Source organism: uncultured Veillonella sp., assembly GCF_963543145.1.
GTDB lineage: Bacteria > Bacillota > Negativicutes > Veillonellales > Veillonellaceae > Veillonella.
Genome location: NZ_CAUTZP010000005.1, coordinates 1 through 57,671, shown reverse-complemented (window position 1 = coordinate 57,671; position 57,671 = coordinate 1). Strand labels below are relative to the sequence as shown.

Annotated in this window: 55 protein-coding genes, 1 rRNA gene and 1 other annotated feature (1 of these 57 running past the window's edge); of the genes, 11 read left to right on the top strand and 45 right to left on the bottom strand. The window is 39.9% G+C overall.

Annotated elements, in window-relative coordinates; genetic code table 11:
* From hisG to RWZ05_RS03690, 9 genes are all read right to left on the bottom strand, one after another.
* Window positions 1–1,568: the 5' portion of an ATP phosphoribosyltransferase gene (gene hisG, locus RWZ05_RS03730; protein ID WP_314642240.1), read on the bottom strand. 31 nt of this gene lie to the left of the window's left edge; 1,568 of the gene's 1,599 nt are visible here — the first part of the coding sequence; it begins with the start codon at window positions 1,566–1,568; the stop codon falls past the left edge of the window.
* A gap of 296 nt (window positions 1,569–1,864) precedes the next feature.
* A complete protein-coding gene (hisJ, locus tag RWZ05_RS03725) occupies window positions 1,865–2,728 on the bottom strand; it encodes a histidinol-phosphatase HisJ (protein ID WP_314642238.1) in 864 nt (287 codons plus the stop codon).
* Window positions 2,729–2,906: 178 nt separating this feature from the next.
* Window positions 2,907–3,407, bottom strand: a complete 501-nt coding sequence (locus RWZ05_RS03720) for a GNAT family N-acetyltransferase (protein WP_314642236.1) — start codon at window positions 3,405–3,407, stop codon at window positions 2,907–2,909.
* 20 nt (window positions 3,408–3,427) lie between these two features.
* Entirely contained in the window at window positions 3,428–4,648 is a 1,221-nt protein-coding gene (locus tag RWZ05_RS03715; RefSeq protein ID WP_314642233.1) for a Fic family protein, read from the bottom strand.
* A gap of 285 nt (window positions 4,649–4,933) precedes the next feature.
* On the bottom strand, window positions 4,934–5,602 hold the full coding sequence (locus RWZ05_RS03710) for an energy-coupling factor transporter transmembrane component T (RefSeq protein WP_314642231.1): 669 nt from the start codon (window positions 5,600–5,602) through the stop codon (window positions 4,934–4,936).
* A gap of 9 nt (window positions 5,603–5,611) precedes the next feature.
* A complete protein-coding gene (locus tag RWZ05_RS03705) occupies window positions 5,612–6,424 on the bottom strand; it encodes an ABC transporter ATP-binding protein (RefSeq protein ID WP_314642229.1) in 813 nt (270 codons plus the stop codon).
* Window positions 6,417–8,012, bottom strand: a complete 1,596-nt coding sequence (locus RWZ05_RS03700; RefSeq protein ID WP_314642227.1) for a tryptophan transporter — start codon at window positions 8,010–8,012, stop codon at window positions 6,417–6,419. Before RWZ05_RS03700 ends, RWZ05_RS03705 begins: the two co-directional genes overlap by 8 nt.
* 364 nt (window positions 8,013–8,376) lie before the next feature.
* A complete protein-coding gene (locus RWZ05_RS03695) occupies window positions 8,377–9,312 on the bottom strand; it encodes an Abi family protein (RefSeq protein WP_314642224.1) in 936 nt (311 codons plus the stop codon).
* Between the two features lie 235 nt (window positions 9,313–9,547).
* Window positions 9,548–10,138 (bottom strand): nitroreductase family protein, encoded by a 591-nt coding sequence (locus tag RWZ05_RS03690; RefSeq protein WP_314642221.1) that lies wholly within the window; start codon window positions 10,136–10,138, stop codon window positions 9,548–9,550.
* 210 nt (window positions 10,139–10,348) lie between these two features.
* Between RWZ05_RS03690 and RWZ05_RS03685 the strand changes: the two genes are divergently transcribed.
* The 6 genes from RWZ05_RS03685 to rbsB all read left to right on the top strand — a co-directional run bounded on the left by RWZ05_RS03685 (window position 10,349) and on the right by rbsB (window position 16,281).
* Window positions 10,349–11,005, top strand: a complete 657-nt coding sequence (locus RWZ05_RS03685) for an NAD(P)H-binding protein (protein WP_314642220.1) — start codon at window positions 10,349–10,351, stop codon at window positions 11,003–11,005.
* 372 nt (window positions 11,006–11,377) lie between these two features.
* A complete protein-coding gene (gene rbsK, locus RWZ05_RS03680) occupies window positions 11,378–12,265 on the top strand; it encodes a ribokinase (protein WP_314642218.1) in 888 nt (295 codons plus the stop codon).
* A gap of 135 nt (window positions 12,266–12,400) precedes the next feature.
* Window positions 12,401–12,814 (top strand): D-ribose pyranase, encoded by a 414-nt coding sequence (gene rbsD / locus RWZ05_RS03675; RefSeq protein WP_314642216.1) that lies wholly within the window; start codon window positions 12,401–12,403, stop codon window positions 12,812–12,814.
* Between the two features lie 138 nt (window positions 12,815–12,952).
* Window positions 12,953–14,434 (top strand): sugar ABC transporter ATP-binding protein, encoded by a 1,482-nt coding sequence (locus RWZ05_RS03670; RefSeq protein WP_314642214.1) that lies wholly within the window; start codon window positions 12,953–12,955, stop codon window positions 14,432–14,434.
* Window positions 14,434–15,369 (top strand): ABC transporter permease subunit, encoded by a 936-nt coding sequence (locus RWZ05_RS03665; RefSeq protein WP_314642212.1) that lies wholly within the window; start codon window positions 14,434–14,436, stop codon window positions 15,367–15,369. The genes RWZ05_RS03670 and RWZ05_RS03665 overlap by 1 nt, the downstream gene beginning before the upstream one ends.
* A gap of 9 nt (window positions 15,370–15,378) precedes the next feature.
* Window positions 15,379–16,281, top strand: coding sequence for a ribose ABC transporter substrate-binding protein RbsB (rbsB, locus tag RWZ05_RS03660; protein ID WP_314642211.1), 903 nt, complete (start codon window positions 15,379–15,381; stop codon window positions 16,279–16,281).
* A gap of 77 nt (window positions 16,282–16,358) precedes the next feature.
* On the opposite strand, the gene RWZ05_RS03655 is transcribed toward rbsB, so the two are convergent.
* The 20 genes from RWZ05_RS03655 to RWZ05_RS03560 all read right to left on the bottom strand — a co-directional run bounded on the left by RWZ05_RS03655 (window position 16,359) and on the right by RWZ05_RS03560 (window position 37,466).
* A complete protein-coding gene (locus RWZ05_RS03655) occupies window positions 16,359–16,757 on the bottom strand; it encodes a hypothetical protein (RefSeq protein WP_314642209.1) in 399 nt (132 codons plus the stop codon).
* 79 nt (window positions 16,758–16,836) lie between these two features.
* The gene (locus RWZ05_RS03650; protein ID WP_314642208.1) at window positions 16,837–17,319 is read right to left on the bottom strand and encodes a GNAT family N-acetyltransferase; all 483 of its coding nucleotides are present in this window, start codon (window positions 17,317–17,319) and stop codon (window positions 16,837–16,839) included.
* Window positions 17,320–17,434: 115 nt separating this feature from the next.
* On the bottom strand, window positions 17,435–18,208 hold the full coding sequence (locus tag RWZ05_RS03645; protein ID WP_314642207.1) for an amino acid ABC transporter ATP-binding protein: 774 nt from the start codon (window positions 18,206–18,208) through the stop codon (window positions 17,435–17,437).
* Entirely contained in the window at window positions 18,205–18,921 is a 717-nt protein-coding gene (locus RWZ05_RS03640) for an amino acid ABC transporter permease (RefSeq protein ID WP_314642205.1), read from the bottom strand. Before RWZ05_RS03640 ends, RWZ05_RS03645 begins: the two co-directional genes overlap by 4 nt.
* A gap of 6 nt (window positions 18,922–18,927) precedes the next feature.
* Window positions 18,928–19,644, bottom strand: a complete 717-nt coding sequence (locus RWZ05_RS03635) for an amino acid ABC transporter permease (RefSeq protein ID WP_314642203.1) — start codon at window positions 19,642–19,644, stop codon at window positions 18,928–18,930.
* Between the two features lie 55 nt (window positions 19,645–19,699).
* Window positions 19,700–20,539 (bottom strand): transporter substrate-binding domain-containing protein, encoded by an 840-nt coding sequence (locus RWZ05_RS03630; protein WP_314642200.1) that lies wholly within the window; start codon window positions 20,537–20,539, stop codon window positions 19,700–19,702.
* Window positions 20,532–21,974, bottom strand: coding sequence for an MmgE/PrpD family protein (locus tag RWZ05_RS03625; RefSeq protein WP_314642198.1), 1,443 nt, complete (start codon window positions 21,972–21,974; stop codon window positions 20,532–20,534). Before RWZ05_RS03625 ends, RWZ05_RS03630 begins: the two co-directional genes overlap by 8 nt.
* 100 nt (window positions 21,975–22,074) lie before the next feature.
* Window positions 22,075–23,190 carry a glutathione S-transferase C-terminal domain-containing protein gene (locus RWZ05_RS03620; RefSeq protein ID WP_314642196.1) on the bottom strand — a complete coding sequence of 372 codons (1,116 nt, stop codon included), beginning with the start codon at window positions 23,188–23,190 and terminating at the stop codon, window positions 22,075–22,077.
* A 361-nt stretch (window positions 23,191–23,551) separates the two neighbouring features.
* The gene (locus RWZ05_RS03615) at window positions 23,552–24,880 is read right to left on the bottom strand and encodes an S-layer homology domain-containing protein (RefSeq protein WP_314642194.1); all 1,329 of its coding nucleotides are present in this window, start codon (window positions 24,878–24,880) and stop codon (window positions 23,552–23,554) included.
* A gap of 132 nt (window positions 24,881–25,012) precedes the next feature.
* On the bottom strand, window positions 25,013–25,666 hold the full coding sequence (gene pcp, locus RWZ05_RS03610; RefSeq protein WP_314642312.1) for a pyroglutamyl-peptidase I: 654 nt from the start codon (window positions 25,664–25,666) through the stop codon (window positions 25,013–25,015).
* A gap of 35 nt (window positions 25,667–25,701) precedes the next feature.
* Window positions 25,702–26,631, bottom strand: a complete 930-nt coding sequence (locus RWZ05_RS03605) for a DUF979 domain-containing protein (protein ID WP_314642192.1) — start codon at window positions 26,629–26,631, stop codon at window positions 25,702–25,704.
* Window position 26,632: 1 nt separating this feature from the next.
* Window positions 26,633–27,382 carry a DUF969 domain-containing protein gene (locus RWZ05_RS03600; protein WP_314642191.1) on the bottom strand — a complete coding sequence of 250 codons (750 nt, stop codon included), beginning with the start codon at window positions 27,380–27,382 and terminating at the stop codon, window positions 26,633–26,635.
* Window positions 27,383–27,593: 211 nt separating this feature from the next.
* Window positions 27,594–28,079: a GNAT family N-acetyltransferase gene (locus RWZ05_RS03595; protein ID WP_314642189.1), complete on the bottom strand. Its 486-nt coding sequence runs from the start codon at window positions 28,077–28,079 to the stop codon at window positions 27,594–27,596.
* Window positions 28,080–28,321: 242 nt separating this feature from the next.
* The gene (locus tag RWZ05_RS03590; RefSeq protein ID WP_314642188.1) at window positions 28,322–30,280 is read right to left on the bottom strand and encodes an S-layer homology domain-containing protein; all 1,959 of its coding nucleotides are present in this window, start codon (window positions 30,278–30,280) and stop codon (window positions 28,322–28,324) included.
* A 684-nt stretch (window positions 30,281–30,964) separates the two neighbouring features.
* Window positions 30,965–32,152, bottom strand: a complete 1,188-nt coding sequence (locus RWZ05_RS03585; protein WP_314642187.1) for an MBL fold metallo-hydrolase — start codon at window positions 32,150–32,152, stop codon at window positions 30,965–30,967.
* A gap of 202 nt (window positions 32,153–32,354) precedes the next feature.
* Complete coding sequence (locus tag RWZ05_RS03580) at window positions 32,355–32,894, bottom strand: hypothetical protein (RefSeq protein WP_314642185.1); 540 nt, start codon at window positions 32,892–32,894, stop codon at window positions 32,355–32,357.
* A gap of 181 nt (window positions 32,895–33,075) precedes the next feature.
* Entirely contained in the window at window positions 33,076–34,146 is a 1,071-nt protein-coding gene (gene leuB / locus RWZ05_RS03575) for a 3-isopropylmalate dehydrogenase (protein ID WP_278747766.1), read from the bottom strand.
* Between the two features lie 27 nt (window positions 34,147–34,173).
* Window positions 34,174–34,665, bottom strand: coding sequence for a 3-isopropylmalate dehydratase small subunit (locus RWZ05_RS03570; RefSeq protein ID WP_105086335.1), 492 nt, complete (start codon window positions 34,663–34,665; stop codon window positions 34,174–34,176).
* A 1-nt stretch (window position 34,666) separates the two neighbouring features.
* Window positions 34,667–35,926 (bottom strand): 3-isopropylmalate dehydratase large subunit, encoded by a 1,260-nt coding sequence (leuC, locus tag RWZ05_RS03565; RefSeq protein WP_314642180.1) that lies wholly within the window; start codon window positions 35,924–35,926, stop codon window positions 34,667–34,669.
* 1 nt (window position 35,927) lies between these two features.
* On the bottom strand, window positions 35,928–37,466 hold the full coding sequence (locus RWZ05_RS03560; RefSeq protein WP_314642179.1) for a 2-isopropylmalate synthase: 1,539 nt from the start codon (window positions 37,464–37,466) through the stop codon (window positions 35,928–35,930).
* A gap of 179 nt (window positions 37,467–37,645) precedes the next feature.
* Window positions 37,646–37,849 (bottom strand) — a binding site (T-box leader).
* A 156-nt stretch (window positions 37,850–38,005) separates the two neighbouring features.
* Between RWZ05_RS03560 and RWZ05_RS03555 the strand changes: the two genes are divergently transcribed.
* Window positions 38,006–38,521 (top strand): DUF308 domain-containing protein, encoded by a 516-nt coding sequence (locus tag RWZ05_RS03555; protein WP_314642176.1) that lies wholly within the window; start codon window positions 38,006–38,008, stop codon window positions 38,519–38,521.
* A gap of 502 nt (window positions 38,522–39,023) precedes the next feature.
* Here RWZ05_RS03555 and RWZ05_RS03550 read toward each other — a convergent pair.
* Both RWZ05_RS03550 and RWZ05_RS03545 read right to left on the bottom strand, forming a co-directional pair.
* Window positions 39,024–39,431 (bottom strand): hypothetical protein, encoded by a 408-nt coding sequence (locus tag RWZ05_RS03550; protein ID WP_314642173.1) that lies wholly within the window; start codon window positions 39,429–39,431, stop codon window positions 39,024–39,026.
* Window positions 39,432–39,815: 384 nt separating this feature from the next.
* Window positions 39,816–40,445 carry a hypothetical protein gene (locus tag RWZ05_RS03545; protein ID WP_314642170.1) on the bottom strand — a complete coding sequence of 210 codons (630 nt, stop codon included), beginning with the start codon at window positions 40,443–40,445 and terminating at the stop codon, window positions 39,816–39,818.
* Window positions 40,446–40,828: 383 nt separating this feature from the next.
* Between RWZ05_RS03545 and RWZ05_RS03540 the strand changes: the two genes are divergently transcribed.
* The gene (locus RWZ05_RS03540; protein ID WP_314642169.1) at window positions 40,829–41,173 is read left to right on the top strand and encodes a hypothetical protein; all 345 of its coding nucleotides are present in this window, start codon (window positions 40,829–40,831) and stop codon (window positions 41,171–41,173) included.
* Window positions 41,174–41,226: 53 nt separating this feature from the next.
* Here RWZ05_RS03540 and RWZ05_RS03535 read toward each other — a convergent pair whose 3' ends face one another.
* The 10 genes from RWZ05_RS03535 to RWZ05_RS03490 form a co-directional block, all read right to left on the bottom strand.
* Window positions 41,227–41,682 (bottom strand): hypothetical protein, encoded by a 456-nt coding sequence (locus RWZ05_RS03535; RefSeq protein ID WP_314642168.1) that lies wholly within the window; start codon window positions 41,680–41,682, stop codon window positions 41,227–41,229.
* A gap of 68 nt (window positions 41,683–41,750) precedes the next feature.
* The gene (locus tag RWZ05_RS03530) at window positions 41,751–42,827 is read right to left on the bottom strand and encodes a type I restriction endonuclease (protein ID WP_314642166.1); all 1,077 of its coding nucleotides are present in this window, start codon (window positions 42,825–42,827) and stop codon (window positions 41,751–41,753) included.
* Window positions 42,828–43,166: 339 nt separating this feature from the next.
* A complete protein-coding gene (locus tag RWZ05_RS03525; RefSeq protein ID WP_314642311.1) occupies window positions 43,167–44,240 on the bottom strand; it encodes a hypothetical protein in 1,074 nt (357 codons plus the stop codon).
* Window positions 44,241–44,696: 456 nt separating this feature from the next.
* Window positions 44,697–44,999: a metalloregulator ArsR/SmtB family transcription factor gene (locus tag RWZ05_RS03520; protein ID WP_314642164.1), complete on the bottom strand. Its 303-nt coding sequence runs from the start codon at window positions 44,997–44,999 to the stop codon at window positions 44,697–44,699.
* 210 nt (window positions 45,000–45,209) lie between these two features.
* Entirely contained in the window at window positions 45,210–45,794 is a 585-nt protein-coding gene (locus RWZ05_RS03515; RefSeq protein WP_314642163.1) for a hypothetical protein, read from the bottom strand.
* Between the two features lie 203 nt (window positions 45,795–45,997).
* Window positions 45,998–46,756: an SDR family NAD(P)-dependent oxidoreductase gene (locus tag RWZ05_RS03510; RefSeq protein ID WP_314642158.1), complete on the bottom strand. Its 759-nt coding sequence runs from the start codon at window positions 46,754–46,756 to the stop codon at window positions 45,998–46,000.
* A 281-nt stretch (window positions 46,757–47,037) separates the two neighbouring features.
* Window positions 47,038–48,039 (bottom strand): electron transfer flavoprotein subunit alpha/FixB family protein, encoded by a 1,002-nt coding sequence (locus RWZ05_RS03505; protein ID WP_314642157.1) that lies wholly within the window; start codon window positions 48,037–48,039, stop codon window positions 47,038–47,040.
* Window positions 48,039–49,025 carry an electron transfer flavoprotein subunit beta/FixA family protein gene (locus tag RWZ05_RS03500; protein WP_314642156.1) on the bottom strand — a complete coding sequence of 329 codons (987 nt, stop codon included), beginning with the start codon at window positions 49,023–49,025 and terminating at the stop codon, window positions 48,039–48,041. Before RWZ05_RS03500 ends, RWZ05_RS03505 begins: the two co-directional genes overlap by 1 nt.
* 4 nt (window positions 49,026–49,029) lie before the next feature.
* Window positions 49,030–49,308, bottom strand: a complete 279-nt coding sequence (locus RWZ05_RS03495; protein WP_005387378.1) for a ferredoxin family protein — start codon at window positions 49,306–49,308, stop codon at window positions 49,030–49,032.
* Window positions 49,305–50,612, bottom strand: a complete 1,308-nt coding sequence (locus RWZ05_RS03490; RefSeq protein WP_314642155.1) for an FAD-dependent oxidoreductase — start codon at window positions 50,610–50,612, stop codon at window positions 49,305–49,307. The genes RWZ05_RS03495 and RWZ05_RS03490 overlap by 4 nt, the downstream gene beginning before the upstream one ends.
* Window positions 50,613–51,001: 389 nt before the next feature.
* Between RWZ05_RS03490 and RWZ05_RS03485 the strand changes: the two genes are divergently transcribed.
* Window positions 51,002–51,463 (top strand): helix-turn-helix domain-containing protein, encoded by a 462-nt coding sequence (locus RWZ05_RS03485; protein ID WP_314642153.1) that lies wholly within the window; start codon window positions 51,002–51,004, stop codon window positions 51,461–51,463.
* 192 nt (window positions 51,464–51,655) lie between these two features.
* Here RWZ05_RS03485 and RWZ05_RS03480 read toward each other — a convergent pair whose 3' ends face one another.
* The 3 genes from RWZ05_RS03480 to RWZ05_RS03470 form a co-directional block, all read right to left on the bottom strand.
* The gene (locus RWZ05_RS03480) at window positions 51,656–52,972 is read right to left on the bottom strand and encodes an aminotransferase class I/II-fold pyridoxal phosphate-dependent enzyme (protein WP_314642152.1); all 1,317 of its coding nucleotides are present in this window, start codon (window positions 52,970–52,972) and stop codon (window positions 51,656–51,658) included.
* A 736-nt stretch (window positions 52,973–53,708) separates the two neighbouring features.
* Entirely contained in the window at window positions 53,709–54,893 is a 1,185-nt protein-coding gene (locus tag RWZ05_RS03475; protein ID WP_314642151.1) for a M48 family metallopeptidase, read from the bottom strand.
* Between the two features lie 342 nt (window positions 54,894–55,235).
* On the bottom strand, window positions 55,236–55,607 hold the full coding sequence (locus RWZ05_RS03470) for a CGGC domain-containing protein (RefSeq protein WP_314642150.1): 372 nt from the start codon (window positions 55,605–55,607) through the stop codon (window positions 55,236–55,238).
* Between the two features lie 434 nt (window positions 55,608–56,041).
* Between RWZ05_RS03470 and RWZ05_RS03465 the strand changes: the two genes are divergently transcribed.
* Both RWZ05_RS03465 and RWZ05_RS03460 read left to right on the top strand, forming a co-directional pair.
* On the top strand, window positions 56,042–56,341 hold the full coding sequence (locus RWZ05_RS03465; RefSeq protein ID WP_314642147.1) for a type II toxin-antitoxin system RelE/ParE family toxin: 300 nt from the start codon (window positions 56,042–56,044) through the stop codon (window positions 56,339–56,341).
* 51 nt (window positions 56,342–56,392) lie between these two features.
* The gene (locus RWZ05_RS03460; RefSeq protein ID WP_314642145.1) at window positions 56,393–56,668 is read left to right on the top strand and encodes a helix-turn-helix transcriptional regulator; all 276 of its coding nucleotides are present in this window, start codon (window positions 56,393–56,395) and stop codon (window positions 56,666–56,668) included.
* Between the two features lie 618 nt (window positions 56,669–57,286).
* Here the strand turns inward: RWZ05_RS03460 and rrf are convergent.
* Window positions 57,287–57,403: ribosomal RNA gene (gene rrf, locus RWZ05_RS03455) — 5S ribosomal RNA — on the bottom strand.
* Window positions 57,404–57,671 lie beyond the last annotated feature (268 nt).

Genomic DNA, 57,671 nt, shown 5'->3' with positions numbered 1-57,671 from the left:
AGTTTAAAAATGGTATTTCTCTTTTGTTTTAACGCCAATGGATTCGCTACTAAGCGCGTAGAAATCTTTTGTAACCAGTCAAAGATTTCTAAGTTGTTCTCCCGTAAGGTTGTGCCTGTTTCTGTAATATCTACAATGGCATCTGCTAGCCCTACTAAGGGAGCCAATTCTACGGAGCCTTCAATTTTGATGATTTCCACATCTTGAGCCCCAAAGTACTGTTTTGTAATGGTTGGATATTTCGTGCCAATACGTTGACGACGCCCTTCTTTAGGGTCATAGCCTGCAAGAGAGGCCAAGATAAATTGGCATTTACCAGTTTGTAGATCCAGCATTTCATAGCTTGTATCATCTTGTTCGTCTAGTACATCACTACCGACAATGCCGAGGTCTACTACACCGTTTTTCAAGTACGTTGTTACATCTGGCCCTTTTGCTAGGATTACCTCAATGGAGTCTCCAAGCGAAATGATGAGCTTACGCGCCTTGTTGCGCAATGGCTCACAGTCTACGCCACAGGACTCCAAGAGAGGAATGAAATCCTTCTCTACGCGGCCCTTAGTCAAAGCGATACGCAATTTACCATTATCTTGATTGTTGCTTTCACCATTCAAGGTTACATCGGTCAACACATCAATATTAAAAGCCATACCAACGGCCGGCATCGGTGTACCATCAAAGCTAGATAGCAAGCCATCATAACGACCACCGCTGACGATGTATTGGGACACACCGTCCACGTAGCCTCTAAAGGTGAGGCCTGTGTAATAGGATTGAAGCGGCTCTGTAGACACATCAATGCGAACCTGTTGGCCTGTTTGTTCCACTTGGTTAGCCATATCTACGAGATTATCTAGAATGCGTTGCGCTGCTGCTGGCAAGATAATTTGATTAAGCTCATCCTTAATATCTTGAACCGTGCCAAATAGACGAGGCCATACAGTTAAGAATGGATATAGCGCACTATTTTTAAAGTCGGAAATCAACTCGTTGTAACGAGGTAAATATTTAGTAAACAAAGCATCTAATAGCTCTGTTCTTTCCTCATCACTAAGGCCTAGCGCATCGGTGATAGCACGAGAAAAACGAGCATCCCCAATCTCAAGCAATAAGTTATTACCAAGCTGCGTTTCGTTTACCTCTTTAATAATGGCAAAACACTCTTGTTCGGCTTCAATTCCTTCATAGCCAACCATCTCAATGCCGCCTTGTGTTACTTGGTTCACATCGCCGCGATGCTTCTTATTTTTCATGAACACATCACCTAAGTAATAGAAGGTGCGAGGTAGTTCAATATTGGTGGTCGCCAGAAAACGACCGATTGGCATGGTCAAATCAGGACGAATTACGACGGACTCATCGGAACTATCCATGAACTCGTACATATGCTGACCGCGCCCCATTGCATAGCCATTAAATACATCTTTATACTCCACAAGAGGCGTAGAGATCTTTGTGTACTGGCGGCTACGACATAGACCGAGCACATATTGGCTCACATCATCCTTGCGCTCTGCTACGGCCCCTATATCATCACGGAACCCCGTAGGTAATTGCTGCTGTACCATCGTAAACATCCTTTCTATCATTTCGTCTTATTAATTCTCTTATCTGTGAAAGCATTATATAACTAGTTTTAAATGTATTATATGAACCTTCTATTTACTATGAGAAAATTTCTATCTATATCGATGCTTTTCTATTTTATCACTTTACCTAATTAAAGTATGAAATTATGATATAACGGTTCTATAGAATTGTCAATAGAACCGTTATAATTTCACGTTATTAATATAAAGATAATCCGCCTATGACTTACATCCACATGTTACAAAGAGCGGATCAAAGTATAGGCCTACTGCTATTATCCCCAAACGCGTTCTATATCCGTTACGCTATGTGCATCAGAGCCAAGTACAAATGGCACACCAATAACGGCAGCCATACCTTGGATGAAACGGCTTGGATACATTTCACGGCAGTCTGGTTTGAAGAAGCCACTCATGTTGTAGTCTAGCTCGCGACCTTGTACGCGCATGATATGCAAAATATCGCTTACAACTTGCGCATTGCGGCGATCTAAGTGATGCTCAAAGCCAAAGTGGTGTTGGTATTTCTTAATTAAATCAAAGTGACCAATTCGTTTTGGCGTATATTCACCGAGGTCAGCACGTACGGCTTGGCGCACGGTAGAGTAATATTTGTAATATAACTCATATTGCTTTTCAATCCACGGACCAAAGCCCTTTTCAAATTCCTGAGGGCTATAGTCTAAGCAGTAAAAGGCATTATTAACGCCTTCCATAAAGTGAACGGATAAAATATTATCGTCCGTCAACGGACCATAGCGGTCCAGGAACTCTTGAATATCCGTCTCAAAGCCCGGAATATAATCGACTTCAAAGCCGAGGGAGATATCGATATGCGTGCCATAAGCACGTTGTAATTGACGACCTAATTCTAGATAGGAATCTACTTGGTTCAATTTCAAAGATGCCGTATCATAAGCCTTTTGGTCACCACCATACTCAGCTGCAAAGGCCGCAGGCAATGGCGCATGCTCAGTGAGGCATACCTTTTCAATACGCAACTCGATGGCCTTTTCAATCATCAACGCAGTGCGGTCTCCACTACCATGGGGACACAATTCTGTATGTACATGACCGTCCACAAGTCGGCTACGATACTTACTATAGCCAACGAACTGCCGTTCATCTTTCATGTTCATTCAATCACCCTATTCGCCCTAACCCGTAGCGAACCCTTATCTATCACCTGTACATTATTAATATATCTAACTAATATATCTGATTAATATATCTAACTAATATATCTAACTAATATATCTAACTAATATATCTAACTAATATATCCAATTTATATACCGTATTATTATCTACGTTTTATTATACCAATAATGCGTATGTTTCGGTATCCTGATATTTACCATGTTTGAAACCAACTTGAGGTGTTAGACCACAATAGGTAAAGCCAAACCGTTCATGTAGTGCTGTACTTGCTGCATTTCCAGCAGTAATAACAGACACCACCGTATGTAATGCGTCAGTTGATTTTGCATGGTCTAATACATGGGACATCAACTTAGACGCCACACCTTTGCCACGATATTCTTGATGGATATAGATTGATAATTCTACGGTGCTTTTGAAAGCATCCTTCGTTCTATATGGTGAAAGCGATGCATAGCCTACCACAATATCATCTATAATCCCTACAAAAATGCAGTGCTCAGACGTTTGATGTGCCTCAAACCACTCCTGCCACTCTGACAGCGTACGAGGTTCAAGATCAAGGGTGGCCACGCCATTTACAACCTCGTGATTATAAATATCTAAACAAGGAGGTACATCATCAATTCTAGCACGACGAATATTTAAATTATTCATAGTAACTCTTCTTTCATAGATTACTGAGAAGAACTCAATATAGATCTCTTTAACTTAAAATGCTCTGTTTTACCTACTTTTTGAACTTTAAGATGTTCACGTGGTATATGTTTAATACGTTCATACACGGTTTTTTTACTCTTACCTAAATTTTTCCATAACTCTTCTCTAGTTATTCCTGGTCCAATCATAAATAAAGATGTCTGTAATAAGATGTAATATATATCTCTAACAAGTTCATCTGTAATTCCTTGGTTGATAAAAAACTGATCTAATTGATCACAGGCATTACGTAATCGTTCTAACCGTGTATTAAGCAATTCACTTAAATTATCAACTGTATCAACTAAAAAGGTTAAAAACTGAATAATGAAAGGAGTCAAATCGCCTCCGTTGCGTTCTGACGTAGTATTAACAAAGCTTTTATAATATTTAGAACGATTAGCCTTTATTAAAGCAGATAAACGCAAGGCTACCAATGGATGAAACTCCTTTGATAAATACGAAGAAGAAATATACCTATTCACACGACCATTACCATCATAAAAAGGATGAATATACCCAAACATATAATGAAATACCGCCACACGAATTGGTAATTGTATCTCATCATTATTCAAAAATTCTAGTGCTATGGTCATAAGTTTGATAATTTGTGATTCCGGCGTAGTTCCTATATGAATCTCTCTATCATAACCATCATAAACTGAAACAGAGTCGCGTCTAAAAATCGCTCCATCTAGTTTATTTTTCTCTTCAATTTCATTTGATACTAACTCATCATATAGGGCCCTAATATCTTCATTTATATAAAATTCCTTCTTCCCTGATGTATTTAATATATCTCTGTATTTTGAAACAATACTACTAAACCTTTTTACTTCAGTAATATTTGTATCAATAGCCTCTTGAATTTCTCTTCTGCTACTATGAACACCTTCAATATCATTACTAGCCTTGATTTCTTCTACCAAGAATGTGTTTAGTAAGTGAGGGTGCATAATTAATGGAACTTGCTTTAATAAATCTAAAAAAGCTGAATGTTTCCGCTCCAATTGGATCATTACATCAAGAATATCCTTATGATACATAAAAAAAGCAGAAAAACTCTTTTTTCTATTGATTTGTGCTATTGATATATTTATATGTTGCGTATTTTCAGATGCATATCGTGCATCAAGAAGCTCTTGCCACTTTTCTTCGCATTTATAAAACACTTTATATAAAGGTTCATATGACATAGCTTTTCACCTTTCACAACCCATTAAATGTAAAAATTGTAAATTTTACCTCTATACCCTCAATATAACAAAACTGAGTGGTAAAAACAACGTTTTTTACCACTCAGTTTATGCATTTTGAAGTATATATAAGTAAAAAGCTCTTATTTTACTTATATGTTTAAAAAGACACCTAGAAATTTAATCCTTTCTAGGTGCCTTTTCAGGCGTACCAATTAAGATACCCCGTACTCTTCAACTGAATTATAACACTATTAACGCTATGAATTTGCCTAGTTCTATCTATTACACAATTGCGAATAAAAGTACTGTAATAACAATCAAAGCGCCAATCACAGCGTAGTCCATAGTTTTCAAACCTACAGACGTTGCGAAGCTATGTGTAGGGCCACCAAAGCCACGTAGTTCTAAGGACAACGCCATTGTTTCAGAGCGTCCCAAGGATTTTAAAAGCAATGGTTGGATCACAGATGCGTAAGATTTCATGCGCTTCAAGAAATTGCCTTCTAAGGATAGACCACGGCAAGCTTGTGCCTCTTGTACGGCATGGCTTTCAGCAATAAAGTCAGGTACAAAGCGAAGCGCAGCAGTGAACATAAATGCATATTCATAAGGAATTTTGCATTGTGTTACGAGAGCGGCTGTAAGGTCTTGCAATTTTGTAGTCGCCAATAAGCAGATAAATACAAGGGTCATAGCGAGCATACGCAAGCCAGATACGACGGCAGATGTTACGTCGCCACTACCGATAAATTGGATGATACCAAGGAATACGGCAAAGCTAGTCAATGCTAATACGGCTTTGTGTTGTTTAAATAGCAAACCAGCTGCAAATAACACACCGAGTTCTACAACGACTAAGACCAATAGAGATACCCAGTCGCGCAATAGAATGGCCCACACAGATACGGCGAGGGTCATCAAGATTTTTGTTAACGGTACTAAACGTTCCATATATCCCTCCTACTTTCCGCTCAACTGAGCCACTAACTTAGATTTCAATTCATCCATGGATTTGCAATAGCCTAGGGATGGTACCGCTAGTGAAAGTTCCACACTAGGCGGTTTTGTAAGGCCTAGGTCTTGCAATTCGTCCGTAGACTTCTTGAATAATTCTTCTGGACTGCCATCAAAGGCAACTGTTTGGTTACCCATGATGAGTGCACGGCTACATTCGCTAGCCATGATTTCCATATCATGTGTAATGAGAAGGATCGTAATGCCTTCTTGATTGAGTTGACGCAATAAAGCTAGCAGCTCTTTAGTTTCCTTACCATCTTGACCACTTGTTGGTTCGTCGAGGATGAGGATTTTAGATTGCATTGCAAGTGCAGAAGCGATGGCAACGCGTTGCTTTTCACCGCGGCGCAATGTTGGAGGGTATGCTTCACGCAAGTGAGCGATACCTGTGCGCTCTAGCACTTCATCAACAATTTGTTTTACTTCGGATTTACTGCGGCCTAATGACTCAGGGCCGAACGCCACCTCAGTGGCGACTGTTGGTCTAAACATTTGGCGATCTGGCTGTTGGAATACATAGCCGATAAATTGACCACGTTTAGATGGCGGCATAGACGTAATGTCAGTACCGTTATAGTACATGCGGCCTTCGCTAGATTTTTCAAGACCAACGAGCAAACGAGTGATAGTCGTTTTACCACAACCGTTGCGACCACCGATGGCGATATATTCGCCGCCTTCGATGGTGAAAGTCACATTCCGGAAGATGTCTACAGATGGCACATAGCCAAAGCGGATATTTTCAACCTTAAGCATGAGCGCCACCGTCCTTTCCTTGTACATCATCAACGCGTTGAATTGGTTGTTTATTTTCTACCGTATTAGATTGATTGGCTGTAGAGCTGCTTTCACCATGTACCTCTTTTTGAATAGCGTGAGCCATTTCAATTTGGTGCAAGCCCTTAATAGCAGACTCGATGCTAAGCCAAGGCTCATCACTGTGGAAGCCTGCTTGTTCAAGTTCCATGTACGTAGTGAACACGGATGGCAACGCATCTACGTGAATATTGTGTTCATACATGTAACGAAGTGTAGTTGGTACGTCCGCATCACATGCAATAGAACCATCCACCATGAGAGCCATGCGGTTTGCATACGGCAATACAGCATGTAAGTCGTGGTCAATAACAACAACGGTAATACCGTGTTTCTTGTTCAAATCACCTACGAGACGATATAATTCTGCAGTCCCATCTGGGTCGAGGGAGCTCGTTGGTTCATCAAGCACAAGTACAGTTGGGTTTGTAGCCAAAACGGAAGCAATCGCCAAACGTTGGCGTTGACCACCGGATAAGCTAGTAATTTTGCGGTCCTCTAAACCAACGAGACCCACTTGTTCAAATACGGTTTGAGATCGTTCTTTAATCGTTTCACGGTCATAACCGCGGTTTTCCATGGCAAAGGCCACTTCCTCACGAACTGTCATCGTTACGAGCTGTGTATCGTAATCGGCGAGAACGACACCGATATGGTTTGCCAGTTCAGGAATTTCCATTTGCGTAGTCGCTTTGCCATCTACAAAGACCATGCCTTCAAGGCGTCCACCGTAGAATTTAGGCACAGCCCCTACCATGGCCATGCAAAGGGTACTTTTACCACAACCTGCAGGACCTGTTACCACTAAAAAGTCACCTTCATGTACATCGAGATTGATGTTTTTAAGGGACGGCGTAGTCGCCTTTGGATGGTAATAGTTTACATGCTCAATGGAAATCTTTGCTTGGCGCTCAGGTAAGATCGTCATATGACTATGGTCAGACGTCAATTGATCTGTGCTTGGCAACATGCCTCGTTTAGAGAATAAACGTTGCGCCGGAATGTACAAGATTGGCGTAATGGCACCGTTCAAAGCGCCTACGATAAGAACCATGGGCCACATACCATACATGTATACATTGTCTGGCAAGCCCAACACTTTCCACAAAATAGTAACGAAGATACCGCCAGATACAACGGTCGCCAAGAAACCAGATAGGATTGGCGTCAAATCAAAGCCACCAATTTTGCGGAACTTCACGGACAACATAGCGCGCGTTACGAGAGCTGCTGTCAACGCACCACCTGGTTCAGACAACAAGTTGCCGTACGGGAATGCTGACTTAGATGTCAAAACATTGATGAGGGCCGCCACAAGGCCAATCCCCAACGTTTGACTCAAACTAGGACGAGTCAATAAAATAGCTACGCAGTATGTAGCAATCGTCCAGTTCGGCGTTACCCCAGCCACACTAGGGCTCACCAAATGCAGAATCGTGCCCAATGCGAGCATCAATGTGCTGACAGTGACCCATCTAAACTGGCCACCCTGCACATGCGTGTACACAAGATCTTGAATCCGTTCCATAATAGCCTCTTTTCTAAAAATGAATATATAATCTATATTTTATCACTCTTCGAGGATTTGTGAAAGTCTAGAGGCTATCCGTAATGTTAATGTACAATCACCTAATTAATACATAAACATGAAGAAAATAATTTTATACACTTTCCATTTATATAAAAGAAAGAGGCTACCTAAGTAGCCCCTTATCAATATTTTAATATACTATCGAAATATATTAAAATCAGAAAATCCTATGCCATATATCCAAATCTACTATATACACACTCAAAAAGTCCCTGTGCGCGCCAATATAAAAAATAAAGCAACACCGAATTAACGATGCTGCCGCTTGAAACCAAAAATGGTTTTTCTATGTATCTAAATATTACCTTATACAGAACCATGTGTCAATAGCTCTAATAAGCACATTAAATGTAGATTTTATATTATCATGTAATCTATAATCATTATCTCGGAAAAAGCGTTTCTTAAGTTCATCTAATTCACCGCATATATGTCGATGAACCCCATTACTAGTACATATTCTCTGATGAGCATACATTGTAGTTAAGATTTGATATGTAGAAATATGACCCAAATGTCTACGTCTGCTAGATGCTGACCGTATAAAAGCAGTGCACTCACGCCCCAAATCAGCATTAATCCGTTTATTATGTTTAGAATTTATATCATTGATAATACAATTATTATGAGCACATGCATTACGTAGGCTTTTAACGGTATACATTAAGTATAATCGTTCTGTAATCTCAGTATTTTTCAATAAGTCTGCACAATATTTATAGAAGTATAAATATTGTCCAAAAGAAATCATTTCTAGAAAAGCCCATACAGGACAACGTTTATTTTGATTCTCAATATATTTAGCATATAAATTACCACAATATAAGCTACCACTATTTTTCCATAAGTCATGCTGCAGTTGTTCAAAATTAGATTCCTCTAGCTGATTCATATAATCCTCAACTACATCATATGGATCAATATTATTCTGTTGTAAGGCAGATAATAAATGAACTTTTGAAAAATGCTCAATCCCAATAGCCATTTCTAACATGATTCGTCTCAATCTATTATCAATACATGCTAAATCAATTAAGTAGCTAAAATCTAGATTTACATATTTTCCAGTTTTTGTAGATTTTAAAAAATTCTTTCTAAAGGCTCTAATTTTAAAATAGTTGTTATTCTCAACTAAATATTGTTCTGATTCCACTTCAGAAATATTATGAAACGTAATACCTTTATTAATACAATGCTCTACCTGCTCTCTTGGTGTTAAAAAAGGACCTTCTGACATACCTTCACTCCCTCCATTATCGATACACAACATACGTCCAAAATAAAACTATACATTACAAGTATAACACTAGAAAGTATTTGCTTCACCGTCTATTCTAAAAAAAAAATGACCTAACATCCATTTAAGGATATTAAGTCATTTCCAATCTTAATCTTCCAAGTTTTTATCATCACGCGGTTTCTTTGATTTCTTTAGCCACACCCATTGTAATATCTTTTACTTCATGTGACCTTTACTCTTTAAATTCTACGACCATATCAAATGGCTTGCACTGTTTTTGATACGGTACCGCATCAGGCACACCTAATGCGATGGCTCCCACCAACTGTCCTTTCAGATTCATATAATCGACTAGTTCGGGATACGCAAAGCATGTATTGGCAATCCATAATGTGCCATAGCCTAACTCAGTGGCCGCCAACAATATGTTTTCTACAGATGCACCGATAGCTAAGGAGTCAGAAATCTCTGAAATGCGCTGCGCCACATCAATTGGTTCATACGGCGATGAACCATTGGTATTCTCAATCATAATTACAACGGGCGCTTCATTCATAATACGTAATGTATTAAACGCATCAGGTAAGCAATAGCGAAAGGTTGGTAAAACAGCCTCTTCACCCTCTTCTCTCTGTAATCCCTGTTCCATGCAGGACAGAATCTGTTCCTTTGCCGTCCCTGTATATACATAGTACTTCCAAGGTTGTCTATGTTTAGCAGAAGGTGCTAGCAAGCCTGCTTGTAAAATGGTATGAAGATCTTCTTTGTTTACAGGTATATTTTTATACTTTCGTATGCTTCGCCGTTTATTGATTATATTCATAGGGCCTCCACCATATAAGATTGCATTATAATAATATATAGTTCATATAGTAATATATTTTATCCATCCATACAATATGATTCAGACTTACAACACCCCTTGGCATCTAGAATAATCAAACATTAGCGCATCTTATGCTGTATTCTTCATGTCACACTTGTAATTATATGGTATGATATACGAAATATCACATTAATATTGGAGGGACTTATGTACAAATACATAACAATTCTAGGAGCCGCGGGCCAGATTGCACAAAAGTTGACTGCTACATTATTAACATATACAGATATGCACCTTACATTATATGGTCGCCAATTATCTACGCGTTTGCATCCAGAAATCCTCGAACACGAACGCGTTACAGTCATCGAAGGTTCTTTCCAAAACCCTGCCAAATTAGAACAGGCTGTAACAAACGCTGAAATCGTTTTCGTAGGTGCAATGGAGGCTGGCAGTGATATGGCAGCTATTGTGAAAGCATTGAGCCGTAAAAATGTACGCCGTGTTATCGGACTTTCTATGGCTGGTCTTTCTGGTGAATTCCCTGCAGCACTTGAAAAATGGACCTTCGACAACTTGCCGATTAGCTATGTACAAGGCGAGCGTCAAGCACGCAATGTGTTACGCGAATCCAATTTAAACTACACAATCTTGCGCCTCACATGGCTCTACAACGATCCAGAAAACACGAATTATGAACTCATCCCTGAAGGCGTTCAATTCAACGATGCCCAAGTTACACGCGAAGCTGTAGTAAAAGCCATCTTCGACATCTTACACGTAGATGATGAAACACCATTCCACCGCGCAAGCATCGGTATTGGTGAGCCAGGTACACATTTCGACAAACCTAGTTTTCACTAATATCTAACTGTATAAATTATTAAAGACTATCTACTATTGTGGGTAGTCTTTTTAGATTATAATATATTACTCTTTTAAAGTGGTATATCCTTTTTCTGCCGAGTACATTTTTACTCATGAAAGGCCGTTTTAGGATATACCTTTTCTTATTCCTATATTTTATAGTTATTTATATAGATAAAGTCGGTTATTTACGCTATACTAATAAATGATTAAGATACACTTATAGGTATGTGAAACTAAAGGCCTTTATGGTCATCGATTATATTTATATATACAATTTATTGTATATGCAACATAAATTTCATGTATAAAGATAATTGATATCCGTTTTCTGTCCCACTTAGGGCAAGGGCTGATTAAGGAGTTATTATGAATCGCATTGTTGTTATAGGCAGTTGCAACATGGATATTGTAGTCCTCGCGGACAAACGCCCCACTGCAGGTGAAACAATTATGGGCAACGAGTTGCACATCGCACATGGCGGTAAAGGGGCCAACCAAGCGGTAGCAGCTGCACGTCTAGGTGCAGAGGTTACTATGGTTGGTTGCATCGGTGAAGATGCATACGGCCAAATGATACTGGATAACCTGAAAGAAAATCATATCAATACAGACTACATCGTTACAGTTCCAGATACTACAACAGGTACAGCCCACATTACATTAGCAGAAGGCGACAATAGCATCATCGTTATTCCTGGCGCTAATGCTAAGGTAGATCAATCTGTCGTAGATAATGCTTGGTCTGCTATCGAGCAAGCAGATCTCGTACTGGTACAAAACGAAATTCCTATTCCCACAATCGAATACATCGTACGTCGTTGCCACGAGGCTAATGTGAAAGTCCTCTTAAACCCAGCTCCAGCGGCTGACCTCAATCCTGAATGGTTAGAATTGGCGACCTATATTACGCCAAACGAGCATGAATTATCTGCTCTCTACCCTAACCAATCTACAGAACAAACATTATTGGCTAATGAGAATAAAATCATCGTTACCCTTGGCAGTAAAGGTGTAGGCTACGCTGACAACGGCAAAATCCACACCGTATCCGGCTTCAAGGTTAAGCCAGTAGATACAACAGGTGCAGGCGATACCTTCAACGGTGCCTTCGCAACGGCTATCGTTAATGGTAAAAGCTTAGCCCACGCTTTGCATTATGGCAACGCAGCTGCTGCCCTCTCCATCCAACGTTTGGGTGCCCAAGGCGGCATGCCTACGAAGGACGAGGTCGACGCATTCTTGGCTAAACAGTAACGAACGGAACAGGACTTTAAAAGCTCCGCCGGCCGGGTCTGACTTCGGCCTTCGCCCTCTATATAGTAAATTTAACAAATCAGTACGTGAGGCTTAGAAAGCCTTATGTATTGAAACGATAAAAAGGAGTTTACCATGCAACGACACGGCATTTTAAATAGCCATATCGCTAAGGTTCTTGCAGATCTTGGTCATACAGATACGATTTGTATTTCTGACTGTGGTTTGCCAGTACCTGAAGGGGTTCAAAAAATTGACTTAGCCTTAGATTTTGGGGTACCAAGCTTTGAACAAGTGGTATCCATCATCGCTAAACATATGAAATCCGAAGCCATCCATGTGGCAAAGGAAATTAAGGAACATAATCCTGAAGCTTATGACTTCTTGGAGTCTACCTTCCCATCCAATCAATACGAATGGATTGAAACGAGCCATGAAGCTTTCAAAGAAGCCACAAAACAATGCAAATGCATTATTAGAACTGGTGAAGCATCTCCGTATGCGAACATTATCTTGCGCGCCGATTGTATTTTCAGCGATCGTCCTTAGAGCAATAGCTTAACCAACTAGTTTTATACATTAAGCATCCGAACCTGTGAATTAGGCGACTCGGCTTACAAAATTTAACTAACTATCAGATCTATTACATACATTAGAGATACTTTCACCAATCATATAGGAGTAGTTATGGAAATTGTTATGTCAGGCATTGCGAAGGCATTTGGTACGAACCAAGTACTGCGCGATGTAAGTATTACCCTTAAGGAGGGCGAGGTTCACGCCTTGATGGGTGAAAATGGGGCCGGCAAGTCCACCCTCATGAATATCCTTACGGGCATTCACAAGGCAGATGCTGGTACAATCACCATCGACGGCGTAGAGCGCACCTTCCCGAACCCGAGAGAGGCCGAGCTAAACGGTGTGGCTTTCATCCACCAAGAGCTCAATATTTGGCCAAATCTAACATTGTTAGAAAATCTATATTTAATGAGACCAAAGCGCAATACATTCGGTATGCTCGATAAAAAAGCGATGCTCACCGAGGCAGAAAATACATGTCGCGAACTAGGCATCGAATTGCCACTCACAAACGAGGCAGGCCTTTGCTCCGTTGGTCACCAACAAATGACGGAGATCCTTCGCATCTTGATGTTAGATGCAAAGGTTGTCATCATGGACGAACCAACAGCAGCCCTCACAGAGCGTGAAACGGCAACATTGTTCAAAATGATGCGCAAAATGAAAGCACGTGGCGTTGCCATCGTATATATCTCTCACCGTATGGAAGAGGTATTTAGTGAATGCGATACGATAACAGTTATGCGTGATGGTCACACTATCATTACAAAACCAACAGCTGAGATTTCTGTAGACGAAGTGGTACGCCACATGGTAGGCCGTTCTATTGACGAGTTCTACCCTGCTCGTACGACAATACCAGGCGAAGTGGTCATGAGCGTAGATAAGCTAAAACCAGAAGGCTTTGACAACGACATTTCCTTCTCCTTGCGCAAAGGCGAAATTCTCGGCGTAGCAGGCCTCATGGGTGCTGGCCGTACAGAAATCATGCGCGCCATCTTTGGTGTAGATAAACATAATGGCGGTACCGTAACAGTTAACGGCGACCTTCTCAACTGTAAAAAACCAGAAGATGCCATCAAAGCTGGCATTGCTTTCATCACAGAAAACAGAAAAAGCGAAGGCTTGATCCTCGATTTCTCCATCGGTTCCAATATTACATTGCCGAGCCTTGGCGAAGTTTGCCCATCTAATATACTTGATAAGGGCAAACTCAATTCCTTTGCTGACGAATTGTCTAAAAAACTAGGCGTTAAAACACAATCTATTCACGAACCGGCGTCATCCCTATCCGGTGGTAACCAACAAAAGGTAGTTATCGCGAAATGGGTTGGTAAAAAGCCATCCATTATCATCATGGACGAACCAACACGGGGTATCGATATCGGTGCGAAACGTGATATTTATGATTTAATGAACGAATTAACGAACGATGGTGTGTCCATTATCATGGTGTCCTCTGAGTTACCGGAAGTGCTGGGCATGAGCGACCGCGTTATGGTCATTCATGAAGGTCGCGTAGCAGGTATCTTGGACCGCAGCGATGCAACACCAGAATCGATTATGACATTAGCCACAGGAGGACAATAATGGACAGCAAAGCGCTACAATATGTAAAAAAATTAGGCCCCCTCATCGGCCTCATCCTTTTATTTGTAATTATCTCTGTCATGAACGACAGTTTCCTTGAATTCTCTAACTTGCGTAACTTGTTGCGCCAAGTATCCATCAATGCGATCATCGCCTTTGGTATGACGTTCGTCATCTTAACGGGCGGTATCGACTTATCCGTTGGTTCCATCCTTGCCCTTTCTAGTGCAGTGATGGCTCAGCTTATCGTAACTGGTACTGACCCTGTATTGGCTATCGTATTAGCTGCCGGTGCCGGTCTTGTATTGGGCGGCATTAACGGTCTCATTATCACTTATGGCCGCGTAGCTCCATTTATTGCTACCTTGGCGACCATGACCATCTACCGTGGTGCAACGCTCGTATTCACAGACGGTAACCCAATCTCCGGCCTTACCCAAGATCCTCTATTCCACGGCTTTGGCCAAGGGGATATTGCAGGCCTTCCAGTTCCAGCAATCACAATGTTCCTAGCTTTCATCGCCCTCTGGTTCGTATTGAGCCGCACATCCTTAGGTCGTAAAACATACGCCGTAGGTGGTAGCGAAAAGGTTAGTTACATTGCTGGTATCAAGATTGACCGCGTTAAAATCTTCGTGTATGCTTTGACTGGTATGCTCTGTGGTATCGCTGGTGCAATCATTACTTCTCGTCTTAACTCTGCACAACCTACAGCAGGTGCAGGCTACGAACTTGACGCTATCGCAGCCGTAGTTCTTGGTGGTACAAGCCTTGCTGGTGGTCGTGGTCATATCGTCGGCACATTAATTGGTGCCCTAATTATCGGTACCCTCAACAATGGGTTAAATATTCTCGACGTTTCCAGTTTCTATCAACAAGTTGTAAAAGGTATTGTTATTTTACTGGCTGTTCTTGCAGACCGCAAGAAAGCCTAGGAGGTTCCTATGAAAAAACTATTGTTACTGTTGGCGATGGCTATCATGGTTATCGGTCTTGTAGCAGGCTGTGGTAAAAGCGCTGATAACGGCGGCGACAAAAAATCCGGCACAATCGGCTTCTCTGTTTCCACATTGAACAATCCATTCTTCGTATCTATGAAAGAAGGCGTTGAGGCTCAAGCTAAAGAGCTTGGCCTTAAAGTTAAAATCGTTGACGCTCAAAATGATCCTGCAAAACAAGCAAATGATATTTCCGACTTGATTGCAAGCGGCGTATCCGTATTGATCATCAACCCTGTAGACTCTGCAGCTATCTCTACTTCCGTAGAAGCAGCAAATGCTAAAAACATTCCTGTCATCACTGTTGACCGCTCTGCTGACAAAGGCAAAGTAGTGGCTCACATTGCTTCTGATAACGTAAAAGGCGGCGAAATGGCAGCTGAACTTATTGAAGATAAAGTTGGCAAAAAAGCAAAAGTAGCTGAAATCGAAGGTATCCCTGGTGCTTCCGCAACTCGTGAACGGGGCCAAGGATTCCATAACGAAGCTGACAAAGACTTAATAATAGTAGCAAAACAAAGCGCTGACTTCGACCGTACAAAAGGTTTGAACGTAGCAACTAACATCTTGCAAGCTAACCCAGACGTACAAGCTATCTTCGCTCATAACGACGAAATGGCATTGGGCGCTATCCAAGCAGCTAAATCCGCAGGCAAACCAATCTTCATCGTAGGCTTCGACGGCACTGCTGACGCAGTAAAAGCTGTTCAAGACGGCACATTGGCTGCAACAATTGCTCAACAACCAGATAAAATGGGTAAAATCGCTATCGATACAGCTCAAAAAGTTATCAAAGGCGAATCTGTAGATGCTAAGATCCCTGTAGAGCTTAAAGTTGTTAAAAAATAATTGTATATAGAAACTGGGTACAGAAAAAGAGGCTGTAACAGAATGCGGTTTTACCGCATTCTAGTTGCAGCCCCTTTTTATTTTGGCTCTCGCTCTAAAAATTCTTTAAAAAACGCAATAAACCTTGGCAAGTATGTTTGATCTAAACTTTCAATAGTCATATTACATTTGTAATTCCAAGTGGTACAGATAGTAACATCCACTGTCAAAGCACCCTTTTGGTCTAAAGAGAATGTTAGCGTATCCCCTTCTCCCGTCAGAATATTTGTAAAGGTTGCTTTACCTTTGCAGTTTTCATACAAGTTAACTAATGCTTTGTAACCAGCATGAATCCCTGACCAATCACTAGGGTCAATATATCCAGAACAAATATTATATCCCCGTTTAATATATATGCCAAACACACCAAATGGAGATAACTCTGTATCCATATCAAAGGCAATTGTTACATTTGGTTCATTTACAATTTCATACATTCTATGTCACGCTCCACAAACAACATTTTTTGTTTATTATAGCACTGTATTTGTGAGTAAAATAGAAATTTTTGCCCATCTATAGCGTCTTCTTAAAGAATATGGTAGTATGCACCTTCCCAGGTAGTTGTACGCGCTTATATTCTTTAAAGCCAAAGTTTTCGTACATTTTAGCAAGCCACGGGTGTTCTGCGGCGGTACCAAGGGTTACAGCTGGTGTTTTATATACATTGCGGAGTAGCGCTTCTGCTTCGGCGAGGACTTCACGAGCATAGCCCTTTCCCTTATGTTCAGGAGCTGTTACAAAGTGTGCAATGTGCGGGTATACGTCCGGTGTAGCCTTTGGTATCCAAGGCATGCGGAATGAAATAGAGCATACCAAAGAGCCATCTACATAGAGACCATATACAGGATATTTTAAGATCCATGCGCGAGACTCTTCTTGGCTAAAGTTGATAGCATCAAAGGATATAGGGTAGTTCTTATTCTCTGCATATCCTGCAATCAATACCTCGTGGTACTCAGCCGCATCATCTACGGTTAATTGTCTAAATTCTTTCATTATGTACCTCGTTTAAAGCGACCTAACACATCAAGTATTAGGCCGCTGTTAATATCTATATTACTAAGATAGCACGCATTATTATAGCTCTGTATTATTTATAGCACTGTACTATTTATAATGCTGCGCTATCGAGAGGCAATTCACTATCGAGTGTAAGGTAACGGCTCAAGAATTTACGTGTTCGTTCTTCTTTAGGATGTTCGAGGACCACCTTAGGGTCACCTTGTTCTACGATGACGCCACCTTCCATGAATACTACTTGGTCTGCTACTTCTTTGGCAAAGCCAATTTCGTGGGTTACGATAATCATGGTTACTTCTAATTCTTTAGCAATCTTGCGGATAACGGCCAATACTTCCCCTACGAGCTCTGGATCAAGGGCTGATGTAGGTTCGTCAAAAAGGATAACCTCTGGGTCCATCGCAAGGGCACGAGCGATGCCGATACGTTGTTGTTGGCCACCGGAAAGTTGTACAGGATAGTAATCATCATAGCCTTCCATGCCCACTTCCTTGAGGAAACGTTGGGCAATCTGACGGGCTTCAGATTTTTTCATCTTTTTAACTGTTACAAGGCCTTCCATGATGTTTTCAATAACTGTCTTGTTAGAGAACAGATTATAAGACTGGAACACCATGGATGTATTGCGGCGTACGCTTAAAATTTCCTTATTAGACGCTTTATGTAGGTCTACAGAAATATCATTTAATTGCATCGTCCCTGCGTCGGCCTTTTCAAGGAAGTTAAGCGTTCTAAGGAACGTCGTCTTACCACTACCGGATGGACCGAGGATAACCGTTACAGAGCCCGTTGGCACATGTAGGTCGATGCCCTTTAAAATTTCACGGTTCCCGAAGGATTTGTGAACTTGTTTAATATCTATCATAATGCATTACCTCGTTTATACTTGCTTGCATAGACTTCTAAACGATGGAAGATAAATTCAAAGACAATCCCCATCACCCAGAATAGACCGGCCACCACGATGTAGGCCTCAAAATACTGCGAATTTTCCTCTGTATATAACTTTGCTGCGCCAAACAATTCAATAACCGTAATAACGAATACGATGCTCGTACTCTTCATAGTGTTAAGGAACTGATTAGTAAATAGTGGCAACGCAAAGACTGTCGCTTGTGGCAATACGATGCGACGGAACGCTTGGAACCAAGTCATACCGATAGCTTGAGCCGCTTCCATTTGACCTTTCGGCACCGATTGCAACGCAGCCCGGAAGATTTCACTCAAATACGCCCCTGTATGTAATGTTAAGCCTATAACGGCGACGAAGATAGCTGGCACCTTTTCAAAAGGCACATGCACACCCGTTTGATCCTCTAAGGCGAGGAATAGAATTGGCAATCCATAGTACACGAGGTATAAGAGAATCATATTTGGAATACTACGGCACAATAACACGTACAAGTAACTGAGCTGACTGAGCACAGGTACTTTATTTTGTTGTAGCACGCAACTTAATAGCCCTAGGATTGTACCCAAACCAACGCTGAGGAAGGTAATCATGAGGGTTACTTTCACATAAGGAATGACAGCAAAGAAGGTGCCATAAATATAGGTTGAATCAATAATGTGTCCCATAAGCCCCTACTCCTCACTGATCAAAATGCGTTGCGTTTCCTTGCCCGCAACGGTAAAACGTTTTTCAAGTAATCGGCCCAAAAGGGACACGATGATAATTAAAATGCCATAAATGATGGCTACGGCGACGAATAATTCAAGATAGCGTTGGCTATTGCCGCCCATGAGGTCTGCCTTACGCATCATATCTACAACGCCGACATTAAAGATGAGGGCCGTCCCTTTGAGCATGCCGATAACGAGGTTCGTCAATGGCGGAATGCTCATGGTGAAAGCCTGCGGCAAGATAATGCGCACATAGCTTTGGAACTCGGTCATACCAAGACTCTTAGCGGCTTCCTTCTCACCAGGCGCAACCGCATCAATACTGGAGCGCATGATTTCAGCGCTATACGCCGCAATATGCAATGTAAATACGGTATATACGAATACGAGGCCCGGCACATTTCTCATGTTAAGCCCCATATGGGACATGATTTCTGGCACCCCAAAGTATATGAGGAAGAGCTGTACCAAGAACGGTGTACCGCGCATAAAGGAGATAAATACAATAAATAATTGGTTTAATACTGGTACCTTCTTGAGGCGAATGATGGCTATGATAGAGCCCAAAATAACACCTAAGATGGCAGAAATAACGGTGATGAGCACCGTTACATGTACATAATTCAAGAGCTGTGGAAACGCTTGGATCATGTAGGACACATCAAAATACTTGCCCACAGTAGCACCTCGTTTCTAGACATAATAGAATAAGGCCGCCAAGGCGGCCTATTCGTTATTTTTGTGTTGGATCGAATGTGTAATCCCCACCAAGATATTGTTCAGAAAGTTTTTTCAACGTACCGTCAGCACGCATTTCTTTCATCGTTTTATCGATTTTTTCGTTTACTTGTTTCATGTCATCTGTACGTTTAGACAAGAAATATGTTGGTACTACTGCCAATACATCGCCTACGGCTTTGAGTGGCAAGCCACGGTCCTTAATAGCAGAGTTAATAACGTATTCGTACTCACCTGCTGCATCGGCACGGCCTGTAGCAACGAGATTCAATGTTTCGGCACCTGCTTTATCTGTGTAGATAATATCGATTGGTGGATTAGCTGTTTCGTTGAATTGTTTCACTAATTCATTGAACTCAGAAGATGTAGTAACGGCGATTTTTTTGCCTTTCAAATCATCTAATTTAGAAATGTCATTACGATCGTTTTTAACTACTAATTTACGTGTAGAGTAGTTATTAACTTCGTTTGTGTAGTAGTATTTTGCTTCACGTGTAGGATTGCGGCGCATTTGGTTTGCGATCATGTCCACTTGGCCTGCATCCATCGCTACGAAGGCAGCGTCAACGGCCATAGGTTTAAAGTTGAAGTGAAGGTCTGGATTACGACGTTCAATTTCTTTCAACAATTCTACGTCAAAACCTGTAAGGTTGCCGTTATCATCTGTGTAGGAATATGGGCGAACTGTACCGCGAGTAGCTACGTTAACCACTTTAGCATTTGGGTTCACTTTTTGTTCTTTAGATGTATCATCACCGCAGCCAGCTACAACGAGTACGCCTAGTGCTAATGCGCCGATGGCAAATAATTTCGTTAATTTCTTAGTATTAAACATGTAAAACTCCTTCTCCTCGCAATGTTTGCAGGAATGGCTCTACCCTATCAGTATTGGTAAAAGCCTCCATTATTCTATCTATTTGGTCAGCCTTCAAGGTCAGACCTAGTTTTATACGTATATCCTCTAGGTTGAGGGGATTCTTCGGTGATCCTTTCGGATTGTTCACCGTTTCTGTGAAAGCATCTCCATTTTTCAATGTAACGGTTACCTTTGTAATCCGTTCACTTTGAGATACCTTCGGCAAGTCATAAACCCGTTCTATCCGTGACATATAGTCTCGAATTGATTGGTCTATGGTATCTATCTTAAATAACTCATCCTGTACCGCCCCATAGGCAAGGACTTGGTACACGACGTACTCTATGGAAAACTGCCCTTCTCGACCCGTGCTAGGTAATGTATAGCGCAATGCCGCATCAGCTCCAGGCGGGAAATGAACAGTCACTCGATCTATATCATCCCAAAGGAATAAACCTGAGGCATTACATAGATTACATTTTTCTTTTTTCTCTGTATTTGCTAACACAGGGAGTGGGTCGGGTGTAGCACATAGTCTACGTTTACCTTGTTCCTCTGCATCTGGTGAAACGTTGTAGTGCTTAGACACATACGAAGAAGATGTATATATTCTATGTGCCACGACCTCTGCTGCTTCAGCGCCACAAATGGCTGCCGAGCAATATGGATGGACTTTCATCCACAAACCAGGCTCAATGAGTTGCCCTGGTACTAGCCAACGGCTAGCGATGTCATTTGATGTAACGGTAATATTACCGATAGTGTTAAACCAACCCCGTTCAGGGTCAAATGGTTTTGTACTTGTAGTTAGTGATGTATGTTTCAACAGTTCGTAAGCCCACACACCATTGCGTGCTGCCAGTCCAGCATGGAGCGGCTTACCGTCTGTACCACTTTGAAAGAACATGCCCGCCGATTGTGTGGCAGCCAGAGACAGGAGCTGAGCCAAACTTTCACCATGAAGGCCTCGCAAAGCGCCTATAGCGGCCGCCGCCCCAATCACACCAACGGTGCCCGTAGAATGCCATCCTTGGGTCCGATGGGCAGGATTGATGAGAGAACCAATAATTCCCTCTAGCTCGGCACCGATGATATAAGCACGAAGGAAATCATGCCAAGTATCGGTGGGCTCGAGCACTGCTAATAAAGCAGAGTATAAAACAGTACTGAAGTGACCCGCTAGATTCGCCTGTGCATCATCAAAATCTAGATAATGTGAAGCGAAGCCATAATACAAAGCCTTGTCATCCCCAACAAACCGAGCCAAGTCTTGAACAGCTGGCTCATCCTCTGCAGGTGCTAAGGATGCTAAATAATCTAGAAAGGCAATGCGAGCCACTGATAGGAGGTCCTCACGGTTCGTCACATCCGTTTGTTCTATGTAGTTCACAATCGTCTGTGTTACAGAATCCATGGGCCCTCCTATGAGCTATTTATAATTAAACAGGTTATCTATCAAGTATTTAACAATGATATATTTACCAAAATAATTATCTATCTAATTATCATTCTAATTATTTACCAAATTTTTCAGCACGGTCATTTGGTTCTAACCAAATAGCGTCGTCTGGACCTTTTGGAACGAGGCGTGGTAGATCTTCAAATGGCGTATGGTCTACATAGTAGAAACGTTTACGCATAGAGTCGAAGTCTGTTGTGCCTCCGAATGCTGGATTGGAGTACAAGTCCTTTGCGTAGTTCCAAAGGTTTGGATAATCTACGAGGCGTTTTTTATTAACCAAGTATTTTTGGTAGAATACGAGGTCAAAGCGAGCCAATGTTGGGAAGATACGGATATCTGGATCTGTAATCGTATCGCCCATCAAGTAACGTTGCTTGCTGAGGCGTTCTTCGAGCCAGTCTAAGCGAGCAAAGATACGGTCGTAGTAGTACTCGTAATCTTTTTGATTTGTTACGAGAGCCGCCAAGTTTACAGCCAAGTTAAAATCTGCGTAGATAATAACGTTCAACGCATCAATATCGGCACGTAATTCTTCTGGATAAATGTCTGGTGCATCAGGAGAGATGAAATCTTTGAAGCCCAATGCTAATTCAGTGGTTAACGCATGGTAGTCGTTGTTGACTACTGCACCAGTTGTCACATCTACAATGGCTGGTACTGTAGAACGTGCGTCGTAGTTAGGATCACCTTTGCGATACGCTTCACCTAAGGAGTGAATGCCTAGTACCGGATCTTTTTCATCTTTATCAAGGGTAAAGAACCAATCTGCAATAACCCCTGCTGGACGCAATGGATCAACAGTGCCCTTAGAGATTACTTTATCTAAGCCAAGCAAATCGATGGCAATAGCAATACGGTGAGCCCAAGGACAATGTTTAGACCATACAAGACGGTAACGGTCTTTTTCTACAGGTAGAAACCCTGGTTCACTCCCAAAAGGTGTAGTGAATTGAGGTTCTTCGCTATCAGAATATTTTTGACGACGGTTAAAATTCGATGCATCTTTACCTTCATACTCCTTTTGCTCCCCTTGAGAACGAGGGTTACTAGATTGAAACTCAGAAAAATCGATAGGACAAGGATTCATAGCACGTTGGAACTCAACTTCTTTTCGAGCTGCCGCGATACTAGGATCCTTGATGTTGCTTACATCTACTTGTTCACTCATTCTATTCTCCTTACAGAGGTCATCGCCATTAGCCTTGCCATACATCTCATGGTAAAAGCTTTTGTGATATCCCTCACTTATTCCTACTAATTTAATATGTTTATGTGATTATATTACATTATTTAAATACCCATGTCAATAGTAGGTATTTAAAATTTATAATGATTATTGAAACCAACATATAATGCTCTACTTTCAAGCAAAATAAAAAGCCCGAGCCATATCTTTTTAGATATAACTCGAGCTTTATTTAGATTATGTGTTATGTAGATATTATATGCTACGTAAACTATGTAAGTAGTATGCGTTATATAACTACTATATGGTATATAACGATTATATGTTATACAAACACCATATATTAGAACATAAAGTTTACATCTGTACGCCAGTAATCACCTAATTTATTGCCATCCATGTCTTTATTGCCAAAGCCATAGTAAGCGCCAATCGATACATTTTGGAATGGTACGTAGTTTACATTAGCTACGAAACCTTTGAACCCATTACGTACATGAGCTACGCCTTTAGTATCTACATAATGTTGATTGTAGAAGCTATAGGCAGGGGCAAAGGCACTACTGAAGATTGGAGAGTTTCCTTCTTGATAGTAATATTGACCACGTACGCTATAAGTATGAGCTTTCTTAATGTCATAGTTACCATAGCCAAGGCTAGCCATCCATGCATGAGAATCGGAAACGCCTGGTGCTGTAAGCCATTCGCCGAATACATTCCAACGGTTAAAGTTCATATTTGCATTAAGTCCCCAAATGTTTTTGTATGGAGAATCAATAAAGGATTTAACTTGTTTACCAGTAGCCGCATCAATATCTTGGCCTTGGTACAATTTACCATTATGGAAGCGACCATACATGCCGCCAAGGGTAACATGTTTATTAAGTTTACCCTTCACTTCTAACATAGCAGCAGAGATAGTATTCTCCTTATTTTGGTACGTACCTGCACCACCCCACCAGTAACCATAACTAGCGGATACATCGAGCTTACCATGTTTATACATGAGGCGAGCTCCATCAACGAGATCGTCATACATGAGACCTAGGCCCGGTGTATAGAGCTGACGACCTACGCGCAATGTAGTATCTTTACCAAAATGATGATCTACATAAGCAAGGTTAATTTTACCTTGTGTCGCATTGCTATTACCAAGTTCGCTAGAGCCTTGAATACGTACAACTGCATCAGTTTTATCGTTAACCTTAGCATTAAAGATAACGCGAGCACGATAATCAAAGGAGGAATGTTTACCATACGCATAGGCATCATCTTTCAACTCGCTGCCACGGTAACGCAAACGGTAGTTACCTGTCACCTTTACATTCCCTACTTGGTTTTCTAATTTTGCTACCCGTACGCCCAACGTGTTAAGCTCAGAACTAAATTCATCTGCCAAGCGATTAATCATAGCTTGTTGCTCAGCATTAGCTCTATCTTGATTAGCCATTGCCTTAGCTACCATTTGAGCCATTTTGTATCGCGTAATAGGATTATTTCCTCTGAAAGTTCCATCTGGGTACCCATTAATAATACCTGCACTTGCTAATTGTTCCACAGATTGATAAGCCCAACTAGAAGCGTCTACATCGGAAAATGGGTTGGCTGCATACACACTTACAGAACCCAATACCATACCGGAAACTAAACTTGCTACCAACTTTTTATTCATTAAAAAGACCTTCTCTCATATAGATATCACACAATATCTTTTATATTAATTTTACTTTATGTACCCCACCAGTACATTTGAAAGCGACAGGGTAATCAAGACCTGAATCAATCGCTATGGCGTCTGAGATATTTATTCGTGAGGTGTTGTATAGTTAATATCTTGTGCCTTGTAGCTTTTACCATGAGCTAATACGTGAACAATGGTTTCCAATGTAGTACGTACTGTTTCAACAGACATGCTCGGTTGATCTGGCTTGTTCACCACTTGGGATGGCAAGTACGGAATATGCATAAAGCCTGCTTTAACATTGCCTTTTTGAGCTGCATAATGCAACATACCGTACATAATATGATTACATACGAAGGTGCCCGCTGTATTAGACACTCTTGCAGGAATCCCCGCTTGGTGCAATGCATTAACTATATCCTTAATAGGAAGTGTAGCAAAGTAAGCACTTGGGCCATCAGCCACAACAGGTTCATCTGTAGGTTGGTTACCACCATTGTCCGGAATACGGAAATCATCGCAGTTTATAGCTACCCGTTCAATCGTAATGTCTGGGCGACCACCAGCTTGACCTACACAAAGGATGAAATCAGGATTACATGCATCAGCTGCTTCTACAGCAGTTTTAACAGATGAATAACGCACAGTTGGCACCATTTGAGTCACTACTTTGTAGTCTCCCTCTGTGTAACCATCCATTGTTTTAACAGCTTCCCACGCAGGATTGATGCTTTCACCACCGAAAGGATCAAAACCAGTAATCAAAATCGTTTTCATCATACTACCTCTATTATTCTTTCACAGTAAAAATGTTAAATAAAGTAATACATTAATAAGATATTTAATAGGAGCATAACTAATGCAATTGGAATTTGTGCTTTAATAACGCCGTATTGATCGCGCATTTCAAGGAGTGCTACCGGTACGATGTTAAAGTTTGCTGCCATAGGTGTCATCAAAGTACCGCAATAACCAGCAAGCATTGCAATAGCACCAACAGCGGCTGGGTTTGCACCATGAGCCACAACGAGCATTGGAATACCGATGGCACTAGTAATCATTGCAAAGGCTGCAAAAGCGTTACCCATGATCATTGTAAAGATAACCATACCAATGCAGTATGCAACAACTATGAGGAACACATTATCTGCTGGTACTACACTTGCTACGGCACTGGAAATAAGTTTACCTACGCCAGCCAAATTAAATAGATAGCCTAAAGCAGCTAATAATTGGGACAAAATAGCAGTCCAACCAATCGCATCGATAAGGCGGCGACCTTCATGGAAGCCTTGGTTAAGTGTACCTTTTGTAATGTAAAGAGCGGCACACATCGCGATGATTGCTGCAATACCTAGCCCCACAAGAGCACCTAGCTTAGTAAAGAAGCCAATTACGAAGGTAATGATACCCACAAGTAAAGCCGGTACGAAAATAATATTACCAATACGAACTGCTTCGTCTTTTTTAAATTCGATAGGAGATTCGAAGTAATGACCTTTGCCGAGTTGTTTTACAAGGACGATAGCCGCCATGGCAATTACAAGCCAACCATTGATTTCTTTAGAAAGATAAGAGCCAAAGATAAAGGATACGCTGTACAATAACCAGAATAAACCTGTGCCAATGCGATATTTATGTTCTTTATCCAAAAATGATTGGATCCCGAAAATAAATAGAATAATACCTGTAAGAAGGTATACATAATCTAAAGGCTGCATTTTATAGAGTATTTCTAACATATTAATTAGCCTCCTTCTTTAATTCTTCTGGGGTAACGAGGATATTAAATTCATTTGGTACTAATTTACCAGCTTTCATATCTGCTTCGTCACGAGCTACAGAGGCTTGAATTGTTTTATCAAAGATAATAAAACGAATAAAGTTAACGATATAGGCGCAAACAGCCGTTGGCAATCCGTACAATACCATATCTGTTAATTCCACAGAATAACCTAATTGTTCCATAACACCTTTGATGAGTAACAAGCCACCAGCAGCAAGGAATAAGTTTTGACCGAAGAAGTTACCACAGTTATCTGCAGAAGCAGCTATACCGCGTACCTTATCAAGTGTACGTTGAGACACAGGACGGCCTTGGGCAACTGCAGCCTCACTCATAGGCGCAATCAAAGGACGAACCATAGCCACCATACCGGACATGTTAATGCCAAAGGCTACTGTGACTTGACGTACAAATAAGTAAATCATAAATATACGGCCCGCAGTAGCAGCATTAATCTTACCGATTAAAATTTCTGCTCGTTCACGCAAACCATGACGTTCCATAAGGCCAATAACAGGTAAAATCAAAATAAATAATGACATATAACGATTTTTAACAAAAGCTTCGCCTATAGCACCAACGATATCGTTAATACTGAGACCACCTGCAAGGCCCGTTACAAACCCCGCGGCTACGACAACTAACAAGGCATTAAAGCGTAGCATCAAGCCGATGACCATCACTAAAATACCAGATAAGACTAACATAGTCTCACATCCTTTCAACAAACCATCTATAAACGTATAGTTCATAGATATACTATATATATTTTACATTATATACCCAAATATACATTTTTTACATAAATAAACCCTATACATTACTCCATTTAATGTGGCTTTTAAGTCTTATTATTAAGACAGTGCCTATTAAATGAAATCATGTATAGGGTTTAGCTAGTTTTTATAGAAAGATTTACTATAGTAAATCTTTTTTGAATAAAATTGTAGTGTGTTGTTTTCCTCTGAAATGAACCTTATCATACGCAGTAAACCCAAAGGATTCATACATTTTTGGCAACCAAGGATGTTCCTTAGCGGTCCCCAAGGTTACAGCAGGTGTTTTAAACTGTTCTTTTAAAATCTTTTCTGCATATCCCAACATTTCCCGTGCATACCCCTTCCCTTTGAAAGCTGGTGCCGTTACAAAGTGAGCAATATGTGGATATTTATCCGGTGTTGAATATTTCACCCAAGGCATGCAGAACGTAATGGAACTAACAAGTTGTCCATCAATATATAAACCATATACAGGGTAATTTTCGATCCATTCTTTAGATTCCTCTTCTGTAAAATCAATGGCATCGAATGAAATAGGATAATCTTTAATCGCTGCATAACCGTCAATTAAAACCTTGTGATATTCTGCGGTATCTGCTACTGTTAATTGTCTAAATTCTTTCATGGTCTTTCCCTCATCTTTATATTTATATTCACAAACTATGTATATTTATTTATCTGATGAAAGTTATTATACACCCATATGTATTTACTTGCAATATTTTTACATAAATATTATATGAAGTTTTAATACCTAATACAGAACTGCACTATGAGATATAGTAATAATAAAAAACAGGATGTATCACAGAGATACATCCTGTTTTTGAGCTTTCACGAGCTCGAGGGAAAGTTGTTATCAACGTATTATTGATTGATACGGGAACCGTATACGTCACGTTGAGTTTTTGGTTCGTCGTTAACGCGAACACGTTCAGTTTTGTGACGATCGTTGTCAGCACCAGAAATACGATCAATACGGAAGTGGTTAAGACGAATATTTTGTAATTCAGGACCGAATTCATCCATCGCACGTTTCATGTTTTCGTCGATAGGAGCACCATTTTGAAGTGCACGATACAACATAGTTGCGAATTCGTAACGAGTCATTTTAACGTCGCCTTTGAATGTGCCATCAGGGTAGCCAACAAGGATACCATTACCAGCCAATTGGCTAATGTATTGGTAAGCCCAATGATTACGAGGAACATCTGGGAATTCAGCAGTTTTGCTAGGATCGATGGCATGTGGATTCAAGATTTGTAACAAGTTATTATATTTGTTTTCCATATCTTGAAGACGTGCATTCAATTCAGCGATTTCACGCCCCATAGCTACGCGAGAACGGGACTCAGGGGAACGTTTACCAAGACGAAGAGATACGCCTGCGTTCAATTGAGTTTCACCAGTACCTACAGTACCACCAACGGAGAACATTGTATCTTCGTTAGGACGGTAGAAAGCACCCAATGCAGCGGAGTTTGCATTGTGGTAGTGACCATAACCAGCAGCAACTGTCCATTTTGTATCTGGATTGAAGTCCAATGGGTGTAATGCAGCCAATGCAGCAGAACCTGCACCTACTTTATTAACGCGTTTTTCAACATCGCCTACACGATTAGAGATATTTGTAATTTGGTTAGTTACGTTAGAAGGTACGCCATTATTAATTTGAGTTTGTAAATCGTTTGCTACGGAGTACAATTGACTACCGTTTACAGCGTCTGTAGAAGTAGCGGAAATTTCACCTGCTGCTACGTTGTGGATTTGACGTTCTTCACCAGCTTGGCCAACGGATACAGAACCTACAGGACTAGTGCCTGCAAAACCACCAAATGTATGACCAGCTACAGTTGCGCTAGTTACATTAGTAGCAGAACGAGTCGTAGAATTAGCACCTAAAGCAATGGAGTTTGCAGTGGATGCATTAGCTCTGTTGCCGATTGCAATGCTGTAGTCAGCAGTTGCAGTTGCATCAGAACCGAATACGTTAGTACGTAGGCCTGTTGCTTGAGCGCCAGCACCGAATGCTTGTGCATGATCGCCAGTAGCTGTAGCAGAGGAACCAATAGCATTAGCATGGTCGCCATTTGCTGTAGCATCAGCACCGATAGCATTAGCTTTGTAACCAGTAGATGTTGCTTGGTGACCAAGTGCTAAAGAACGTACATCCTTAGCATTTGCGCGTGTACCAATTGCAATACCCCAAGTTTTATCAGCTTGAGCTGCATGACCGATAGCAATTGTTTCGCTCATATTTGCTTTTGCTTCGTTACCTACTGCCAATGCAGAACTACCTAATGCAGTATTTTCAGAGCCAATAGCTACAGAATTACTATTCCAAGAACCACCGCTTATCAATGTAGCAGAATCAGGCTCATTATCGTAAGCACGATCACGGTAATTTGTAGTTGTACCATCTACAGTATTGTTATAACCATAACCGATAGCATTTGTACCGTTAACCCTATTGCTATCACCGAAAGCTTGTGCAAATGCACCTGTTACAGTGTTACCATCACCGAAAGCATTAGCTTGGTTACCATCAACAGTATTTTGGTTACCATATGCGCTGCTAGAACCATTAGCGCTTGAAATTGTGTTGCCTTGACCTACAGCGATGCTTGTAGCTGTACCATTAGCAACAGTACCATAAGACACAGTATTACTTGGAGCAGGAGATGCTGTAGCAGTACCTGCTGCAGAGATGAAACCCTCTGCAGTAGTAATAGGAGCTGCACTTACAGGAGCAACAGCAGTACCTACTGCTGCAGCGGCAGCTAATACAGCAAACGCTAATTTTTTGGAATGTTTGTTTTCTCTCATCTTACACCCTCACTAAATTAAAATTCTTAACCAAATACAATACAATACAAATTTTCAACCTCTCTACTTTTCCGCCTCTCTCCTCGGGCCGATTAGGTTATATTCCTTATTACCTCTCAAGAAATACATCCATATCAGTTTAAGAAAAATTTATATTGTTAATTACTTGCCTAGCATATCAAAGTTTTACGATATATACAAGCCTTTTTACCACATAAACTTCATTAATAAGTCTTCATATTGCTAAGAAATAGCATCATTACTAATATTCTTTGTTATATCAATATGCTTATTAATTTTTATTATGAGTAACAAAAATCACATCTTTTTTTAGATTCTACAGAATATATACTGTATATCTAATAAATAATTATTAGATTTATAAGTAATACAAATATTTTTAAATCTCCTCTAGACAGCATTCATATTAATTTCATGAACGCTCTATGAATTCTAAATCAAAGAATAGTTAACTATTTTTCTGAATTTTATATTATTTTTATTTTTATTGTATATTCTCCAATATATATGCAAATATATAATTAAACATATAAATATCATTCAGAATATACATATAAGTTTACCAAAATAAGACCATAGTCCATATATGAAGTTTATATAACTTTTTTATATAGGGAAAGCAAAAAAGCTCCTACATTCTATGAATATTAGGAGCTTTTTATATTAATTTAATAATGCTTTTACAAGTTCTTCTGCCTTGCTAAAATCATCTGCATCTGGATTCCAGTTACATTTAATTTCTGGTTCCACTACAGAGAAGCCATATTTAGTTAATTCTTCACGAAGCACTTTTGTAGATTCACCAGACCAACCATAGGTACCAAATACAGCGGCCTTTTTATTTTTAAACTTCAACTCACGTAAGAAATCGAGCCAACCAGCTACGGCTGATAATACACTATTACCTACAGTTGGAGAACCTACAGCAATGGCTTTAGACTTAAACACCTCTGTCATGATGTCATTTTTGTTAGTTTTACTAATGTTAAAGATCTTAACTCTCGTATCAGGAGATTGTTTAGCAATTTCATCGGCAATTTTATGAGCTAATTTCTTTGTGCCATCCCACATTGTATCGTATACTACTGTGATTTGGTCTTCTTGGTACGCTTGAGACCATTCGTAGTATTTTTCTACAATTTGCATTGGATTTTCACGCCAAATAGCACCATGGCTTGTAGCGATAATATCGATTGGCAAGTTGAGCTTTTGAATTTCTTCAATTTTAGCTTTTACCAATGGAGAGAAAGGATTCAAAATATTAGCATAGTATTTCATCGCCTCTGCCCATAAACGACATTGATCAGCCTTATCGGCCCATAACTCTTCTACCGCAAAATGTTGACCAAACGCATCATTGGAGAACAAAATATTGTCGCCAGTCATATACGTTGCCATAGAATCAGGCCAATGAAGCATGCGCATTTCTACAAATACCAAGGATTTCCCATTGCCGATATCTACGGAATCACCTGTTTTAACAGTTTTAAAATTCCATTCTGGATGATGATATTGCCCAACCAAGGATTTAACTGCATTTTCCGTACAGTAAATAGGCGTGTTAGGAATTTTCTCCATTAATGCAGGCAAAGATCCACTGTGATCTACTTCGCCGTGGTTACATACGATGAAATCAATCTTATTTAAATCAATTTCAGTTTCCAAATTATCAATAAACTCAGAAGAATGAGGCTTCCACACTGTATCGATGAGAACAGTCTTTTCTTCCTCAATCAAGTATGCATTTTGACTAGATCCATTATTAATACTGTAATCAGAACCGTGGAATTCTTGTAATTCCCAGTCGATTTTACCAACCCAAGATACATTATTTTTTATGTGCTTTCTCATAATAACCTCCATTTTCTGTGAAAGTATAGGTTCTCACCTCACTCCTATCATATTTATAACCAAGGAATAGGTGAAACTTTCACCAGTGCAACCAAATCTATGGCCTAAATGTTACATCAAAGGATATAACACGAATCGGTCATTAACTATATTTTTATTATATCGAAAGCACAAAAGACTGTCTGTATCTGCAGATACGGATTTAGCATTTTCCCTGTTTAGAGAGTCCTGGTATGGCTTTATAGATATATAGTGCAATATACCCATCAGCCATGCTATGAATGATGGTACCGCCACCAACAAGTCCAAATACAACATAAATAAGATTGATATTAGGCATGGACGTTGTAGTATAGAACAAGAGACAAGCCAATACTTCGCCAATAGCATGAATAATACCGCAAACGATGTTGAAAGCCGTAAACGATAGTCCCCCTGTTAGTACAGAAGGATGATGTTTAATATAGTACGCCCCCATCAAAGCAAATATTATATGAGATGCAGCACGCATAACGATAACGAGAGGGAAGCCTGCTACGAAGAAGCCTAATGTGGAGCCTATTACAACACAAGCTGCCATCTTACGAGATAAGAACATTGCTAGGAATATAGGCACGTGACTGGCTAACGTATACGAAGCCGGCGGTATAACGACTTTCAAAGGCATCATAATAGGAATCATGATGCCTAACGCCATCAACAAAGCAGTAATGGTTAAATTTCGATACATCGAAGAATTCATAAAGGCCTCCTTCACCAGACCAGGTAGCATAGGTAATATAACTCCTCCTACAAAAAAGAGAGGGACTAGCCCTCTCTTATATAATAGTCTATATATAATATTTCTATATTATAAAGCATATGATAAGATTTTGAAATGCTTTAGCTCATATTATGTGCTTTCAAAACCTTGTTCTATACGATTATAGACGTTCGATTACGGCTTGCGCCATTTCTGTTGTACCTACTCGTTTCAAACCTTCACGGTAGATATCGCCTGTGCGGTAACCGTCAACAAGCACTTGTTCCACAGCTTTTTCAATGGCGTCAGCCACTTGAGGCAAATCAAGGGAGTGACGGCACATCATAGCGGCAGACAAGATTGTGCCCAATGGGTTCGCCAAGTTTTGGCCCATAATATCTGGTGCGGAACCGTGGATTGGTTCGTACAATGCAGTTCCTGTACCCATGGACGCAGATGGTAAAAGCCCGATAGAACCAGAGATTACAGCACCTTCATCGGACAAGATATCGCCAAACAAGTTTGTTGTGACGATAACGTCGAATTGTGCAGGATTTACAACGAGTTGCATCGCTGTGTTATCTACATAGAAGTAATCTGTTGCGATGTCTGGATTAGCTGCTGCTTTCTCTTGAGCGATTTTACGCCACAAACGAGAAGAAGCCAATACATTTGCTTTATCTACGGATACAACCTTTTTGTTGCGTTTGCGAGCTGTTTCCATAGCGATGTCCATGATGCGCTCTACTTCGTAACGGCTGTATGTTTCTTTATCCCATGCAAACTCGTTAGCACCTTCACCTTGTGCCTCTTCCCGTTCACCGAAATAAATACCGCCAGTCAATTCACGAACGATAACAAAATCTACATCTTGTACGAGTTCCTTTTTAAGTGGGGAATACTCTTGCAAGGATGGATAGATTTTTACAGGACGCAAGTTACAGAATAGACCAAGCTCCTTGCGAAGGCCTAGGATTGCTTTCTCAGGACGAATAGAAGGATCTACATTATCCCATTTAGGACCGCCTACAGCGCCAAGCAATACAGCATCAGCATTTTTACAAGCCTCAATTGTATCCTCAGTCAAAGGCACACCATACGCATCAATAGACGCACCGCCCGCTTTTTTATCAATCCAATTAACCTTTACACCGGCTTTCTCAAAAGCCACATCACACACAGCCTTCGCTGCAGCAATAATCTCAGTACCGATACCATCGCCAGGAATCAATACGATATTCTTTTCGCTCATATTACCTCTCCAATATATAGTAAATGTCTATTTGCGGTTTTTTGCAAAGTTCACAAGACCGCCAGCTGCCGCAATATCTTGAATGAATTGTGGCAATTCAGTGCCTTGGTATTGTTCGTTTTTAGTCAAGTTGTACACGATACCTTTAGACAAGTCTACACCAATTGCATCGCCTGCTTCAATGCGATCAACTTGTTCACCGATTTCCACTACTGGTAAACCGATGTTGATAGCATTACGGAAGAAGATACGTGCAAAGGAGTGTGCTATGATAACAGGCACGCCTTTTGCTTTGATAACACCTGGTGCATGTTCACGAGAGGAACCACAACCAAAGTTTTTGCCAGCTACCATGATTTCGCCTGCTTTCACATTAGGAGCGAATGTAGTATCAATGTCCTCCATCGCATGTTCAGCCAATTCATTCCAGTCAGCGATCGCCAAGTAACGAGCTGGAATGATTACATCTGTATCTACATCGTCGCCGTAGCGCCAGATTTTTTTGCTTTCAAAATCCATATTAAACCTCCTCAGGGCCTGCAATGCGGCCTAATACAGCACTTGCTGCTGCCACGTAGGGGCTTGCCAAATATACTTCAGAATCAACGTGACCCATACGACCACGGAAGTTACGGTTTGTAGTGGAAACTGTGCGTTCCCCTTCAGCCATGATACCCATGTAACCACCAAGGCATGGACCACATGTTGGGGTGGACACAGCGCAGTCAGCTTGAATGAAGATATCCAATAGACCATCTTTCATAGCTTGATCGTATACATCTTGGGAGCCAGGGATAACGATACAACGAACGAATGGAGCTACCTTGCGGCCTTTGAAGATTTCTGCAGCTGCTACCAAGTCTTCGTAACGGCCATTTGTACAAGAACCGATGATAACTTGGTCGATTTTAATGTCTTTGTCGATTTCGTTGATGTAATGTGTATTGGATGGCAAATGAGGGAATGCTACAACTGTTTGCAATTTGGACAAATCAATTGTCACGGTTTGAGCATACACTGCATCAGGGTCAGGATTAATAGGTTCTACAGGACGGTTTACGCGACCTTTAATGTATTCTTCAGTAATTTCATCATATGGGAATACGCCACATTTACCACCCGCTTCGATAGCCATGTTACAGATTGTGAGACGATCAGCCATAGTCATGTGTTGTACGCCTTCGCCAGCGAATTCAAGGGCCATGTAACGAGCACCGTCTACGCCGATTTTGCCGATTAGATCAAGAATTACGTCTTTACCAGTTACCCATTTGTTAGGTTTACCGATAAGCTCAACCTTAATCGTTTCAGGCACTTTAAACCAAGTTTTACCTTCCGCCATGGCAACGCCCGCATCAGTGGAGCCTACGCCGGTGGAGAATGCATTCACCGCACCATATGTACAAGTGTGGGAATCAGCACCGATCATCATTTCCCCAGGACCGATAAGGCCTTTTTCTGGCAAAATAACGTGCTCAATACCCATTCTACCGACTTCAAAGTAGTTTGTAATGCCATATTCGCGTACGAAGTCGCGCATTACTTTCGCTTGTGTAGCAGATTGAATATCTTTATTTGGTGTGAAGTGGTCAGGCACCAAGTAGATTTTATGACGGTCAAATACAGGTTTGCCGATTTTCAAGAACTCTTTACGAGCTGGTGGGAATGTGATGTCGTTCATCAAAACCGCATCCAAATGACATTCGATGATTTGGCCAGGTTTTACCACATCAAGACCCGCGTGGCGAGCCATATTCTTTTCAGTAATGGTCATACCCATATTATTCTTCCTCCTGTTGTTCTAGCTCCATAGCTAGGAATACTGAGTTAACTGCATTAATATATGCGTTCACACTTGATTTAACGATATCGGTGCTGATACCACGACCATGGTACAAGCGACCGTTGTATTCTACCTTAAGGGTTGCTTCCCCAAGGGCATCTTTACCGGCTGTAATAGCACGGATTTGGTAATCTTTTAAGCTGATTGGCAAGCCCACAACCCGTTCAACCGCTTTAAGGGATGCGTCTACTGGGCCGTCACCAACGGCAGCATCTGCTTTCTCCCCTTCTGGAGTCATGAGGCGAACGTCAGCATAGGCATAGCCTTTATCACCAAGTTTATAGTATTGAGCCACGAGCTCGAATGCTTTTTTGTGATGTAAGTTATCTACGACAAGGGCAACGATATCATCGTCGTATACTTGTTTTTTACGGTCTGCCAACTCTTTAAATTTACCAAAGAGGTCGTTGATTTTCTCTTCTGTGAAAGATTGGAAACCAAGTTTTGCCAAATGATCAGCGAAGGCATGACGACCAGAGTGTTTGCCCAATACGAGGTCTGTTTTTTCAGCACCTACAGACTCAGGAGTCATGATTTCATACGTTTCAGGATTGCTCATCATACCATGTTGATGAATACCAGACTCATGTGCAAAGGCATTAGAGCCAACGATTGCTTTATTTGGAGGAACTACAACACCGGTTAAACGGCTCACAAGTTTAGATACTTTCGTAAATTGTTTTGTATCGATGTTCACTTGAAGATCATCGAAATAATCATGGCGCGTTTTAAGAGCCATTACCACTTCTTCAATCGCTACGTTACCAGCCCGTTCACCTAGACCATTAATTGTGCCTTCTACTTGGCGTGCACCTGCTTTAATAGCGGCTAACGTATTCGCATTGGCAAGGCCTAAGTCGTCATGGCAGTGAACAGAGATAATTGCATTTTCAATGCCTGGTGTATGTTCTTTGATGTAGCGGATTTTATCACCGAACTCATTAGGGTTCATATAACCTACTGTATCTGGTACGTTAATAATTGTAGCGCCACCAGCAATTGCAACACCAAATACTTGGCATGCGAAATCTAAATCAGAGCGTGCCGCGTCTTCACCAGAGAACTCGATTTCATCAACCTTACCTTTTGCATATGCCAATACGGATTTAACCTTATCCAATACCTCTTGGCGAGTCATTTTTAATTTATATTCCATATGAAGTTCGGAAATAGCAATGAATACATGTAAACGGCTACGTTCCGCATCTTTCAACGCATCAATCGCTTTTTGTACATCCTTTTCATTAGCACGAGCCAACGCACAAATTGTTGCACCTTTGACTTCGCGTGCAATCGTTTGTACCGCTTCAAAATCTCCAGGGGATGCCGCTGGGAAGCCAGCCTCGATTACGTCGATGCCTAGACGTACTAGGCCTTTCGCAATTTCAATTTTCTCAGGAGTTTGTAAAGATACACCTGGTGTTTGTTCCCCATCACGAAGGGTTGTATCGAAGAAATATACGCGATTTTGATCCATAATCTTCACCTTTTCTATATTAATAAAACATAACACTTTATTATATCTATCCATTGTGAAAGTTTAGTAAAACCGCCAATTTCAACACTATTCGGCTAATGCCAACGCAGATACATCAAATCAGTAATTTTACTAGACTTTTACAATAAAAAAAGCCCCTCAGAACAACTGTCGTTGCTCAAAGGGGCGTTATATACATAACACGGTACCACCCTAATTGGGACTCGTTGCGGGTATAACGGAACCACCGTCGATGACTACTGCTGTATTCGCCACCAAAGCTCACGGGAGAGTGTCAGCGTACAACCTCTATTGCCTCGCACCAACCGGCAACTCTCTGAAAGCAGGATTTGTAAACCTTTATACCCATTCATAGCTTGTTTTAAGATATAAAGATATTATACGGTATTCTATAGACTGTGTCAACAGGGTGGACATGTGAGGTTTGTGAAAGAACAGTTTTATCCTTACAATTTGACATTCTCCATGCTTTCACGCATACTAAAAAATAAGCAGTACCAATGATCGGAGGAATTATTATGAGTGGTTCAAACAAATTCTTTTATATTTTGTCGGGTATTGTAAGTATTATCCTAGGGATATTCTTACTATTAAATCCGCTTATTAACCTCTTTGCATTCACTTGGGTTATGTCTATCATCTTCTTTGCCAATGCAATCAGTGGCATTATAAATTATTTTAGGTTGCCTTCTGCAATGAGAAGCGGCTGGCATCTCATTGGCGGTATTATCAATGCTCTATTCGGTATCTATTTAATATGCGGCGGATTTGCATTCCTACCATTAGTACTCCCAATCACAATCGGCATCTGGATGGTAATTGAAGCCATCTTTATTTTCATTAAATCCAGAAACCCAGACAGCATGGTATCACTCATGGGACGTAATGCAAAATGGCTTGCACTAATTCTTTTACTATTAGGCCTATTACTTATATTCGAGCCAATCATTTCCAGTAAAGCATTTATCTATTTCATCGCTTTCGGTTTCTTATTTGACGGTATTTATTCCATCAGCGAGGCTTTTAAAAAATAGAATATAACTAAATAATTACACTATAAAGTTGACCATGTACTGCCAAAGTAGCTGTCATAAATTACGATGTCTATTTCGTATTTGTGACAGCTATTTTATTTGAAAGTATCTATCGCAAATCATTTTTAGATGAATATAACGTACTTTAAATATTTATATATTTATCTATATATTTCTCTTTATCGCTCCTTCTAGAAGCGTATGTATGTGCGGTGTATAATCTAGTTGTTACTACTCCAATCTGGTAACAGAAAGGAGGTGAGACTATGTTAGACATTTTGATATCCCTTTTAATGTCTGTCGTAGCAGGTATAACTTGTCACTATATCTGCAAGTGGCTAGATAGGCATTCTCGTTAGTAACTAGCACAATAAAAATAGCAGGGCGGCCACCCTGCTATTTTTTCGTTCATATGAGACTATGTCACATATTGACATCCCTTGTCCCCTATAGAATAACACTTCACTTTAGTATAGTCAATGTGCCGTCTACACAATAAAGCTTAAAAGTTTATCCACTCTAAAGTCTCAAAATCATTTAAAATTCGTTTATTCATTTTTACAACTTGATTAGTAAGCTCTATTCGATTATTAACAAATGAAATATCTGTATACCATTCCTTTAAACTAGCATACACTTCATTCCCTAAATCAATAATGATGGTTTCAATAGGATCCCAGGTTTTGCATCTTACAGACTCTACCATAACCATGCTACTACCTATGAAAGTAACATCTCTACCATAGATCCAAAATGGCAATGGTTTCCCCTTTATGGTAATGGAATATATAGCATCACCACGAGGGGGTTCCGTTTCATATTGTGCACGTATTTGGTACCTTTCCATAATTTCATTAGTACCATTTTCTATATAGGGTAACTTTGAAATCTTGTAATTTTCTAAGTTCATAAAAACTCCGTTATTTTTAATATCAAGGACAACAAAGATGACTGTATATCGCTATTTGTGTAACGTATAGTTTGCTATACTGTAAGTGTTACCAATTCCTTTCCAAATCAGGTAACGGAAAGGAGGTGCATTTAAATCAACACAATCTGACAAAAAAGCCCTTGCTAGGACCGGCATCCTTTGCAAGGGCTTCTTTAGTGCATTTAATCAACACTTTGCTCTATCGATATTTTACCATAAAAAATAAAATATTGTCACTATGAATAACTTTATTTTCATATATGATGTAAAAAATCCCTCAGAGTTGCCGCTCCGGGGGATTTTGTAGTTAATTGCACAACTATCAATTGCCTATCTAGAATATACTACACTTAAAGTGTTTTTTCAATATTCTACACTGTTAATCATGTCTCTAGCCCACGTAATAGAAACGGGATTATTGAATAAGAACACATGATTTTGACCATCCTGCTCCCAAGATGCCAAATATACATCATCATCCACCATTCTATAAGTTATAATCATGCCATTCACTACATCTGTTTTCTGAGGCAAGTAATCCTTATAGTCACCAGCGATATTTCCGGACACAGTAGATACACGATATTTTATATACTTCGGCGTATTATCTACAGGGTCAGAATGTTTTCCTTTTAAAAGCTCATGATAGGCATACACGACTTGTAATACATCGTGATCCACAATAGACACATGTACAGGGCGAAATTCCTCTAATCCACTTAGCAACTGCGGTTTAAAGTTCAAATGTTGTTTAGCCTCATATATAGTATCAAACACCTCTAGTGATTGACCCTTTCGAGCACGTCCATAGTCACTATCAGTTATAGTACAACTACCAAGTCCGTCAGGACATGGGAACTCATTTCTGTCACCATAGGGCTGATCATAAATAGAATTGCCATTAAGACGAAACCGCATCAAATCATCTGCAGAGACAACATTGATAGAACCTATAAATGCTAGCGTAGCTAATGCGCATACAACCTTTTTCATAATACAATCCCCTGTAAATAAGCTACATATAGTAAGTTAATTATATCACCTAAAATCCTAATACGCTTATATTTATAAGGATTTAAACAACCTCGTTATAATGCAGAAACAGAAGCTGCTATTCAAGAAACGAAAGATATATTAGCAGGAAAAGTAAAAGCAAAATCATATGCTAATGTAAAAGAAATGATTAAGGATTGAGGAAAGTTTTAACCAATAAATATCATAAATCTATTGTATTTGATAATATCTATCGTAAATCATTCTACTATTCAAAATATCTGTAGATGCTATAATGAACTCATCAAAAGGAACAGATGCTCATATGATATTAAATGCACTATTCAAAAACTATAGTTAGTAATTATATGGAGGAAATAGTCATGACACATACACAATTAACGCAACTGGTAAAAGCTATATTAGATGCGCCAACAAGCAATGAAATAGTAAAAGAATTTGCTCAATCTTGGATCAATGCAGAAGGCAAACCTGAGCAAGAAGAACTTACTAAAAAACTCGTATCTGTAGCAGAACAAAATATTGCCCTCATCGATGAAACAATCGGCTTTGCAGGCTCTGAACTCGCTACACAAATTCTCGGCAAGGAAGGTGCTGCGAACCTATTGCAACATGCCAAAGAAATTAAAGCACAAGGCGCAGAATTCTGTGACTGCCCTGGTTGCGTAGCCGCAAAAAATATTATCGATTTGAAAGCGGAAATTTAATAACTATTATAGAAAAAAGAGACTCCACTAGAAGAGTCTCTTTTTTCTATACATTATCTATCCAGCTCTTTTCCTTTATAAAAAATCACTTTAGATACTTTATTTCTATTTTTATTAATAATTAAACTAATTCCATATTTATAATTATATTTAGACTTTGTAAGCTCAATCAATTTACGCTTATCTTCCGAAACTTTAGATTTATTCCACCAAGTTTTTACTTCTATCGCGATAAAATTATTACCTTTACCTCTCTTATGGATAATGATATCTGGTATTACATTCCGATTTAGTTTTTTAATAAATTTACACTCATAACCGAATCTATTATATTCACAATCCACATCATACTCTTCAAATAAAGGGGTAAGATATGAACCCAATTTATGAGTAATAGATCGTTCACTGACATGATTATTCCCTTTAGAACAAATCAAATATTGGTCCTTTTCATATAAATTATTTAAAGCTTCTTCCACCTTATCTAAAATATTATCTAAAATATTCATAAGACTCTCTCTTCTTAATCTTCAAATTGTGATAAATATATCAACAGTGTAGGAATAAATTTATTTACTTACTTCATATCTAATGCTTGCAATCTTTGAATAAGTTTATCAGCATACCCATAGATATCGCTAACATTTTCAATTGTATATTTAATTTGTTCACCATTTTCCACAATGCCAATATATTTCTTATTCTTTTTAATATAGATGCGACATAACCACTTAGTAATGTGATCATCTAAAATAATTGCAAAATAGCTTTCCTTGTCACTATAGGTAATCCGGTCTACGTTTATATACTTGCTTAAAATTGCTCTAACAATATAATATGATTCAAGTTCTTCTTCTGTTGTAACAATTTTACTTTCTACCTCTTCATTAGTATCTATTTCTTCATTATCTGATTGAGCAGCACTTGTTTCGGTAGTTTCAGTATTTGCAAATGCAGTCTCAATTTTTTTATTCAGCATTTCTTTTATAATATAGTCAAATGCGTTCTTTACAATAGGCGTATATTTCTCAATAACAGCCTGAGTTTTCGCGCGATTATACACACCTTTTCCAAGTATAAGTTTTACTAATTCTTCACTAGGATTTTCAATTTCTTCTTTTATAATCTGACGAATTTGAGCCTCATTTTTTAAGCCCTCTGCAGAATCATAAATTGCATCCTTATCAAAATTTTCTTTTGTAAAATGCTGTAACTTTGCAATTTGCTCATCACGTAGCTCTAATAAGTTAATTTCTAAAAATGGAGCTTCATCCATCTTATTAACTTCATCAATATCTGTATAGAATCTATATACGATACCATTTGTAAGAATAGCAAACTTAGCTGTTGTTGTCCCAAAATAACGATATAGTTGAGAGTCATGTTTCTCTAGTTTCTCATTGATTGATTTACACTCGACTAAAATAACTGGTTCATTATCTAACTTAATAGCATAATCAACTTTTTCTCCCTTTTTGAGCCCCACATCTGCTACGAACTCAGGCATAAATTCATTTGGATTAAATACGTCATAACCAAGGATTCTAAAGAAAGGCATAATAAGGGATGTCTTTGTTGCTTCTTCTGTCAAAATATCATTTTTTAAAGTTTTAATCCGTTGCACATGTGATTTGATAAGACCTTCGAATTCCATAACAAATACCTCCTAAACATTAATATACGCACTTCATCTTATTTATATATTTCTACAAAGAAACAAAAAATCCTGCATATATAAGCATAATTAATTTATAAAGGTAATAAACAGAATATAATAAATGAAAAGGCTGTAGCAGAATACGTTATTATTGTATTCTGCTACAGCCTCTTATTTTACAAACTTGCTTTCACAAGTTATGTATAGGTGTATAGTTTTAATGTATGCTGATTCGATTATTTAACTAAAGATTTTACTTAACAATCTGTGTTTTTACTAAGTTATTTACGAAATTATTCACTAAATTTTTGTACTAATATAGTTGATGTTTGCTTTTTATTGTTCCGCATATGGAATTGCTAGTGGATGGTTATCGTATGTACCTCTATGTTGGTCATAGATGGATTCTGCACCTGGTAGTGGTGGCAAGCCCAAGGAGTCAGTGCGTGTGAAAGCTTCAAATAGGCCTGGTGTTAGGTGCATGTTTGGAACATGTTCCGGAGTTACTTCGTGAACAATGGTATCACCTTTTCCAGTCATAATTTTATGACCAAATTCAGGATCTATCAAAGTACCACGGCCTACTGCGATGATGTCAGTGTAGTTTTCTACGGCATCACGAGCCGCTTCTTCGCTGAAGATGTTACCTACAATAATAAGCTTTGTTTCATCATCGAGAACTGCTTTGAATAAAGAGCCAAAGGATTGATCGGCGCCTTCTGGTTTAGAATCATAGCCACCCCATAAGGATAAATGGATGTAATCTAACTCTTCTTTTACAATAGCCTCTACGAGTTGAAGGGATTCTTTATACGTATAGCCAATATCTGTACCGTGAATTTCTTCTGGGCTCAAACGGTAGCCAATGATAAAGTTTTGTACGCCCGCTTCTTCTACAACGCGTTTTACTTCACGCACAACCGCTAATGGGAAGCGCATACGATTTTCTAAAGAGCCGCCCCATTTATCTGTGCGATGGTTTGTTAATACAGAGAAGAATTGTTGTAGTAAATAATGGTTAGCACCGTGAATTTCTACACCATCAAAACCCGCTTCAATAGCTCGTTTTGTAGCGCGACCAAAGTCAGCGATAATCTCATCAATTTCACTTTCAGTAAGAGCACGAACTGGGAACTTACGATGTAATTCGCTAGGCGCTACTACATCTTGATGATTGATAAAGCGGCCAATCGCCATGCGACCACCGTGATGAATTTGCATAACTGCTTTATTACCATCTTTCTTTAAGGCTCGGGCAATTTGCTTTGCTCCCTCTAAGTGAATATCAGAATAGATGCCTAATTGAGATGGAAAGCCAGGCATGTACGCTGGACCACCACTTTCACTAACATAATGGAATTCAGTAATCAATAGACCTGCTGCCTTAGAACGATGGTTGTAATAACGGATCGTATCGTTACCTACATAGCCACCCTCTAATGCAGATTGAGTTTACATCGGAGCCAAGGCAATGCGGTTAGGAATAGTCAATCCACGACGGAATGTAATTGTATCTGTTAAGTTGTGTTGTGCCATGATAGCCTCTTTCTCCTATTTTTATAGGTACTTTATTATATAATCTAGCTGATTACTAAATTCTGATTACTAAATTCTGATTACTAAATTCTGATTACTAAATTCTGATTACTGGATGCTGATTACTAAATACTGAATACTGATTGCTGAATCGTAATATCGCATTTACATATCGCGAATTAACGATACGTCAAGCTAATAAAAAAGCAATCCTATATAATCACACTCACTAGATCGTACTCATCGTATCAATATACTCGTGTTATCAATATAATCATCTGACTAGTAAATTATGTTACACATACTTATGTGTTATATATTCATGCTCTTTTATAATTCAGTTTCTACCAACTTTGCTAATTTCGCAATGGTTTCCTCGTTGCGTCGATAATAGGTCCATTTACCAATTCGCGTAGCAATCACTAAATCTGCCTTTTGCAATACAGACAAATATTGAGATGCTGTCGATTGGGTAACTCCTAATCTAAGCTGAATTTGACCTACACAGACGCCGACTTCCACCATATCTACCGGTTCTTCATGAGTAAAATAGCGCTTTGGATCCTTTAGCCAAAATAGAATCTGTAGACGTGATTCATTAGCAAGTGCTTTAAAGATCTCTAATTGATTCATCTTTATTCACCTCTAAGACTATTATATCGTAATTTCGCGATATATCAATCTATTAATGGCTAAAAAAATATATTCATAACAATCTTTAAGCTAAGTCTATACAAAAACGGCCCCTCATAGGAGGAGCCGTTCCATATAAAACCCTTACAGTGTCCATGCGAGTGCTTCACCACAGCTCGCATGCCTATCCCACTAGGCTGGACTGTTATATTATTTTGTATGTGATTTAGGTGCTACAGTGTTAGCAATGATCGCTTTAGCCATGTCACGAGTTACAGGGCGCTCAAAGTACATCGCATGGTTTTGACCATCTTTCGTCCAACCAGCGAGGTACACCATTTTTTCGCCACCTTTGAAAGTAACCTTTGTACCGTTTACTTTTTCTGTAGCTGTGACGCGGTAATTGTTGTAATCGCCGCTAATATCACCTGTTGCATTCCCTATGCGATACACAATGCGTTTGCCTGCCGCTTGATTACGAGTAGCATCTTCACCAGCTTGGTATACATAGATAACTTGCAATACATCTTTATTGATTGTATTTACAGACTCAATATTATAACCTACAGGCAATACCTTAGGCAATTGAGGTGTAATATTCATATATTTAGCGGCTTCATCAATAGTAGCAAATTCATGAATTGGGCTTGGCATGCCAACCATAGGCTCTGAATGCTCTACTACCGCAGGTTTAGCTGGATCTGGTTTTACATCAAAAGTACCTTGCGCACCAGCAACAGTGTAAGAACCTACACACGCACAGGCAACTGCTAGTAATACAAATTTTTTAACCATCGGTTAAATCTCCCTTCTCTCCACACAAAAATTATAAAAAACACATTTATTTTGTATGTGATTTTTCTTCACCAATGTCTGTAAATAAGTTTTGTAAAATTATATTTATCAAAATGCACTTAATAAGTATATCCTAAATGATATAAAATTTCAAGTAATAGATACTACCTATATCATGTTATCAAGCTTAGTATAATACCCTATTATTTCTTATGAACCATAAAGCCTGCCGCTTGTTGGTTCGCCATGATAGTTACATCGGAAATTTGCAAGCGTTTAGGTTGGTTAGTTACATACAATACAACATCGGCTACATCCTCTGGTTGGATTGCATCGATACCAGCGTAAACAGATTTGGCTCGTTCCGCATCACCGTGGAATCGTACTTCACTGAATGGAGTTTCTACGATGCCTGGTTGAATGGTAGTAACCTTAATATCTGTAGCTATAGTATCCATGCGAATGCCATCGCTTAATGTCTTTACCGCTGCCTTTGTAGCGCAGTACACGGCACCATTAGGATAGGCATAAATACCTGCAGTGGAACCCATATTTACAATATGTCCTTCATTTTTATCGATCATAAAAGGTAGTACTGCTTTTGTTACATATAAAAGGCCTTTCACATTGGTATCAATCATAGTCACCGCATCATCAACAGCACTATCTTGGAAAGGATCAAGCCCTTGTGCAAGGCCAGCATTATTTACGAGTACATCAACGCCACCAAAAGCCTCGATAGCAGCAGGGACCTTGCTTTCCACATCCTCCCGACTACGCACATCAAGAACTAACGTCTCAACACGTACGCCATATTCTTTAGACAAGCGAGCCTGAACCTCGTCGAGTAACTCACCGCGACGACCAGAAATCAACACATTATCCCCATGCTTGGCATACGCTTCCGCAATACAAAGACCAATACCAGACGTTGCACCAGTGACAAAAACATTACGAGCCATAAAAGCCTCCTTATCCTCAATCCGTTTTATTTTACAAGTTCATTATACCATTATGAAAATCAAAAAATTCTACCCTACCACCTATAATCGGCGGAAATTAAAAAAACAAATAGGGATACCTATTCGAAGCCGCCTTGGGCGCTTCTCCCCCTCCTAAAATGACATATTGGCGCATCTGAAGGGAAAACCTATAGAGATGAAAAGGATTACCGTTCCGGAAGCGACTTAGCTCGCTTTGGAGCCTTTCGGGACGGTAATCCTTTATAATCAGTTATATAATTTTATTTCAGATGCGCCAACATATCATGTAACACTTCCATGCAGTCCCCTACGATGCCGTAGTTAGCGTGTTGGAAGATTTCTGCGTTTGGATCGTTGTTAATAGCCACGATTGTGTCAGCACCGGAGATGCCGCTCACGTGTTGGATCGCGCCGGAAATACCAAATGCCAAGTATAGTTTAGGGCTTACCGTTTTACCAGTTTGGCCTACTTGGTACGGCAATTCAATCCAGCCTTTTTCAACAAGTGGACGTGTAGCGCCTACTACGCCGCCAATAGCTTCAGCAAGTTCGTAAAGTTTATCAAAGTTTTCTTTAGAACCCATGCCACGACCACCAGCTACGATGATATCCGCTTCTTGGATATTGTAACCATCTTTACCGAACGGAATAAAGTCTAACCGTTTCATGCGAATATCTTCAGGTTTAAGGTCAAATTGTTCAACTTGAATACGGCCCCAGCTATCTGCAATACGTTCTGGTCTCTTGAATACGTTAGGACGTACAGAGCCCATTTGTGGACGATGATTTGGAGAAATGATTTCCGCCAAGATATTGCCACCCAAAGCAGGACGAGTCCATTCTACAAGGCCCTCTGCAGTATCTACAGTCAAGATTGTACAGTCTGCTACTACACCGTTTTGCATGCGACCAGACATACGAGGTGCCAAGTCACGACCGTTGTTAGTAGCGCCGATTAAAATTACGTTAGGCTTATGATCTTTGAAGAAGTCAGTTAATACCTTTGTGTAGCCATCAGTTGTATAGTATTTCAAAAGAGGGCTTTCAAAAACGTGAACAATATCAGCACCATGTGCTACAAGTTCTTCTGCTTCGGATTGAACATGTTCGCCCAGCAACATAACTTGAACGAGTTGGCCTAATTCCTTAGCGATACGGCGAGCTTGGCCAATCAATTCATAAGTAACCGGATGCACCACATCATCGATGGTATCGGCTACGACAAAGACGTCTTTATAATCATCAAAATTTGTCACACCCATTACCGGTCACCTCCTTTGGAACCTTCATCACCTTGAGCGGCAGCTACCGCTTTAAAATCGCTAGGGGCCACACTTTCAACAGTAGCAGCCCGTTGCGCAGGATCTTTAACATCAACACCGTCATCATTAGTTTCCTCAGCCACAACAGGGGCGTCGCTTGGAACTAATAGATGAGCAAATTTTTCTGGCTTAATATTGTACGCCAATTCGAGAACTTTTTTAGCCCCTTCCTCAACATTTGGCAGCATTTCTACTTTACCGCGAAGAGGTGGTTGGTATACCTTGCGAACGCGCGTAGGAGAACCATTAAGGCCGATACGGCTTTCATCAATATTAGGCATATCTCGCAATGTAATATGCGAAATTTCATAACGTTTCGCATAAATAGAGCTCCAAAGACCTGGTTGGCGTGGCTCGTTAAGCTCAGCTGTAGCCGTTACTAATACCGGTAATGGCACCTCTACGATTTCGTAACCATTTTCATGCTCCCGTGTGACAGTTGCTTTTTGAGCCGCTGTATCTACGGAGAATTTACAAGCATACGTTGCTTGCGCCATACCGAGTTCCTCAGCAATTTGAGGACCTACTTGCGCTGTATCGCCATCGATAGCCTGTTTACCACAGAAAATAATTTCAAATTGACGGTTCATAGTCTTTTGAATATGACGGATGGCAGACGCAATGGTATAGCTAGTAGCCAATGTATCAGCGCCACCAAAAGCGCGGTCTGTAACGAGCACCGCATCATCAGCGCCGAGAGATAAACATTGGCGAAGAGCATCCTCCGCTTGAGGAGGCCCCATCGACAATACCGTTACACGGCTGCCTTCATGTTCGTCCTTTACCGCAAGAGCCGCCTCTAACGCATGCATATCATCAGGGTTTACAATGCTAGGCAAGCCTGTGCGGATTAGATTATTCGTTTCCGGATCCAGTTTAATCTCAGATGTATCTGGAACCTGTTTGATACATACTAATAACTCCATACACTCACCCCTGTCTAAATTCTACGCCCTTAGCGTTACGCGGATATTTCCAAGTTTTTACGATTGTTTCGCCACAGAGAACACGGCAAGTACCGCATTCTAAACAACCAGCGAAGTCAAAGGCTAAATCGCCATTTTCTTGTAATGTATATAGACCAGCAGGACAGCCGTTTACGAGTTTCATTTTCTCTTCGTGGCTGAAGCCAGCGCCATCCACAAGGATATGAGGAGACGTTTCATCTACATAGTATTTATTGGCGCCCAAGCGCTCTTCTAATTTCATAGGGAACGCACCCCTTTCAATGCATCACGAATCAAGGTTACAAGGCCAACGTCACCAACGCGACCCATTAATTTTTTCATCATTGGAACAGCACCATCACCATTTACAGTGAATACATCGCGCATCACATTATTCACGAGAGCTGGATATTCCTTGAATATACGAGGATTGGATGCAAGGAAGTCAGGCATGTTTTTATACAATTTCAAATCTTTATGCAACCAAGAGTTCTTGATTTGACGTTCATATAATTTACCGACACGCTCCATATTTTCATCGCGCAATGCTACGTTAACTGCATCGGCTGCACACATGCCAGATTCGATGGCAAGGTCCATCCCACGAATGGTATAACCAAGATTCATACACATACGCGCTGCATCGCCAACGATAATATAACCATTACCGCCCAATTGTGGCATCGCTTTATAGCCACCTTCCGGTACAAGATGCGCACTATGTTCTTTCAATTGACCATTTTTCAATAATGGTGCAATTCTTGGATGGCTTGTGAAAGCTGAAAGCATTTCATCTACAGATTTATTGGCTTTGCCAATATCCTCAAGGCCTACAACCATGCCCACGGAAAGGCTATCCTTATTTGTATAAATAAAGCCACCGCCCAATAGACCATCAGTCATATCGCCCAAAGTAAGCCATGCCATACCTTCGTCACCGGATAGCATGAGACGATTTTCAAGATCATCTTTTTTAAGTTTATATACTTCTTTAACGCCTACAGCCATTGTACTTGGATCGGTAGGACCTGTTAAGCCAGCTTTTTCCAATAATAATGTGTTGGAACCTTCGGCGATAATAACGAGTTTAGCGTAAACTTCATCATCATGACAGCGAACGCCCACAACACGGCGATGCTTGCCTTCCCCTTCAGTAATGAGGTCTGTGACCTGCACATTAGATACGAGGAGGGCGCCTTTTTTCTCAGCCTCTTCAGCGAGCCATTTATCAAATTTAGCGCGCAATACTACATAGGATTCCTCATTAGGTTTCCCATCTTGATTACTATACTCGATAGTAGTCATTTCATTACCAGTACTGATAGAAATGCGCTCTTTTGTCACTTTACGTTCCAATGGTGCACGGTCTCTAAAGTCCGGTACTAACCGCTCTAAAGAATGGGTATAGATACGTCCACCCATCATATTTTTAGCGCCTGGTGCGGTGCCACGTTCAATGAGCAGTACTTTTACCCGCTGTTCTGCGAGGCGTAGTGCCGCCGCAGAGCCCGCTGGTCCTGCACCAACGACGATGACATCAAATGTTTCATTACGATCAATTGCCATATACTCAGCTCCTTTATGTGAAAGCTTAAACTTACATAAGTTCATATAGTATATATATATTCTCTACGAAGAACGAAAACCCCTTTAAAAAATAACAGAAAAAAATGAATATATTCTATATTTTACGGAAATATCCTATAAAAGACTCTATAGGATGTATATATAATTATTATATGTTTATACTATTGCATACTGCCTTTTATAAATAGGTGCAATAAAATTCATCAATTCGTGAAATTTATAAGTTTTTCTAGCTTTCACCGTGAAAGTAGCGTATGATAAAAGTAGGAAAAACCCTATACGGAGCAAGACGCGTATAATACGACCGCATAATGCAAGTCCACGGTCAAGGTTAGGAACTCGTTATTTTTTTAGTAAGAGGAGGCCCTATGGACCCGTTAAGAATCTTGAAAGCATTATCCAATCCGCATCGGTTAGATATTATATTGTGGCTAAAACACCCAGAGCAAGAATTTGGTGCACAAGTACACACTAAAACTCTTATCGATTTCCCTCACAGTGTAAGCGTTAAGAGCATCCAAAAACGCTGCGGTGTATCTCAATCGTCTATTTCTACATTTATGAGCATTTTGGAAAATGCAGAACTTGTAGAATCTCGCAAAATTGATCAATATACCTACTTTCGTCGTAATGAAGAGGTAATTCGCGAATTTGGCGAATGGTACAACAAAGAAGTATCTATTCAGTCTGATCAAGTTGACAAACTATTAGAAACGGTTATCTTAGAAGACACTTCGTATCCAACAACAGAGGAAAACTCAATGCCTAGCGAGCAGCTCGCAGCCGAATTGCAAACTAAGGGACCACATCATGATGAAGAAGGAAAATAATTGCCCTTCCCTACGTATCGTACCTAGGGATAAAACAAAAAAGAAGCTATAACACGTAGTCGTATAGCTTCTTTTTTATTTGTATCAACACACATATTTATATCAACAGTTATCAAAAATGCCCTCCATACGGAGGGCATTCTTTTGTTAACGTTGTTCTTCTTAACTTTATGCTTCTTAACTTTATGCTTCTTAACGTTGTGCTTCGTAAGCTCTGAATAGTTTAGATAATAATTCAGGAGCCAAGCGTAATAAGTCTGGATTTTCACAGAAGGATACGCGCAACTGTGTTTTGCCTGGGTTATTATCGCCTTTTTTACCGCTGTAGAAACCATTGAGCGGTGCCATGAGAAGTGTGTACTCTTTACCATCATCAAGGCTTACTGCACCGTGTTCGGCACACCAAGAGGCAAACTCTACGCCATCAAAGCCAGGTTTAGCTACCTTGCGTACGTCGATTACAAAGTAAATAGACGCTTCAGGACGAGATACGATGAAGTCCGGCTCTACCTCTTTGAAACCTTCGTGCAGTTCAAAGATCATTTGACGGTAGTAATCGCGTTGTTGCTCATACCAGTTGTGTAATTGTGCGTAGGACTCGTGCTTCAACGCACCAAAGATATATTGGCCCAATGTATTAGCACTGAGGTTAGCTGTATATTCTGCAACAGATTTTTCGTAGCACAATTTATTATCTGTAATGATGGCACCAATGCGAAGACCACATGCATTCCAAACCTTACTAGCCGTTTCGAGACTGATACGGCGACCTTCAATGCCAGGTACATCCTTATCGGTTAAAGCCCAAATACTAGATGTTTCTTTCCCTTTTTCGTAAGCCAATTCACGATATGCTTCGTCAGAGATAATCCACAAATTATGTTTAACACATAACTTAGCATATTCAATTAGCGTTTCCTTGCTAAATAATTGACCTGTTGGATTATCGTAAGGAATGATGAGCAATGCGCCCGGTTTTGTATCGATAATGCGTTGCTCTACAGTTTCAACGGATGGCAATTCAAATTCCCCATCTTCGTTAAGCTCACGCTCAACAGTAACCGTTTTACGACCGATGCGAAGACCAACCGCATCATAGTTTGTATAAGATGGGTTGAACATCAAAAGAGGACGTTCCTCTTCGCCTGCACCACCACATACGCCAAGCATAATGATTTCCATCGCCATGGATGCACCGTCTGTTACGAGTACATTAAGACCAGTTGTATCAAAACCTTGGCTCCGTAAAATGTGAAGGAATGCTTCGCGACATTCATCAGTACCCGTAGTTGGTACGTATGGCACGATGCCATTATGGAACGGGCTATTCACACCGCCCAAGTTAAACAACCTACGCTGCATGGCGGGATGCATAGGACGCATTACATTACCAATAGAACCATTCACCAAGATAGGTGGGTTCTTACGTTCCAAGAATTTAATTTGTCCTAAGCGAATGCCAGACGGCTTGCGAGCCATCATATACGGCGACAATTCTGGTTGTTTCATTTCGATCCAACTCCTCTAAAAAGAAACCTCCTCCACAGGGAGGCTATGATAACTGTAAAAGTACAAAAACACTTACTTTACAAGGAAATATTTGATACATCACCAAACATAATATACAAATATATAGATATATATAGATACATAATATTATAGAGCTTTTACTATAGAAAATCTATAGTTTTATAACACATACTTATTTACACATACCCAATTTATCGGTTATTGAAAACAAATCTCATAGTGTTGTACTACTATACCACGATAAATTAATGTAAAAATGAAAGAGCCTAATTAAAGGCTCTTTCAGAATGATGATTATTATACAGTATATAACCATTAAAGGTCTATAAAGATATACATACATCTACTGTATTAATATATTAACGTTCATACACAAATTGAGCCATGTCTTGATATGACATCACCCAATAAATCGGGTGCCAAACCGATAACTAGGCCAATAACTATAAGGATACCTAAAAATACATAATTGAACATAATCCATTTTAAGGCTCCCAATATGCTCCTCTTTTGATTCATAAGCGCCCCTCTCTCATCTGCAACTTACGATTAACCGAATATTTATAGCTTTAGTATACGGTATCTATTGTATACGGTCTATGCAAGAAAAAGGACCAAGCATTCGCTCAGTCCTCTTGTATTCATAATGTATCGTCGAAAATATATCGTCTAAAATATATCATCGAAAATGTATCGTCGAATAATGTAATCACTATTATTTTTTAGCTTTATCTGCTTTTTTATGGTCTTTCGCGTTTTGAGTTTCTTTTACCTTTTTAGGTTTTTCTTGTTTAACCTTAGCTGGCTTTTTACCATTAACGGCAGCGCCTGCAGGTTTCACGAAGGCATTATTCAGGTTCGTCGCCACTTGTAATGCTACATCTGCATTTGGAGTAGTGACGATATTTTGACCCGCTACCGTTACTGTGCCACCATTATAAGATGCAGAACCTGGTGTCACTTGATTGTTGTGGTACATGCGAGCCAATTTGCCAGCCATGTAGAAAGCGCGTTCTTCCCCTGTATAGCGGCCGCTACCAGCTGGGGTATAGATATTATCACCATTTACATAAACGGTGCCGTTAGATACGTTTACATGGTTTCCAGAGTATGTGTACATGCGAGCAATATTATTGTTCACTCGATCAGTTAACTTAGGATGGTTATTAGGTGCCACTACTTGTGAAAGCCCTTCACGGTAATGTTCCCCAACTTTATTGCGAAGTACTAGCATAGAACCGGCTGCACCGCCCACATTATAAGGAGATTCGCTTAAGATTTGGAAGCCCAATTCATCAGCTGCTTTTTCTTGGCTCATGGTAAACACTTGGTTAGACAAGTAGTTACCTGCTACGTTGGATAAAATAGCAGCCCCTTCGCTACCGCCCGCAGCGATACCTACCGCAGTAGATAAACCAATTTGTTTTTTAGCGCCATTGATAATATCTTTATGCTCACCATGGGCAATTTCATGGGCCATTACGTACGCCAATTGATCATCATCAAGCGCATCCAAGGCACCTTTATTAACGGACATAACACGGCCAAGCGTTGCAAAAGCATTGAACTCCTCGTCAGGGTTAGCATATACAACGTAAGAACGTTTTACGCTCGGCGTAGCCTCTAAGGTTTTCATAATGCGATTAACACGTTCTTGCGCTGCACTATCATTCAAGTAACCTGTTTTTTCTTTTGTACGAGCCAAGCTCTCTTTTTGGCCTTGCTCGGAATTATCCATTTTATTTAAAGCAGTAGATACGTAAGCCATAGCAATAGCGCCACCAGCTAGTGATTGTACTGCCCCAGATGCGGCTTGTACAGGCGCTGTTTGCATGATCGCCGGTGCCATAGTCACCGCCATAGCTACAGATAACGTAGCCGCTGTAAGTTTCTTGTTCATTCTCTCAACCTCTCAAAATATAACAAGTAATAAATAGCTATATACAAGAAGAATATACAGCCATTTATAAATAGCCTTTAGATAAATACAAAATTCATACTATCAGTTAGTACCCTACAAGTATTTAGATATAGATACCACACTAAGTTCTATACACTATTCATATTGTATAGATACATGGTAAATACAAAATGAATAGTGGAACAATTATTCATCTGTGTTAAATTATTTCGCTATCTAAATTATTTTGTTATCTAAATTATTTCGTTATCTAAATTATTTCGCTCTCAAAAATTTAAATAATATCGCTATCACAGATTTAAATTATTTAGGTATTACAGATTACTCATCACCTACTACTGGTTTTGCTGAAAGCACAACCGCTTCTTTGCCATCTTTAGATACGGCAGCACCATGAGTATAGCCCACTACATCAAAGCCTGCCTCAGCACACTGCTCTGCGATGCTTTCATAATTCTCATTCTTACCACGAGTACATGTAGAAAGATGAACCGTAGTAACACCTTTTTTCTTGAAAGACTCGATTTTCTTAGCTAGATCGCCACCACTATGCGTGAAACCTACCAACTCAATATCCTCATCTGCATAACGCTCAAAGGAATCCGCTTTATTCATAAATGCTTTTAAGCAACCGCCACAAGAACAGCGCTGCATTGTATCCTCATTTACAAGAACCGCAATTTTCTTAGTCATAAGACCTCCTATGAAAATATAGTATTAGAACTAGTATAACATAGCTATAAGAAAAATATGTATCTCAAAGCACGTTGATTAATACTAATTATAGATGGTTTGACCTATACAGTTTAAATCTCGAAAGCTCATTAATGTCTTAATCACACATCTGTAAGTCTAGGAAAAATACCAGGTCGTAAAATCAGTAACTTTTAACTAATAACAATAAATGATATAACTTGATTTTTTCTAATTATAGAGCGTAAAGGATAGTTACATACCATAAGACTTGAATAGTGATTACAAGCCTAAAGAATTATGCTTATTATTTCTTTAAGCTACAAAAGGCTGCTAATATTTCTATATAGTTAGAATAAGAATTCGGATAAGCAATCACTTTAAAATTGAAGTTTGAACGCATATATGCTATCATACAAGAAAGAAGGATTAGGATGGAGAAACCGAAGTTTATATCTTATACTAGACCAAATGGTCATAACGAATTTGAAGAGTTTTATAACTCACTTCCTATTAAAGATAGAAATAAATTACGTGCCACAATAGATATGATTGAAGAAGCTGGTATACAAGCAGCAATTCAGCTTGAATGGGTAAAAAAATTAGATAGCGAAATAAACGAAATACGATCAAAAGTTTCATCAAATATTCAAAGAGCCTTATATTTCCACGTAAAAAATAACCAATATATTATCACTCATGGATTTACTAAAAAACGCAAAAAACCCCGATAAAAGAAATAATAAGAGCAAAACAAATAAAATGCGAATTTGAGGAGGAGTATTATGCCACTAAAAACATTAGATAAGATATTTGAGAAAGATAAAAACAATCCTGCTTTAACAGAAAGCTATTTAGAAGAAAAAGCTAAATTAGAAAATGCATTGGCCGTATTAAAAGCAAGAGAGGCTGCGGGTTTAACACAGCGTGATTTAGCAAAAAAATCTGGAGTCCCACAGTCTACAATCGCACGTATAGAGAAAGGTGCAAATACTAGTTTAAGCACTATGTGTAAAATTGCCTTTGCTTTAGATAAACAATTGAAGATTAGTTTAATATAAGGATAACCCCTATGAGCTAGTTGAAGATGGCTTATAGGGGTTTTATGTGTTCTCTTATAGATACTCAACTAATATACTGTGCGATACCATAGGTCCAGCATGCTGCAGTATCGGTTAATTACAAATACTTGAAGTTACTCAACTACTTTACGGTACGATACCATTAGTGCTACGCACTGCGGTATCGACAAGATAAGTTTAGATTCTACCACTAGCCGCGGCTTCCTATCACACTCGCCCATGGCAGTATTTAAAATATTTTTTATGTACGCTGCTAATTGTAGGGCTTCGTCGAAGGTGATGTGTGGGCCCCATACGTCGCATAGACTTAATTACTTCTCGGTGGCCCTACTTGCTTCCTCACTGTGGATTTCCCTTCTCTGCTTCGCAGTTCGGTAAATCTTACGTTCGGAAGAAAGCGATGCAGTGAATCTGTCGTCATTTCATTCCTCCATCTTCTACTGCCCTGCTTTTCCCACGCCGCCTATAGCTATAAAAACATAGAATATACTTCTACAACCTTGGCTGGAAACGACTCTAGCAGGTATAAGAGCTGTGCTCGTTAGAGCACAAAAATAGAGGGCCAACCCTTTAGGGTTGACCCTCTATTTTATGCTTAATCAGCAGCTTCCTATCCTCCCAGGCCGTCTCCAGCCAAGTACTTTCGGCGTTTATGAGCTTAACTACTGTGTTCGAGATGGGAACAGGTGGATCCTCATAGCCATCGCCACTGAATCTGTCAGAGTTTGTACTCTGAAAACCACATAGAAGTTATATATATTTGTTGCACATTTCTGCTTAATGTTTTATTATTGCGTCCCATACTTAAAGTACACGTCTGGAGGATTGCGTCGAAGCCTGTGGATTTCACATAGTGAAATCTTACGTTTCGACGTAAGCGACTCCACGCAACTTGTGCGTCGCATTGCTCCTTCAAGTTGGTTACGCTGCTTAAGTAAAGCCCTCGATCTATTAGTACCAGTCAGCTCCAAACCTCACGGCT

Bases quoted from the DNA above. Each gene is read 5' to 3' on its own strand.
- hisJ (WP_314642238.1), bottom strand. From the start codon at position 2,728: ATGAACATGAAAGATGAACGGCAGTTCGTTGGCTATAGTAAGTATCGT.
- RWZ05_RS03720 (WP_314642236.1), bottom strand. From the start codon at position 3,407: ATGAATAATTTAAATATTCGTCGTGCTAGAATTGATGATGTACCTCCT.
- RWZ05_RS03715 (WP_314642233.1), bottom strand. From the start codon at position 4,648: ATGTCATATGAACCTTTATATAAAGTGTTTTATAAATGCGAAGAAAAG.
- RWZ05_RS03710 (WP_314642231.1), bottom strand. From the start codon at position 5,602: ATGGAACGTTTAGTACCGTTAACAAAAATCTTGATGACCCTCGCCGTA.
- RWZ05_RS03705 (WP_314642229.1), bottom strand. From the start codon at position 6,424: ATGCTTAAGGTTGAAAATATCCGCTTTGGCTATGTGCCATCTGTAGAC.
- RWZ05_RS03700 (WP_314642227.1), bottom strand. From the start codon at position 8,012: ATGGAACGGATTCAAGATCTTGTGTACACGCATGTGCAGGGTGGCCAG.
- RWZ05_RS03695 (WP_314642224.1), bottom strand. From the start codon at position 9,312: ATGTCAGAAGGTCCTTTTTTAACACCAAGAGAGCAGGTAGAGCATTGT.
- RWZ05_RS03690 (WP_314642221.1), bottom strand. From the start codon at position 10,138: ATGAATATAATCAATAAACGGCGAAGCATACGAAAGTATAAAAATATA.
- RWZ05_RS03685 (WP_314642220.1), top strand. From the start codon at position 10,349: ATGTACAAATACATAACAATTCTAGGAGCCGCGGGCCAGATTGCACAA.
- rbsK (WP_314642218.1), top strand. From the start codon at position 11,378: ATGAATCGCATTGTTGTTATAGGCAGTTGCAACATGGATATTGTAGTC.
- rbsD (WP_314642216.1), top strand. From the start codon at position 12,401: ATGCAACGACACGGCATTTTAAATAGCCATATCGCTAAGGTTCTTGCA.
- RWZ05_RS03670 (WP_314642214.1), top strand. From the start codon at position 12,953: ATGGAAATTGTTATGTCAGGCATTGCGAAGGCATTTGGTACGAACCAA.
- RWZ05_RS03665 (WP_314642212.1), top strand. From the start codon at position 14,434: ATGGACAGCAAAGCGCTACAATATGTAAAAAAATTAGGCCCCCTCATC.
- rbsB (WP_314642211.1), top strand. From the start codon at position 15,379: ATGAAAAAACTATTGTTACTGTTGGCGATGGCTATCATGGTTATCGGT.
- RWZ05_RS03655 (WP_314642209.1), bottom strand. From the start codon at position 16,757: ATGTATGAAATTGTAAATGAACCAAATGTAACAATTGCCTTTGATATG.
- RWZ05_RS03650 (WP_314642208.1), bottom strand. From the start codon at position 17,319: ATGAAAGAATTTAGACAATTAACCGTAGATGATGCGGCTGAGTACCAC.
- RWZ05_RS03645 (WP_314642207.1), bottom strand. From the start codon at position 18,208: ATGATAGATATTAAACAAGTTCACAAATCCTTCGGGAACCGTGAAATT.
- RWZ05_RS03640 (WP_314642205.1), bottom strand. From the start codon at position 18,921: ATGGGACACATTATTGATTCAACCTATATTTATGGCACCTTCTTTGCT.
- RWZ05_RS03630 (WP_314642200.1), bottom strand. From the start codon at position 20,539: ATGTTTAATACTAAGAAATTAACGAAATTATTTGCCATCGGCGCATTA.
- RWZ05_RS03625 (WP_314642198.1), bottom strand. From the start codon at position 21,974: ATGGATTCTGTAACACAGACGATTGTGAACTACATAGAACAAACGGAT.
- RWZ05_RS03620 (WP_314642196.1), bottom strand. From the start codon at position 23,190: ATGAGTGAACAAGTAGATGTAAGCAACATCAAGGATCCTAGTATCGCG.
- RWZ05_RS03615 (WP_314642194.1), bottom strand. From the start codon at position 24,880: ATGAATAAAAAGTTGGTAGCAAGTTTAGTTTCCGGTATGGTATTGGGT.
- pcp (WP_314642312.1), bottom strand. From the start codon at position 25,666: ATGAAAACGATTTTGATTACTGGTTTTGATCCTTTCGGTGGTGAAAGC.
- RWZ05_RS03605 (WP_314642192.1), bottom strand. From the start codon at position 26,631: ATGTTAGAAATACTCTATAAAATGCAGCCTTTAGATTATGTATACCTT.
- RWZ05_RS03600 (WP_314642191.1), bottom strand. From the start codon at position 27,382: ATGTTAGTCTTATCTGGTATTTTAGTGATGGTCATCGGCTTGATGCTA.
- RWZ05_RS03595 (WP_314642189.1), bottom strand. From the start codon at position 28,079: ATGAAAGAATTTAGACAATTAACAGTAGCAGATACCGCAGAATATCAC.
- RWZ05_RS03590 (WP_314642188.1), bottom strand. From the start codon at position 30,280: ATGAGAGAAAACAAACATTCCAAAAAATTAGCGTTTGCTGTATTAGCT.
- RWZ05_RS03585 (WP_314642187.1), bottom strand. From the start codon at position 32,152: ATGAGAAAGCACATAAAAAATAATGTATCTTGGGTTGGTAAAATCGAC.
- RWZ05_RS03580 (WP_314642185.1), bottom strand. From the start codon at position 32,894: ATGAATTCTTCGATGTATCGAAATTTAACCATTACTGCTTTGTTGATG.
- leuB (WP_278747766.1), bottom strand. From the start codon at position 34,146: ATGAGCGAAAAGAATATCGTATTGATTCCTGGCGATGGTATCGGTACT.
- RWZ05_RS03570 (WP_105086335.1), bottom strand. From the start codon at position 34,665: ATGGATTTTGAAAGCAAAAAAATCTGGCGCTACGGCGACGATGTAGAT.
- leuC (WP_314642180.1), bottom strand. From the start codon at position 35,926: ATGGGTATGACCATTACTGAAAAGAATATGGCTCGCCACGCGGGTCTT.
- RWZ05_RS03560 (WP_314642179.1), bottom strand. From the start codon at position 37,466: ATGGATCAAAATCGCGTATATTTCTTCGATACAACCCTTCGTGATGGG.
- RWZ05_RS03555 (WP_314642176.1), top strand. From the start codon at position 38,006: ATGAGTGGTTCAAACAAATTCTTTTATATTTTGTCGGGTATTGTAAGT.
- RWZ05_RS03550 (WP_314642173.1), bottom strand. From the start codon at position 39,431: ATGAACTTAGAAAATTACAAGATTTCAAAGTTACCCTATATAGAAAAT.
- RWZ05_RS03545 (WP_314642170.1), bottom strand. From the start codon at position 40,445: ATGAAAAAGGTTGTATGCGCATTAGCTACGCTAGCATTTATAGGTTCT.
- RWZ05_RS03540 (WP_314642169.1), top strand. From the start codon at position 40,829: ATGACACATACACAATTAACGCAACTGGTAAAAGCTATATTAGATGCG.
- RWZ05_RS03535 (WP_314642168.1), bottom strand. From the start codon at position 41,682: ATGAATATTTTAGATAATATTTTAGATAAGGTGGAAGAAGCTTTAAAT.
- RWZ05_RS03530 (WP_314642166.1), bottom strand. From the start codon at position 42,827: ATGGAATTCGAAGGTCTTATCAAATCACATGTGCAACGGATTAAAACT.
- RWZ05_RS03520 (WP_314642164.1), bottom strand. From the start codon at position 44,999: ATGAATCAATTAGAGATCTTTAAAGCACTTGCTAATGAATCACGTCTA.
- RWZ05_RS03515 (WP_314642163.1), bottom strand. From the start codon at position 45,794: ATGGTTAAAAAATTTGTATTACTAGCAGTTGCCTGTGCGTGTGTAGGT.
- RWZ05_RS03510 (WP_314642158.1), bottom strand. From the start codon at position 46,756: ATGGCTCGTAATGTTTTTGTCACTGGTGCAACGTCTGGTATTGGTCTT.
- RWZ05_RS03505 (WP_314642157.1), bottom strand. From the start codon at position 48,039: ATGGGTGTGACAAATTTTGATGATTATAAAGACGTCTTTGTCGTAGCC.
- RWZ05_RS03500 (WP_314642156.1), bottom strand. From the start codon at position 49,025: ATGGAGTTATTAGTATGTATCAAACAGGTTCCAGATACATCTGAGATT.
- RWZ05_RS03495 (WP_005387378.1), bottom strand. From the start codon at position 49,308: ATGAAATTAGAAGAGCGCTTGGGCGCCAATAAATACTATGTAGATGAA.
- RWZ05_RS03490 (WP_314642155.1), bottom strand. From the start codon at position 50,612: ATGGCAATTGATCGTAATGAAACATTTGATGTCATCGTCGTTGGTGCA.
- RWZ05_RS03485 (WP_314642153.1), top strand. From the start codon at position 51,002: ATGGACCCGTTAAGAATCTTGAAAGCATTATCCAATCCGCATCGGTTA.
- RWZ05_RS03480 (WP_314642152.1), bottom strand. From the start codon at position 52,972: ATGAAACAACCAGAATTGTCGCCGTATATGATGGCTCGCAAGCCGTCT.
- RWZ05_RS03475 (WP_314642151.1), bottom strand. From the start codon at position 54,893: ATGAACAAGAAACTTACAGCGGCTACGTTATCTGTAGCTATGGCGGTG.
- RWZ05_RS03470 (WP_314642150.1), bottom strand. From the start codon at position 55,607: ATGACTAAGAAAATTGCGGTTCTTGTAAATGAGGATACAATGCAGCGC.
- RWZ05_RS03465 (WP_314642147.1), top strand. From the start codon at position 56,042: ATGGAGAAACCGAAGTTTATATCTTATACTAGACCAAATGGTCATAAC.
- RWZ05_RS03460 (WP_314642145.1), top strand. From the start codon at position 56,393: ATGCCACTAAAAACATTAGATAAGATATTTGAGAAAGATAAAAACAAT.